A 57,671-nucleotide genomic window follows, 5' to 3' on the forward strand; every position below is an offset into this window, starting at 1 on the left:
TCGATCAAGGTCAATGGCCACGAGACCATCAGCCTGCCCACGCACAAGATCGCGCACTACGGCATTGGCTATTGCCCCGAAGAGCGGGCGATCTTCTCCAGCCTCTCATGCGAAGAGAACCTGATGCTGCCGCCGGTGCTGAAGGGCGCCGACACCAGCCAGGGCATGAGCGAATCCGATATCTACGAGATGTTCCCGAACCTGAAGGAGCGCCGCCAGAGCCAGGGCACGCGTCTTTCCGGCGGCGAGCAGCAGATGCTGGCGGTCGGGCGCATCCTGCGCACCGGCGCCAACCTGCTGCTGCTCGATGAAATCTCGGAAGGGTTGGCACCGGTGATCGTGCAGGCGCTCGCGCGCATGATCCTGATGCTCAAGCAGAAGGGGTACACGGTGGTGATGGTGGAGCAGAACTTCCGCTTCGCCGCGCCGCTGGCCGACCGCTTCTACGTGATGGAGCATGGCAGCATCGTCGAACGCTTCGCAGCCAATGAGCTGGAGGCCAAGATGCCGGTGCTGCATGAACTGCTCGGGGTCTGATCCGCACGGATCATGGGTTGATGTTTGGCAGGAACGGGTGGCGCGCACGCCGCCGCAAATCAGGAGACATAGACATGAAAAAGACTCGGCTCGCGGCCGCGATGGCGGCCATTGCCATGGGTGCGGTTTCCTTCAGCGCCGTTGCCCAGGTGTCCGGCGACACTGTGAAGATCGGCTATATCACCGACATGTCGGGCCTGTACGCCGACATCGACGGCCCCGGCGGCCTGGAAGCCATCAAGATGGCGGTCGAGGACCGCGGCGGCAAGGTGCTGGGCAAGCCGATCGAGATCGTCTCCGCCGACCACCAGAACAAGGCCGACATCGCCGCCTCGAAGGCACGCGAATGGATGGACCAGCAGGGCCTGGACATGCTGCTGGGCGGCACCAACTCCGGCACCGCGCTGGCCATGAACAAGGTGGCCTCGGAGAAGAAGCGCGTCTACATCAACATCGGCGCCGGCACCGCGCGCCTGACCAACGAAGAGTGCTCGCCGTACACGGTGCACTACGCCTATGACACGGTGGCGCTGGCCAAGGGTACCGGCAGCGCGGTGGTCAAGCAGGGCGGCAAGTCGTGGTTCTTCCTGACCGCCGACTACGCCTTCGGCCATTCTCTGGAAAGCGACACCGCGGCCGTGGTCAAGGCCAACGGCGGCACGGTGGCGGGCCAGGTGCGCCATCCGCTGTCGGCATCGGACTTCTCGTCGTTCCTGCTGCAGGCGCAGTCGTCCAAGGCGCAGATCCTGGGCCTGGCCAACGCCGGCGGCGACACCATCAACTCGATCAAGGCGGCCAAGGAATTCGGCATCACCAAGTCGATGAAGATCGCCGGCCTGCTGATGTTCATCAACGATGTGCACAGCCTCGGGCTGAAGAACACCGAAGGCCTGCTGATGACCGACAGCTGGTACTGGGACATGAACGACGACACCCGCAAGTTCGCCAACCGCTTCTTCGGCAAGATGAAGAAGATGCCGAGCAGCCTGCAGGCGGCGGACTACTCGGCGGCCAGCACCTACCTGAAGGCGGTGGAAGCAGCGAAGACCGACGATCCGGACAAGGTCATGGCCGAGTTGAAGAAGATGAAGATCAACGACTTCTACACCAAGGGCTATATCCGCCAGGACGGTCGTGGCATCCACGACATGTACCTGATGCAGGTGAAGACCGCGGCAGAGTCGAAGAAGCCGTGGGACTACCTGAAGGTGGTCGCGACCATCCCGGGCGACCAGGCCTTCACCACGGTGGCCGAGTCGAAGTGCGCAATGCTGAAGAAGTAAGCTGATGTGAGATCCGCCGGCGGCGCGCCACCTGCGTGCCGCCGGCATCGGACGCGGTTCTTTGCTGCGGTGTTCGCCGCAGCGTTCGCATTACCTGGCACCAACCGCAGCAATCCCCGTCATACAACGGCGGTATCAACGGCACTCCGCGATGGACATCTTCGGAATCCCCTTGCCGGCCATGCTTTCCCAGCTATTGCTGGGGCTGGTCAACGGCGCCTTCTATGCGATGCTGAGCCTGGGCCTGGCGGTTATCTTCGGCCTGCTCAACGTCATCAATTTCGCGCACGGCGCGCTCTTTATGCTCGGTGCGGTGCTGGCCTGGATGGGCATGGAGTACGCCGGGCTGAACTACTGGATCATGCTGCTGCTGTCGCCGCTGGTCGTTGCCGCGCTGGGCGTGGTGATCGAGAAGACCATGCTGCGCTGGATCTACAAGCTTGACCATATCTACGGCCTGCTGCTGACGCTGGGCATCACGCTGGTGATCGAGGGCATCTTCCGCTCGATCTACGGCGTCTCCGGGCTGCCGTACTCGACGCCGGATGCGCTGCAGGGCGCGACCGACCTGGGCTTCATGATCCTGCCCAACTACCGCGCGTGGGTCGTGGTGGCGTCGCTGGTGGTGTGCTTTGCCACCTGGTACGTGATCGAGAAGACCAAGCTGGGCGCCTACCTGCGCGCCGGCACCGAGAACCCCAAGATGGTCGAGGCCTTCGGCGTCAACGTGCCGCTGATGGTGACGCTGACCTACGGCTTCGGCGTGGCGCTGGCCGCGTTTGCCGGGGTGCTGGCCGCGCCGGTGATCCAGATCTCGCCGCTGATGGGGCAGAACCTGATCATCATCGTGTTCGCGGTGGTGGTGATCGGCGGCATGGGTTCGATCATGGGTTCGATCCTGACCGGCCTGGGGCTGGGCGTGATCGAGGGCCTGACCAAGGTGTTCTATCCTGAAGCATCGTCGACCGTGGTGTTCTTCATCATGGTGATCGTGCTGTTGCTGCGCCCGGCCGGGCTGTTCGGGAAGGAGAAGTGATGAGCGTACCCTCCACATCATCGACGCCATCCACGGTGGCGGCCAACGCGGGCAACGCAGGAAAGGGACAAGGCGTGCAGAAGAAACTGTTGTACGGATTGCTGCTGCTGGCACTGGTGGCCGCGCCGCTGGCCGGCGCGTATCCGGTGTTCGTGCTCAAGGTGCTGTGCTTCGCGTTGTTTGCGTGCGCCTTCAACCTGCTGATCGGCTATACGGGGCTGCTGTCGTTCGGCCATGCGGCCTTCTTCGGCGGCGCTGGCTATGCCGCCGGCCATGCCATGAAGGTCTGGGGCGTGACCCCGGAAATCGGCCTGATCCTGGGCACCGGTGCGGGCGCGCTGATCGGCTACGTGGTGGGCTCGCTGGCCATCCGCCGGCAGGGCATCTACTTCTCGATGATCACGCTGGCGCTGGCGCAGATGCTGTTCTTTATCTGCCTGCAGGCGCCGTTCACCGGTGGCGAGGACGGCTTGCAGGGCATCCCGCGCGGCAAGCTGTTCGGGGTGCTGCCGCTGTCGGACGACCTGACGCTGTACTACGTGGCGCTGGCGATCATTGTGGCCGCCTTTGCGCTGATTGTGCGCACGGTGCATTCGCCGTTCGGCCAGATCCTGAAGGCGATCAAGGAGAACGAGCCGCGCGCGGTCTCGCTGGGCTATGACGTCGACCGCTTCAAGCTGACCGCCTTCGTGCTGTCGGCGGCGCTGTCGGGGCTGGCCGGCTCGATCAAGGCGCTGGTGCTGGGCTTCGGGACGCTGACCGACGTGCACTGGTCGATGTCGGGCTCGGTCATCCTGATGACGCTGGTCGGCGGCCTGGGCACATTGTCGGGCCCGATTGTCGGTGCCTTCGTGGTGGTCGCGCTGGAGAACAAGCTCGGCGACATCGGCAACTTCCTGGCGTCGGTCACCGGCATCTCCTGGTTCGGCACGCTGGGCGAGTCGGTGACGATGGTGACCGGCGTGATCTTCGTGATCTGCGTGCTGACTTTCCGCCGTGGCATCATGGGCGAGCTGCTGGCGCGCTTCGGGGGCCACTCGGGCAAGCGGGAGTAACCCGGCACGAGTGACCGCGGGTCGACATGCCCGATTCTGGGGCTAGGGTTTTTTCTAGCTTGTCCTCGATGCACCGCTTCGTTACATTCCATATACGGTTTTCGCAGGTTAAATGGAGGCGGAAGCGAGGAGACGACAGGCGCGCACCCGGTGTCGGGTAGCAGCGTTATAAATAAAGGGCGTTGCCGGGTGATCCTCGGCAACGCTTTTTTCATTTGGGCCTCCCAATCGCTCCTGTGGCGCTTTCGCCCCATCATGGGGCATCCAGGCTGCACCGGCATCACCTGGCTACCCGCCACATGCGACAATGCGGGCGCTCTCATTGCCCGCCATGCCTGCCGCACCTGATTCCCCCCACTCCCCAGCCGTTCCGGATCTTCCCGACACACCTGCGCCGCAGGGCTTGGTACGCCTCGGGCTGGGCGCCGATGCAGTGACGCTGGAAGCCTGGCTGGCTACGGTGCAGCCACTGCCGGTGCCCGCCGCGCGCGCGCGCCGGCTGATGCTGGACGAGCTGCTGGCCCAGTCCGGGCGCGGCATCTGCCTCCTGGTGAACGACGCGCAGGCTCCGCACGATCTGCTGGCGTGCCTGCCGGTGGCGCTGCTCCCGAGCCTGGAGCTTGCCGGGCTGGCTGCCTGCGGCATCGAGTGGTGGGTACGGCCCGGGCTGGACGGCGGGGCCCGCCGCGCCTGCCTTGAGGCCTGCTGCGCCACGCTGGCCGACTGGGGCCGTGCGCACGGTATCCGCCATGCGCTGCTGGCGCCGCGGCTGGTGGCAGGGCAAGGCGGCGCGCCGCCGGGCTTCAGCCCGCATGGCAACGGCATGTGGCACCGCAGCCTGGTGCCTGTGGCCAAGGCGCTGGGCTGAACTGATACCGCCTGGCAGCGCGCCGGCCCGCCCGCACCGATCTCCTCCGATCCTTTCCTTTTCGCTTCCCTGCTTCCTGCAATGACGGAATTCGCATTCCTGGCGGTTGCCGCCTTTCTCGCCGGCCTGATCGACGCGGTCGCCGGCGGCGGCGGCCTGGTACAAATCCCGGCGATGTTCTCGGCCTATCCCAATGTCGCGCCGGCCACGCTGCTGGGTACCAACAAGATGGGCTCGATCGCGGGCACCGCCAACGCGGCGCTGCGCTACGGCCGCAGCGTGCGCATCTACTGGGGCGCGACCGCGCCCGCGGTGGTGGCGGCCCTTATCTTCTCGATGGCCGGTGCCTGGGCGCTGACCAAGATTCCGGCCGAGCCGCTGCGCAAGGCGCTGCCGTTCGTGCTGGTGGTGTTGCTGGTCTACACCGTGGCCAAGAAGGACCTGGGTACGGAACACGCGCCGACGCTGTCGGGGTCGCGCGAGCGCATCGCGGCGCTGCTGGCCGGCGCCGCCATCGGCTTCTATGACGGCGTGTTCGGTCCGGGCACCGGCAGCTTCCTGATGATCGCGTTCGTGCGGGTGTTCGGCTATGACTTCCTGCACGCGGCGGCCTCGACCAAGGTGGTCAACCTTGCCACCAACCTGGCGGCGCTGCTGTTGCTGGCCAGCAAGGGCCATATCTGGTGGCAGCTGGGCCTGGTGATGGCGGTGGCCAACATCGCCGGCAGCCAGGTAGGCAGCAAGCTGGCCCTGCGCCACGGCAGCGCCTTCGTGCGCAAGGTGTTTATCGTGGTGGTGAGCGCGCTGATCCTGAAGACCGCCTGGGACGCGTTCCTGCGCTGACGGCGAAGCCGGGCGGCGCTTGCGATGCGGGTTAATCCTCCCTTTTCGCGCCAAGTCGCTGTGCTAGACTCGATCCGAATTCCCGACCGCGCGGTCGGTGAATGGCCGGAGCGCGCCGATCCGGGGGAGTGGTGCGGACGGGGAAACTGGGGAGCGGCCTGGCGTCGTTCCTGGCTGTAGCGCAGGTGCCGGCGATGTGCCTGCGTCAGACCCGAGGGGTCGACAAAAACGGGCATCCGCCGGTGGACGCCGGACGGATGCCTTTCCGTTTCAGGAACCGAGGAGACAAGATGGATTTCAAGCGCGCCAGCCTGCTGGCAATCGCTGCGGCGAGCCTGGTTGCCGGTGCAGCCCAGGCACAGGTCAAGGTCGGGGTGACGGTGTCGGCCACGGGTCCGGCGGCATCGCTGGGTATTCCGGAGAAGAACACCTTCACGCTGATGCCCAAGGAAATCGCGGGCAAGAAGATCGAGTACATCGTGCTGGACGATGCCTCCGACACCACCACCGCGGTCAAGAACACCCGCAAGCTGATCAGCGAAGACAAGGTCGACGTGGTGGTGGGTTCCACCGTGACGCCGAACTCGCTGGCGATGGTAGACGTGGTGGCCGAGAACGATACGCCGATGATCACCATGGCCGCCTCGGCGCGCATCATCGAGCCGATGGATGCCAAGCGCGCCTGGGTCTTCAAGACGCCGCAGAATGACTCGCACATGGCGACCGCCATTGCCGAGCACATGACCAACAACAACGTGAAGACGGTGGCATTCATCGGCTTCGCGGATGCCTATGGCGACAGCTGGGCGCAGGAGTTCGCCAAGGTGGCGGAGCTGCGCAAGATCAAGGTGGTCGCCAACGAGCGCTTTGCCCGTACCGATACCTCGGTCACCGGCCAGGTGCTGAAGATGATGAGCGCCAATGCCGACGCCGTGCTGATCGCAGGCTCGGGTACGCCCGCGGCGCTGCCGGCCAAGACGCTCAAGGAGCGTGGTTTCAAGGGCAAGATCTACCAGACCCACGGCGTGGCCAATGCCGACTTCCTGCGCGTGTGCGGCAAGGATTGCGAAGGCACGTTCCTGCCGGCCGGGCCGCTGCTGGTGGCTGAGCAATTGCCGGACAGCAATCCGGTGAAGAAGCCGGCCATGTCCTACAAGACTTCTTACGAGAAGGCCTTCGGCGGCCAGGTCTCGACCTTCGGCGGTCATGCCTGGGATGCGGGGCTGATCCTGCAGCATGCCATCCCTGAGGCGCTGAAGAAGGGCCAGCCGGGTACCAAGGAATTTCGCAAGGCGTTGCGGGATGCGATGGAGCAGACCAAGAACCTGCCGGTTTCGCATGGGATCATGAACATGAGTGCTACCGACCACCTTGGCTTTGATCAGCGGGCGCGGGTGATGGTGCAGATTGTTGATGGGAAGTGGAAGTTGCTGACTAAGTGAAGGTTGGGGGGGGCGGCGTGGCGCTATGCGGTTGGGTGTCGCGCTTGCCAAGCGCTGCTGTTTCGCCGGCGTAGCCGGCGAGTCACTTTTTGTCCGAGCGACAAAAAGTAACCAAAAAACGCGTCGCCTGTGCGGCTGGCAATCAATTCCACGGCGTTGGTGGTTCGAGCGGTGGTGCTTGCCGTTTGGGCGTGGGTGCCCGTTCGACCCTGCTACGCCACGTGAGTGTGTGCCAGTGCCTGCGTTAGCCCACTATTGAACGATCCCCATGCAGGGCGTAGGCCGCCTGCTGCCGACAGCATCGCGGGGACGCCTACGGCTGCTACGCAGGCCCAAAATGCGCTGACGGTCATTGGGCGCTGCGCGAAGCGCCACGCCTGCCAAGAGAGCGACATCCAACCGCATAGCAACAATGCGAAACGCCCCCATACAGACCTCTCGTTAGGGCTTGCCTGTATTTCTACATTAGGCAATCCGTTTACTATTGCGTAAATCCCAAAGCGCACAGCACCCTGTCGGCCCCCATATGATGCAGGCAGGTATTTCCAAAAGACGGGGAGACAATGGACTTATCAATCGCTGCCATCCTGGCCCAGGACGGCATCACCTCGGGCGCGATCTACGCGCTGCTGGCACTGGCCCTGGTGCTGGTGTTCTCGGTGACCCGGGTCATCTTCATCCCGCAAGGGGAGTTTGTTGCCTACGGCGCGCTGACGCTGGCGGCGATGCAGGCCGGTCACGCGCCGCAGACCAGCTGGCTGCTGCTGGCGATGGGGGCGCTGACCTTCGTCTATGAAACCGTCACGGTGTTGCGCAGCGCCGAGTTGCGCCGCACGCTGGGCCAGCGGCTGGCGGTGCTGGCCGGCAAATACCTGGTGTTCCCGCTCGCGGTGCACTGGCTGGCGCAGCAGTATGGCGCGCAGCCGCTGCCGATGCTGGCGCAGATCGCGCTGACGCTGCTGATCATCATCCCGCTGGGGCCGATGCTGTACCGGCTGGCCTACCAGCCGCTGGCCGAGGCCAGCACGCTGGTGCTGCTGATCGTCTCGGTCGGCGTGCACTTTGCGCTGGTGGGGCTGGGCCTGGTGATGTTCGGCGCGGAGGGCTCGCGCACCAATGCGTTCTCGGATGCGCGCTTCGACGTGGGCGCGCTCAGCATCTCGGGCCAGAGCCTGTGGATCGTGGGCGTGTCGGCGCTGCTGATCGGGGCGCTGTACTTCTATTTCGAGCGCACGCTGCAGGGCAAGGCGCTGCGCGCGACCGCGGTGAACCGGCTGGGCGCGCGCCTGGTCGGCATCGGCACCACGCAGGCGGGGCGCCTGTCGTTCACGCTGGCCGCGGCGATGGGCGCGCTGTGCGGCATCCTGATCGCGCCGCTGACCACCGTGTACTACGAGTCGGGCTTCCTGGTGGGCCTGAAGGGCTTTGTCGGCGCCATCGTCGGCGGGCTGGTGAGCTACCCCGTGGCGGCGCTCGGTGCGCTACTGGTGGGCCTGCTTGAATCCTATTCGTCCTTCTGGGCCAGCGCGTTCAAGGAGGTCATCGTCTTCACACTGATCATTCCGGTGCTGCTGTGGCGCTCGCTGACGAGCAAGCATGTCGAGGAGGAGGAATAAGCCATGACCATGCTGACCGACAAGCAGGCGCGGGTGGCCAGTGCCGAGGCAGGCAGCCGTGCGCGGCTGAACCGCAACCGGGTCCTGGTGCTGGCTTTCATTGTGGTGCTGGTGTTGCTGCCGGCGCTGCCGACGCCGGAGTTCTGGATCACGCTGGGCAACTACATCGGCCTGTACAGCATCGTGGCGATCGGGCTGGTGCTGCTGACCGGGGTGGGCGGCATGACCTCGTTCGGCCAGGCCGCGTTCGTGGGGCTGGGCGCGTACAGCACGGCCTACCTGACCACGCAGTTCGGGCTGTCGCCCTGGTTCGGGCTGATGGTGGGGCTGGTGATCACGATGGCATCGGCCTATGTGATCGGGCTGATCACGATGCGCATGTCCGGCCACTACCTGCCGCTGGCGACCATTGCCTGGGGCCTGTCGCTGTTCTTCCTGTTCGGCAACCTGGAGTTCCTGGGCAAGTATGACGGCCTGAACGGAATCCCGGTGCTGTCGTTCTTCGGCATCGAACTGCAGTCGGGCCGCTCGATGTTCTACCTGATCTGGGCGGTGGTGCTGCTGGCCGTGCTGGCGATGCAGAACCTGCTGAACTCGCGCCCGGGCCGCGCCATCCGCGCGCTCAAGGGCGGCGGCGTGATGGCCGAGGCCATGGGCGTGAACACCGCGTGGATGAAGGTGGTGATCTTCGTGGTGGCGGCGGTCCTGGCGTGCGTGTCGGGCTTCCTGTACGCGCACCTGCAGCGCGCGGTGAACCCGACGCCGTTCGGCCTGAACTACGGCATCGAGTACCTGTTCATGGCCGTGGTCGGCGGCGTGGGCCATGTGTGGGGCGCGGTGCTGGGCGCGGGCATCCTGACCATCCTGAAGGATGTGCTGCAGGGCGTGCTGCCCAAGCTGCTCGGTGCCAACGGCAACTTCGAGATCATCGTCTTCGGCGTGCTGCTGGTATTGCTGCTGCAATACGCGCGCGATGGCATTTGGCCGTTCCTGCGGCGTCTGGTGCCTTCGGGGCCGCCGGTGCTGGCGCCGGCGCAGGCCGAGGCCCTGGCCGTGCGCCAGAAGCCCGAGGCCGGCGACCTGATCCTGGATGTGCGCGCTGCGCGCAAGGAGTTCGGCGGGCTGGTGGCGGTGAACGATGTCAGCTTCCACGTGCGCGCGGGCGAGATCATCGGGCTGATCGGTCCCAATGGCGCGGGCAAGTCCACCACCTTCAACCTGGTGACGGGCGTGCTGCCGGTCACGCGCGGGGAGGTGCGTTACCGCGGTGAAGTGATCTCGGGCCTGCCGTCGCGCGAGATCGTCAAGCGCGGCATCGGCCGCACCTTCCAGCACGTGCACCTGCTGCCGACCATGACGGTGCTGGAGAACGTGGCCATCGGCGCGCACCTGCGCGGTGATTTCCGCGCCCAGGGCGGCGTCTCTGCCGCGATCCTGCGCATGAACAAGGCCGAGGAAGAGAAGCTGCTGTTCGAAGCGAAGCGCCAGCTTGAACGCGTGGGCCTGGCCGATTGCATGTACATGGAAGCCGGCAGCCTCGCGCTGGGCCAGCAGCGGATTCTTGAAATCGCGCGTGCGCTTTGCTGCGACCCCGCGCTGCTGTTGCTCGACGAGCCGGCAGCGGGCCTGCGCTACAAGGAGAAGCAGGCCCTGGCCGAACTGCTGCGCAAGCTCAAGGGCGAGGGCATGAGCGTGCTGCTGGTCGAGCACGACATGGATTTCGTGATGAACCTGACCGACCGGCTGGTGGTGATGGAATTCGGCACGCGCATTGCCGAGGGCGTGCCCGAGGAAGTGCAGAAGAACCCCGCGGTGCTGGAAGCCTATCTGGGTGGCGTGGAGTAAGGACCGGACATGAGCCTGATTCTCGAAGTGAAGGACCTCCACGTCCGCTACGGCAAGGTGGAAGCGGTGCACGGCGCCAACCTGAAGGTGGAGGCCGGCAAGATCGTCACGGTGATCGGCCCAAACGGTGCCGGCAAGTCGACCATGCTCAATGCGATCATGGGTGCGCTGCCGGTGACGGGGTCGTCGAGCGGCTCGGTCAGCTACCTCGGCCACGACATGGCCGGCATCCCGGTGGAGGGGCGCGTTGCGCGCGGCATGTGCCTGGTGCCGGAGAAGCGCGAGCTGTTTGCGTCGATGACGGTGGAGGACAACCTGCAGCTGGGCGCCTTCCGCCGCAAGCGCGCCGGCGAGAAGAACTACCTGGACCAGATGGACGTGGTCTACGACCTGTTCCCGCGCCTGCGCGAGCGCGCCCGCCAGGACGCCGGCACGCTCTCCGGGGGCGAGCGCCAGATGCTGGCGGTGGGGCGCGCGCTGATGGCCAAGCCGCAGTTGCTGATGCTGGACGAGCCCAGCCTTGGCCTGGCGCCGCTGATCGTGAAGGAGATCTTCCACATCATCAGCAACCTGCGCCAGACCGGCGTGGCTACGCTGCTGATCGAGCAGAACGCGCGCGCCGCGTTGCAGGTGGCGGACTACGGCTATGTGATCGAAACCGGCGATATGGCGATGGAAGGGCCGGCCGACGAGCTGGCTGCGAACCCGAAGGTGATCGAAACCTATCTTGGGTTGGCAAAAAAGGCGGCTTGATCTGCCCGGTTTTCGCCAGAGGAATGAGGGCCTGCGGAAGCAGGCCCTTTTCTATTGGTGGTGTGAATAACTTTGGGGATAACCCAATTCAGAGGCGCTTCGGACTGATGTCGCTACCGGCGCGCTGATGTAGGCACGCCAATATCCATTGGAACGATTTCTGGTAATCAAATTTACCAAATACTATCTATCTAGATAATAATTTGAGGAAATTTATCTGCAGGATGAATGCATTTCTACAGGATTTTTGTTCTGTAATTCATCCAGTGAATAAAGTGTCGATGCCGCTGCCTGTATCCTTCGCTGCGGTCTCCAGCAGCCAATCACGGAAGCATGTCAGCGCCGGATGATCGCGCCGTTCCTTCGGCGCACACAGGAAATAGCCCCGTTGCAGCGTAATTGGCAGGTCAAACGGCGCCGTTACGCGTCCGGCGGCAATTTCGTCGCGCACCAGGCAGCGCTGCAGCACGGCGACGCCAATGTCGGCGCGCACCGCCTGGATCAGGATCGAGACCTGGTCGAACGCTGTGGATAACCTTGGCGCAGCGTTGGGTACGCCGGCGGCCTGCAGCCAGTTTTGCCAGTTCGCCGGCGCGGTGGTGTGGTAGAGCAGAGGCTCGTCCAGCAGCTCCGCGGGAGACTGCCAGTGGCCGGCCTCGCGCCGTGCCCGGGCGCGGTCCGGATGGCAGACCGGCACCATTTCACGTCCCACCACATAGTCGGCCTGCAGGCCGGGCCACTTGCCGGCTTCACCCGCCAGGATGGCGGCGTCGGGGGAGGGGCCGGAGAGATCCTCGTCGCGCTGGTACGGGACGAAGTCCAGCCGGATTTCCGGATGGCGGCGATGGAAGTCCGGCAGGCGCGGCACCAGCCAGACGCTGGCCAGCGTGGGCACGACGGACAGCGTCAGGTGGTGCCGGCGGTCACCGGCGCGCAGGGCGGCGCTGGCATGCTCGATCGTGGCCAGCGGCTCGGCCACGGCCTCAAGCAATTTCCGGCCGGCATCGGTCAGTACCAGCCGGTGGGCATTGCGCTGTAGCAGCGGCTGCCCGAAATGCGCTTCCAGCCGCGCGATGGCACGGCTGATGGCACCCTGGGTCACGCACAATTCGTCCGCCGCACGCGTAAAGCTGCCCAGCCGTGCCGCGGTGGCAAAGGCGTGCAACTCGGACATCGATGGGGAATGCAGCCGCATGGCGGGGGAGGAGAGGAAGGGCGGGACGGCTGCCGGAGCGACCGCTGCAGGATGATCTTTGGTAATGCAAACGTGCAATATAGTCGTTTGTGCCCGCCCGGTAAACGGCTGACACTCGTCCGGTTCATGCACAAAACCAACAGGAGAAACCTCATGATCCGAGCCAGGATGTCCCGCCGCCAGCTGCTGCTGTCCGGTACCGCCGCCGCTGCCACGCTGGCCTTTGCCGGCAACGCGTTCGCGCAAGCCAATTACCCGACGCGCCCGATCCGCCTGATCGTGCCGTTCGCTGCGGGCGGCTCCACCGACCTGTCGGCGCGCCTGGTGGCAGAGTTTGCCGGCCGCGAGCTGGGCCAGTCGATCGTGGTCGAGAACAAGGGCGGCGCCGGCGGCTCGCTGGGCATGGAGCAGGTGGCCAACGCCGCGCCCGATGGCTATACCATCGGCATGGCCACGGTCAGCACGCACGGCTCCAACCCCGCCGTATTCCCGAAACTCAAGTACGACCCGATCAAGGACTTTGCCCCGATCACCAACGTGGTGTCGATGCCGAGCGTATTCACGGTGCATCCGAGCGTGCCGGCGAAAACCATGCAGGAATTCATTGCCTTAGCCAAGGCCAATCCGGGCAAGTATTCGGTTGCCTCGCCGGGCACAGGGACCCTCGGCCACGTAAATCTTGAGAACTTCCAGATGCTGGCGAAGATCGAGTTGCTGCACGTGCCGTACAAGGGTGCCGGCCTTGGGCTCAATGATGCGGTGGCAGGGCAGGTCAATGCGATCTCGGACAACCTGGCCTCGGCGCTGCCTCATGTGAAGTCGGGCCGCCTGCGCGCGCTGGCGGTGCTGGGCGCCACGCGCTCGCCGCAGTTGCCAAACGTGCCCACCTATGCGGAATTGGGCTACAAGGAGATGGGCGACGGCGGCTGGTTCGGCATCGTCGCGCCCGCGGGCACGCCGCCCGCCATCGTGGCAAGGCTGAACCAGGCCATCCTCAAGGCCATGCAGAACCCTGAATTCAAGCGCAAGGTGGAGGAGTCCGGCGGCACGTTGGTGCCGACCACGCCGGAGCAGTTCAAGGCCCAGATCCAGCAGGCCATTGCGCGCTATGCCCGCGTCGCCAAGGCCGCCAACATCCAACTGGACTGACGCATGGCTGAAGCGAATCACCTGGCCGCCGCACTGCCGCCGGTCATCGTGCGCTTGCCGGAAGGGGAGGCGCTACCGCTGGTGTGTGACTCGCCGCACAGCGGCACCGCGTACCCGGCCGACTTCGGCGCGGCGATTCCTGCCGCGCGTCTGCGCGGGGGCGAGGACACGCACGTCGATGCCCTGTGGGAGGCCGTGCCCGCAGCAGGCGGTACGCTGCTGGCGGCCACCTTCCCGCGGGTCTATATCGACCCGAACCGGATGCCCGACGACATCGATCCGGCCCAGCTCGACGGCACTTGGCCGACGGCACTGGCCCCGGGGCCGAAGACGCAGCTGGGCTACGGCCTGATCTGGAGCCGGGTCGACGCCAGCACGCCGATCTATGACCGCCGCCTGTCCGTGGCGGAAGTGCAGGCCCGTATCGACCGCTACTACCGGCCGTACCATGCGGCGTTGGCCGAGGCCGTGGAGGGTGCTCACCAGCGCTTTGGCGCGCTCTGGCACCTGAACCTGCACTCCATGCCCAATAACGCCTACGAGCGGCTCAAGATCGCTAGCCCGCACCCGCTGGCGGACTTTGTGCTCGGCGACCGGGACGGCACCACCTGCGAGCCGGGGCTGGTCGACCTGGTCGCAAGGGAACTGCGCGGCATGGGTTACACGGTGGCGCGCAACGACCCGTACAAGGGCGTGCAGCTGATCGCGCAGATCGGCCGGCCGGCCGAGCGGCGCAATAGCCTGCAGATCGAGATCCGGCGGCCGCTGTATATGGACGAGGTGAGCCGCGAGCGCAATGCCGGGTTCGCCACCTTGCAGCGCAATCTTGGCAAGCTGACCGGGCAGGTTGCGGGGTATATCCGCGCGCAGCTCTGAGACGCTTGTTCCACGTGAAACATCCGGCCGGGCCATGTGCTCGGCCTTTTTGTTTCACGTGGAACATAACGTCGCTTTCGAGCGACTCGCCGGGTATCGCCAACGCCATGTTTCACGTGAAACATGGTTACCGCCGGAAAGCGGCTAGTCGATTGCCGCTATAATTTCGCATTCCCGTATTTTCCCGCCAGCCTCCCGGAGGAGGTGTCCCATGCTTTACCCAAAAGAATTCGATGTCATCGTCGTCGGCGGTGGTCATGCCGGCACTGAAGCTGCACTCGCCGCGGCCCGTATGGGCTGCCAGACGCTGCTGCTGACTCACAACATCGAGACGCTGGGTCAGATGAGCTGCAACCCGTCCATCGGGGGCATCGGCAAGGGGCACCTGGTCAAGGAAGTGGACGCCATGGGTGGTGCCATGGCCGCCGCCACGGACGAGTCCGGCATCCAGTTCCGCATCCTCAACTCCAGCAAGGGCCCGGCGGTGCGCGCAACGCGCGCCCAGGCGGACCGCGTGCTGTACCGTAAGGCCATCCGTACAAGACTGGAGAACCAGCCGGACCTGATGCTGTTCCAGCAGGCCGTAGACGACCTGATGGTGGAGGGCGACCGCGTCGTCGGCGCCATGACGCAGGTGGGCATCGCCTTCCGCGCCCGCGCGGTGGTGCTGACTGCCGGCACCTTCCTGGACGGCAAGATCCACGTCGGGCTGGACAACTACACCGGCGGCCGCGCCGGCGACCCGGCAGCGGTGTCGCTGTCGGCGCGCCTGAAGGACCTGAAGCTGCCGCAAGGCCGCCTGAAGACCGGCACGCCGCCGCGTATTGACGGCCGCACCATCGATTTCTCGGTGATGGAAGAGCAGCCTGGCGACCTGGATCCGGTGCCGGTGTTCTCCTTCCTGGGGCGCCCGGAGCAGCACCCGCAACAGCTGCCGTGCTGGATCACCCATACCAATAGCCGCACCCACGACATCATCCGTGGCGGGCTGGACCGCTCACCGATGTACACCGGCGTGATCGAAGGGGTAGGGCCGCGCTACTGCCCCAGCATCGAGGACAAGATCCATCGCTTTGCCAGCAAGGAAAGCCACCAGATCTTCCTGGAGCCCGAAGGCCTGACCACCAACGAGTTCTACCCCAACGGGATCTCGACCAGCCTGCCGTTCGACGTGCAGCTGGAACTGGTGCACTCGATCCGCGGGATGGAGAACGCGCATATCCTGCGCCCCGGCTATGCGATCGAGTATGACTACTTCGATCCGCGCGGGCTGAAGGCTTCGCTGGAGAGCAAGGCCATCCGCGGCCTGTTCTTTGCGGGACAGATCAATGGCACCACCGGCTATGAAGAAGCCGCCGCGCAGGGCCTGCTGGCCGGCATCAACGCTGGCTGCTATGTGCGTGAACGCGATGCGTGGACGCCGCGCCGTGACCAGGCTTACCTGGGCGTGCTGGTCGACGACCTGATTACCCGCGGTGTGACCGAGCCGTACCGCATGTTCACCAGCCGCGCGGAGTTCCGCCTGAGCCTGCGGGAAGACAACGCCGATATGCGCCTGACCGAGGTCGGCCGTGAACTGGGCGTGGTCGACGATGCACGCTGGGATGCCTTCAACCGCAAGCGCGACGCTGTTTCACGTGAAACAGAGCGCCTGAAGAGCACATGGGTGAACCCGGCCATGCTTCCGGTCGAAGACGCCATGCCGCTGCTGGGCAAGCCGATCGAGCGCGAATACAGCCTGGCCGACCTGCTGCGCCGGCCAGAAGTCCGCTATGAAGCACTGATGGCGCTGCAGGGTGGCCGCCATGCCCCGGAAACGCCGTTGGACGCCGAGCCGATGCTGGCAGAGCAGATCCGCGAGCAGATCGAGATCGGCATCAAGTACCACGGCTATATCGCCCGCCAGGCGGCGGAGGTCGACAAGCTGGAAGCCAACGAGTCGACGCGCCTGCCGGAAGGGCTGGACTACACCGAAGTGCGTGGCCTGGGCTTCGAGGTCAGCCAGAAGCTGAACCAGCATCGTCCGGAAACGCTGGGCCAGGCCTCGCGCATTTCCGGCGTGACGCCGGCCGCGATCTCGCTGCTGCTGGTGCACCTGAAGAAGAAGGGGCTGGGGCGCACGCGCGCTGAGTCGGCCGCGCCTTCCGGCAACTCTGAAGAGGCTGCCTGAGTGCCCGGTCCGCGACACACCATGACCGACGACGCCACGCAGCGTCGTCGCCTTGAAGCCGGTCTGGCCGAGATCGGGCTGGCGCTGGCGCCGGCCCAGATCGACACCTTGTTTGCCTACCTGGCGCTGCTGCGCAAGTGGAACGGCGTCTACAACCTGACCGCAATCCGCCACCCCGATGAGATGCTTACGCATCACATGCTGGACTCGCTCGCCGCTGTGCCGGCACTGGCCAAAGCCGCGCGCGCCGCAGAGGTAGGCACGCCGGCGCGGGGCAGGGTATTGGACGTGGGCTCGGGCGGCGGCATGCCCGGCCTGCCGCTGGCCATCGCCTGTCCCGACGTGTCGGTGCTGATGGTGGACATCGTGCAGAAGAAGACCGCCTTCCTGACCCAGTGCCGTGCGCAACTCGGGCTTTCCAATGCCGCGGCGCATTGGGGGCCGGTGGAGAAGCTCGACGATGCCAGCGGCTTTGCTGTGATCACCTCGCGCGCGTTTGCGGAACTGACTGATTTCGTGAACCTGTCGGGCCAGCTCCTTGCACCGCACGGCAAGCTGATCGCCATGAAGGGGGTTTATCCACAGGCCGAGCTGGACCGCATGGAAGCTGCCGGGCTGATGGCGCAATGGCAGGTCGATGCGGTGCCCCGCATCACCGTGCCCGGGCTGGATGCCGAGCGCCACCTGGTGGTGCTGTCGCGGCGCGCAAGCGCCCACGCATGACGTACGCCGCGGCGCTGCGTGCAGCGCCGCGAACTGCCAGCCCCGCGCTGGCCGGATGAATTGAAGCAGGAGCCTCAGTAGCTTATGGCCAAGGTATTCGTGATCGCAAACCAGAAGGGCGGGGTAGGCAAGACCACCACCACGGTGAACCTCGCCGCCGGCCTGGCCGCGCAGGACCAGCGCGTGCTGCTGGTCGACCTGGACCCGCAGGGCAATGCCTCGATGGGTTCGGGCATCGACAAGCAGGCGCTGGAGCACAGCGTGTACCAGGTGCTGGTCGGCCTGGCCAGCATCAAGCAGGCGCGCCAGCGTTCCGAGACCGGCAGGTACGATGTGCTGCCCGCCAACCGCGAACTGGCCGGCGCGGAAGTGGAACTGGTCGAGCTGGACCAGCGCGAGCGCCGCCTCAGGCAGGCCATCGCAGAGGTCAATGACGAATATGACTTCGTGCTGATCGACTGCCCGCCGTCGCTGTCGCTGCTGACGCTGAACGGCCTGTGCGCCGCGCATGGCGTGATCGTGCCGATGCAGTGCGAGTATTTCGCGCTGGAAGGGCTGTCGGACCTGGTCAACACCATCAAGCAGGTGCATGCCAACCTGAACCGCGACCTGCAGGTGATCGGCCTGCTGCGCGTCATGTTCGATCCGCGCGTCACGCTGCAGCAGCAGGTGTCGGCGCAGCTGGAATCGCACTTCGGTGAGAAGGTCTTCAAGACCCTGATCCCGCGCAATGTGCGGCTGGCCGAGGCACCGTCCTATGGCATGCCGGGCGTCGCGTTCGATCCGTCATCGAAGGGCGCCAAGGCGTACCTGGATTTCGGCGCCGAGATGATCGCGCGCGTCAGGCAGCTGGGCTGAAGGAGAGGGCAAGCATGAGCACTGCAAAGAAAAAGGGCCTGGGCCGCGGCCTTGAAGCGTTGCTGGGCGGGCCGGCCGAAATCGTTGAATCGGTGAAGCAGGAGGGTGCGCCCACCGTGCTGCGCCTGAACCAGTTGCAGCCGGGCAAGTACCAGCCGCGCACGCGCATGGATGAAGGCGCGCTGCAGGAACTGGCCGCCAGCATCCGCGCGCAGGGCCTGATGCAGCCGATCCTGGTGCGCCGCGTGGCCGAGCCGGACCGCTATGAAATCATCGCGGGCGAGCGGCGCTTCCGCGCATCCAAGCTCGCGGGCCTGGACAAGGTGCCGGTGCTGGTGAAGGACGTGGCCGATGAAGCCGCGGCCGCGATGGCGCTGATCGAGAACATCCAGCGCGAAGACCTGAATCCGCTGGAAGAAGCGCAGGGCATCATGCGGCTGATCCGCGAGTTCAGTTTCACGCATGAGCAGGCGGCCGAGTCGGTCGGCCGTTCGCGCAGCGCGGTGTCGAACCTGCTGCGCCTGCTGAACCTGGCCGCGCCGGTGCAGACCATGCTGATGGCGGGCGACCTCGACATGGGCCACGCGCGCGCGCTGCTGGCGGTGGACGGCGCCAACCAGATCACGCTGGCCAACCAGATCGTGAACAAGCGGCTGTCGGTGCGCGAGACCGAAAAGCTGGTGGCGTCCACGCTCAAGCCGTTCGACCTGAAGTCGCTCAAGCAGAAGGGCGCCAACAACGTGCGCGACGTGGCACGGCTGGAAGAAGAACTGTCCGATGCGCTGGGCCTCGATGTGCAGATCAAGCTGGGCGCGCGCGGCAAGGGCCAGCTCACCATCCACTTCAGCGACAACGACGCGCTTGAAGGCGTGCTCGTGCGGCTGCGCGAATCGACTGAAAAGCAGAAGGTCGCCTGAGGCAGGATGCCAAGGCGCGCGTAACTTCGCGTGCGCAATTCGGTGCGATTAACGGCCATTGCGGCGATGACTGTTGCGTGTACGCTGCAGTGTCCGCTCCCGGGACCGGTATACGTACGGCGTACCCGGTAATCCCTCATCATGCGCAGGGTTCGCTGCGCAATCCAATTACGTCAAACATTATTGCTGCGCAATTTTTGTGAAGCCATCATGGCTTCGTGATGGCAACCGTTGTGCGCAACGCGCTGCAAGCTAAATGTAAGCAGATTGACGCGAATCAGTAGTTCCCCTTAAAATCGTGCGGTTTGAATTCTGGTCGGGCCGAAAAGTTCCGGCCTGGAATAAGGCGAGCAGTAGTGGTTCAAGACCGTCAGCAGCGAGGCGCCGGGTCCCGTCAGGAAGATGACTGGGACGACTGGAAAGAAGGCGCAGACCGTGAGGAAGAGGCTGTCGATCCGCTGTCGCACGCCGAGGCGGTGACGCTGTTTGGTGAGCGCGCGTTGCGCCCTTCGCGCATGACCCCGGGCAAGGTTGTCCTGGCGCAGGTGATGGTCACCCTGCTGTCGGCGCTGTGCTGGGCGCTGTTCGCGAACGAGGCCGGCCCGTATGGCTGGTCGGCGCTGTTCGGCGGCATGGTGTGCTTCGTGCCGAGCGGGTTCTTCGCGTTCCGCCTGTGGCTGGCGCGCGACCGGGCTTCGGTCGGCGGACTGGTCCTGGGCGAGGCGATCAAGGTCTTTGGCACGGCAGCTCTGCTGGTGCTGGTGGTGGTGCTGTACCGGGATCTGCGTTGGGTGCCGATGCTGGTCACGTTCCTGCTGGCGCTAAAGACATATTTGGTGGTGGCTCTGGTGATCCGCTAGGCCAGCCGCTCGAAGACGGTGCTTCATCCGGAAGTGGGGCACCAAGACGGAATATCAAGATTTGCCGTGCCGGTTTCACAGTGGTGACACCGGACACGGCCAAGGTTGGACCCCGCTTGCATTGCGGTGACCGGCGAATCTGCCGAAGGCAATGCAAGTTGCGTACCGGGCGTTGGCCAGACAGTGGCGGCGCGCGGCCCGAAGATTTCGCAATATACCGTTCGTATCGACATGTCTGATGCTACCCAAGGCGCCGAACACGCGCTGACACCCTCCGGCTATATCGCCGAACACTTGCAGAACTTGAACTCGGTCGGCGGCAAGCAAGCGTCGGTGGTCGATTTCTCCGTGCTCAACTACGACACGGTGTTCTGGTCCGTGCTGTGCGGCGCCATCGCCGTGCTGTTCCTGTACGCTGCCGCGCGCCGCGTCACCGCCGGCGTGCCGGGCCGCTTCCAGGCCTTCGTCGAGATGATCGTCGAGATGGTCGACGACCAGGCCAAGGGCATCATCCACGGCGACCGTTCGTGGATCGCGCCGCTGGCGCTGATGGTGTTCTGCTGGATCACCATGATGAACGCGATCGACCTGATCCCGGTGGACTGGGTCAATGGCCTGAATCAAGTCCTCGGCATCTTCCACCTGCACATCCCCCACCACCGCGCAGTGGCCACGGCCGACCTGAACGGCACGCTGGGCATGTCGTGCTCGGTGCTGGTGCTGATGATCTACTACAGCTTCAAGATCAAGGGCACCGGCGGCTTCATGCACGAACTGTTCTCGGCCCCGTTCGGCGCCAAGTGGTACCTGGCCCCGTTCAACCTGGTCCTGAACCTGATCGAATTCCTGGCCAAGGCCGTTTCGCTCGGCATGCGATTGTTCGGCAACATGTACGCCGGCGAACTCGTGTTCCTGCTGATCGCGCTGCTGGGTTCGATCTGGACGTTCGGCGCCGACCTGTCCGCACTGGGCTTTGTCGGCCACGTGCTGGCGGGCGCGGTATGGGCGATCTTCCACATCCTGATCGTCCTGCTCCAGGCCTTCATCTTCATGATGCTGACGCTGGTGTACATCGGCCAGGCTCACGATCACCACTGATTTTCGGTTTTTGGTTTTTTGGTTTTTTGGTTCTAAGTCTCTCTAAATTAAAGGAGTCGTCATGCAAGAATTTCTCGCCAACATCCAGGGTCTGACCGCCATCGGTATCGGCATCATCATCGGCCTGGGCGCTATCGGCGCCTGCCTGGGTATCGCCCTGATGGGTGGCAAGTACATCGAAGCCTGCGCACGTCAGCCCGAGCTGATGAACCCGCTGCAAACCAAGATGTTCCTGCTGGCTGGCCTGATCGACGCGGCATTCCTGATCGGCGTGGGCGTTGCAATGCTGTTCGCCTTCGCCAACCCGCTGCTGGCTGTCATCAAGTAATTCTTTTCGGTCTGCATGATGCTGACGGGCGGCGCGGGCCACCAGCCTGGCCGCCTTTTGTGCATTTATCTGTAGTTTGATTACCGAAAGGAACACACCATGAATCTGAACGCAACGTTTTTTGCGCAGATGGTCGTGTTCTTCATCCTGTGGTGGGTTGTTGCCAAATTCATTTGGCCGCCGCTGGTGAAGGCGCTCGACGAACGCGCAAAGAAGATCGCCGATGGCCTCGCCGCTGCCGAGAAGGGCAAGGCCGAGCTCGAACTCGCCAACAAGCGTGTGGACCAGGCTATGGCCGAAGCCCGCACCGAGGGTGCACAACGCGTCGCTGACGCCGAGAAGCGCGCCCAGCTGACGGCAGACGAGATCAAGCAAAACGCCCAGGCAGAAGCCGCACGCATCATTGCCCAGGCCAAGGCCGAAGCAGAACAGCAGGTTACCCGCGCACGCGAAGCACTGCGTGACCAGGTTGCCGTGCTGGCCGTCAAGGGTGCCGAGCAGATCCTCAAGCGTGAAGTGAACGCGCAGGTCCACACCGACCTGCTCAATCAACTCAAGGCTGAGCTCTAATCATGGCTGAAACCGCAACCATTGCCCGTCCCTACGCTGAGGCGCTGTTCCGCGTCGCCAGTGAATCGAGCGCAGGCAACCTGGGTGCATGGTCCGAGCTGGTGTTGGAGATGGGGCAGGTTGCTGCCAATCCCGACATGAAGGCGGTAGCCGGCGATCCGAACGTTCCCGGCGACAAGCTGGCCGAACTGTTCCTGTCGGTGCTGAAGTCCCCGCTGAATGACGAGGCTCGCCGCTTCGTCAAGCTGCTGGTGGATAACGGCCGCCTGACGGTGATGCCGGAAATCGCCGAGCAGTTCCATGTGCTCAAGAACGCCCGCGAAGGGTCGTCGGATGTCGAGATCACCAGCGCATTCCCGCTGGAAGGTTCGCAGTTGAACGACCTGGTCGCTGCACTCGAACGCAAGTTCGGCCGCAAGCTGTACGCGCAGGTGGCGGTGGACCCGTCCCTGATCGGCGGCGTGAGCGTCAAGGTCGGCGACGAAGTGCTCGACACCTCCGTGCGTTCGCGCCTGGCTGCCATGCAAGCCACGCTGACCGCCTGACCGCACCGGCCGACGGATTGAAGAATTAGGAGCATTGTGATGCAACTGAACCCCTCAGAAATCAGCGAGCTGATCAAGTCCCGCATCTCGGGCCTTGGCGCTGAAGCTGAAGTGCGCAATACCGGCACGGTGATCTCCGTGACCGATGGCATCTGCCGCGTGCATGGCCTGTCCGGCGTGATGCAGGGCGAGATGCTGGAATTTCCCGGCAACACCTTCGGCCTCGCGCTGAACCTCGAGCGCGACTCGGTCGGCGCCGTGGTGCTGGGTGAGTACGAACATATTTCCGAAGGCGACACGGTGAAGTGCACCGGCCGCATTCTGGAAGTGCCGGTGGGCAAGGAACTGCTGGGCCGCGTGGTCAACACGCTGGGCCAGCCGATCGACGGCAAAGGCCCGATCAACGCCAAGGAAACGGACGTGATCGAGAAGGTCGCCCCGGGCGTGATCGCGCGTCAGTCGGTGAGCCAGCCGGTGCAGACCGGCCTGAAGTCGATCGACGCGATGGTGCCGATCGGCCGTGGCCAGCGTGAGCTGATCATTGGCGACCGCCAGACCGGCAAGACCGCTGTCGCTGTCGACGCCATCATCAACCAGAAGGGCAAGGGCGTCTTCTGCGTGTACGTGGCAGTCGGCCAGAAGGCTTCGACGATCGCCAACGTGGTGCGCAAGCTGGAAGAGCACGGCGCGATGGAATACACCGTCGTCGTGGCCGCCGCCGCTTCGGACTCGGCCGCCATGCAGTACCTGGCACCGTACGCCGGCTGCACCATGGGCGAGTACTTCCGCGACCGCGGCGAAGACGCGCTGATCGTCTATGACGACCTGACCAAGCAAGCCTGGGCCTACCGCCAGGTGTCGCTGCTGCTGCGCCGCCCGCCGGGCCGCGAAGCCTACCCGGGCGACGTGTTCTACCTGCACTCGCGCCTGCTGGAGCGTGCTGCCCGCGTGAACGCCGACTACGTCGAGAAGTTCACCAACGGCGCCGTCAAGGGCAAGACCGGTTCGCTGACCGCGCTGCCGGTGATCGAAACGCAGGCCGGCGACGTGTCCGCGTTCGTGCCGACCAACGTGATCTCGATCACGGACGGCCAGATCTTCCTGGAAACCGACCTGTTCAACGCTGGTATCCGCCCCGCTATCAATGCCGGTATCTCGGTGTCGCGTGTCGGTGGTGCAGCCCAGACCAAGGTGGTGAAGAACCTGTCCGGCGGTATCCGTACCGACCTGGCCCAGTATCGTGAGCTGGCTGCGTTCGCGCAGTTCGCCTCGGACCTGGACGATGCCACCCGCAAGCAGCTCGAGCGCGGCCGCCGCGTGACCGAACTGCTCAAGCAGCCGCAATACCAGCCGCTGCAAGTGTGGCAGCTGGCCGCGTCGCTGTTCGCCGCCAACAACGGCTTCCTCGACAACGTGGAAGTGAAGGACATTCTGCCGTTCGAGAAGGGCCTGCACGACCATCTGAAGACCAAGTACGCAGATCTCATCAACCGCATCGAAGAGACCAAGCAGCTCTCGAAGGAAGATGAAGCCGCCCTGCGTGCCGCTGTCGAGGATTTCAAGAAGTCCGCCGCGTTCTAACCGCGTGATTCCACGACACCGCCGCCGCGCCTGGCTCACGCCGGCGCGGCGCTGGTTCGGATGGAGAGGAAGATATGGCCGGAACGAAAGAGATTCGAACCAAGATCAAGAGCGTGCAGAACACGCGCAAGATCACCAAGGCGATGGAGATGGTCGCCGCGTCCAAGATGCGCAAGGCGCAGGAGCGGATGCGCAGTGCCCGTCCCTACGCCGAGAAGGTGCGCAACATTGCCGCGCACCTGGCTACGGCCAACCCCGAGTTCAAGCACCCGTTCATGCAGGAACGCGAAGTCAAGCGCGTCGGCATGATCGTGGTCACGACCGACAAGGGGCTGTGCGGCGGCCTGAACACGAACGTGTTGCGTGCCGTCACCAATGAACTGAAGACCCTGCAGGGCCGCGGCGTGGACGTGCAAGCCACCGCCATCGGCACCAAGGGCATGCAGTTCCTGGGCCGCGTCGGTGCCAAGGTGATCTCGCACGTGGTGCACCTCGGTGACACCCCGCATCTGGAAAAGCTGATCGGCGCGATCAAGGTCCAGCTCGATGCCTTCACCAATGGTGAGGTCGACGCGGTGTACCTGGCGTACACCAAGTTCATCAATACGATGAAGCAGGAACCGATGGTCGAGCAGCTGCTGCCGCTCGCCGCCGACAAGCTGGTTCAGACCGAAGAAGAGAAGCGCGCCTACTCGTGGGATTACATCTACGAGCCCGACGCCCAGACCGTAGTGGAAGAGCTGCTCGTCCGCTACGTCGAGGCGCTGGTGTACCAGGCCGTGGCCGAGAACATGGCGTCCGAGCAATCGGCGCGCATGGTGGCCATGAAGGCTGCGTCCGACAACGCCAAGAACGTGATCGGCGAACTGCAACTGGTCTACAACAAGACCCGTCAGGCCGCGATTACCAAGGAACTGTCGGAAATCGTCAGCGGCGCAGCTGCGGTCTAAGGCGTCACGAATTCAAGCTATCGGAGATACGAAATGAGTATCGGAAATATTGTGCAGTGTATTGGCGCCGTGGTGGACATCGAGTTCCCCCGTGACGCAATGCCGAAGGTGTACGACGCGCTCGTGCTGGAAGACTCCGGCGACGCCTCGTTCGCCGAAAAGGGCCTGACCTTCGAAGTCCAGCAACAGCTCGGTGACGGCGTGGTGCGTACCATCGCCCTGGGCTCGTCGGACGGTCTGCGCCGCGGTATGGAAGTGAAGAGCACCGGCGCCCCGATTTCGGTGCCGGTCGGTCACGGCACGCTGGGCCGCATCATGGACGTGCTGGGTCGCCCGATCGACGAAGCCGGCCCGATCGCTTCGGACGAGCTGCGCGCGATTCACCAGAAGGCCCCGAAGTTCGACGAACTGTCGCCGTCGGTTGACCTGCTGGAAACCGGCATCAAGGTGATTGACCTGGTCTGCCCGTTCGCAAAGGGCGGCAAGGTGGGCCTGTTCGGTGGCGCCGGCGTGGGCAAGACCGTCAACATGATGGAGCTCATCAACAACATCGCCAAGCAGCACAGCGGTCTGTCGGTGTTCGCCGGCGTGGGCGAGCGTACCCGTGAAGGGAACGACTTCTACCACGAAATGAAGGACTCGAACGTGCTCGACAAGGTGGCCATGGTGTTCGGCCAGATGAACGAGCCGCCGGGCAACCGTCTGCGCGTGGCGCTGACCGGCCTGACCATGGCCGAGCGCTTCCGTGACGAAGGCCGTGACATCCTGTTCTTCGTGGACAACATCTACCGCTACACGCTGGCCGGTACCGAAGTGTCCGCACTGCTGGGCCGTATGCCTTCGGCCGTTGGCTACCAGCCGACGCTGGCTGAAGAAATGGGCAAGCTGCAGGAACGTATCACGTCGACCAAGACCGGCTCGATCACGTCGATCCAGGCCGTGTACGTGCCTGCGGATGACTTGACCGACCCGTCGCCGGCAACCACCTTCCTGCACCTGGACTCGACCGTGGTGCTGTCGCGTGACATCGCTGCGCTGGGTATCTACCCGGCAGTGGATCCGCTGGATTCGACCTCGCGCCAGCTGGACCCGCAGGTCGTCGGCACGGAACACTACGAAGTGGCCCGCCGTGTTCAGCAGACCCTGCAGCGCTACAAGGAACTGCGCGACATCATCGCGATTCTGGGCATGGACGAACTGTCGCCGGAAGACAAGCTGGCCGTGAACCGCGCCCGTAAGATCCAGCGTTTCCTGTCGCAGCCGTTCCACGTGGCGGAAGTGTTCACGGGTTCGCCGGGCAAGTACGTGCCGCTGAAGGAAACCATCCGCGGCTTCAAGATGCTGGTGGACGGCGAGTGCGATCACCTGCCCGAGCAGGCGTTCTACATGGTCGGCTCGATCGACGAAGCCTTCGAAAAGGCCAAGAAGCTCCAGTAAGCCTTGCTCGTCACTCCCGCCTGGCGGTGGGAGTGATGGCCGGCCGCCTTGCGCGTCCGGCCGTCTGAGCGAAGCGATTGGAGAAAGGATCTGATATGGCAACCATTCTTGTAGACGTCGTCAGCGCGGAAGCGTCGATCTTCTCCGGCCAGGCGAAGTTCGTTGCGCTGCCGGGCGAGTCGGGTGAGCTGGGCATTCTGCCGGGCCACACGCCGCTGATCACGCGCATCCAGCCGGGTGCGGTGCGGATCGAGAAGGAAGACGGCAGCGAAGAGTTCGTGTTCGTTGCCGGCGGCATTCTCGAAGTCCAGCCCAAGCACGTCACGGTGCTGGCCGACACCGCTATCCGCGGTGGCGACCTGGACGAAGCCAAGGCGCAGGAAGCCAAGCGTGCTGCCGAAGAGCTGATGCAGAACCAGAGCAGCGATCTGGATCTGGCACGCGCTCAGAGCGAGCTCGCCGTGGCGGCTGCCCAACTGGCTGCCATCGCCCGCCTGCGTCGTAAGAAGTAAGCAATTAGTGGCTTGTCGCGCTGTTGTTTTTCTGGCGCGACAATGAAAAAAGGCAGCCATGCGGCTGCCTTTTTTTTGGCGTGGCGATATGCTTTTATCCCGCCTGGACAAAAAAAAGCGCGCGGGCCGGGGAGGCTCCGCGCGGACGGGAAAATCCCTTCGAGGGGTCAATTCGAAGGAACGGGTTCGGTCCAGGTCGACAATCAAGGCGCAACGGATATCCAATATCCGACCAGAGGCCGCAAAGGCCACGCGCTGCAAAGGTCTGCCTGGTGCTCCGGTCCAGCGGCGATCTGCTGGATCGGAAAATCGGGTTACTGCCAGAAACGCTTTAAAAAGGCTTTCTTCACCACACCCCTTTAAGTCTGCACAGCCTTATTTACCGGGGCGCCACACGCCGGACACCGGGTGTGTCAATGTATTGTGGGGGAAACTCCCCGGCATGGCAGTAACAAAATGTATCGTTTTGCAAGAAGTTGAAAGCTTGACGCATCAGGATCTGGCGTGTTCGGCATATTTTCACGCGTTCACGTCACGTTAGCCGATAAAACATGCCGTTGTCTTATCTTTAACGCCACGATTTCCGTGTTCGTTCCCCCACCAATCTCTGCGTGACAATTCCGGTTACGATTCAGGACGCCTGTGGCCTTCGCGTTGCGTTTTTGCATGTCCGCGGGCCCTTGTCCACCCGGAGATGCAATGCGTCCTGAAATGCAGCAAGCCATACAAGCCATGCTGGCGAGGAAGACCGTGGCCGTGGTCGGCCTGTCCGACCGCCCGGAGCGTCCAAGCCATGAGGTTGCGGAATTCCTGCAGGACCACGGCTTCCGGATCGTGCCGGTCAATCCGCGCCACGCCGGCGAGCGCATTCTGGGCGAGACCTGCCACGCCACGCTGCGCGAAGCCGCCGACGCGGCCACGGCGGCAGGCAGCCCCATCGCGTGGGTCGACATCTTCCGCCGTGCCGAGGAAACGCCGGGCGTGGTCGATGAGGCCATCGCCATTGGCGCGCAGGGGGTCTGGCTGCAGTTGGGCATCGTCAACGACCAGGCCGTGCGCCGTGCTTCTGATGCCGGCCTGCTGGCGGTGCAGGATTGCTGCAGCAAGGTCGAGCTGACGCGCCAGCTCGGGCTGGACTGATTCCCGTCAGGCGCCGCTTCTACTTTTCGCTTTCCCTTCAGCCGCCAATCATGGCCATCGATCCGCAACTGCTTGCCTATTACCGCCGCCTGGCGGGGCGCTACGCCAATGCGCCCGCGCCGGCCGACATTCCCGCGCAGCGGGCCCGTTTTGCCGAGATCGCGGCGGCGTCGCTGTTGCCGGATCCGCCAGGCATCACAGTGCAGGACCTGGAGCTTGCACTCCCCGGCCGCTCGCTGGACGCCAGGCTGTTCCGCCCGGCCGGCGAGACCGCGCCGCGGCTGGTGGTCTACTTCCACGGTGGCGGCTGGGTGATTGGCTCGCCGCAGACGCACCATACGGTTGCAGCGTTGCTCGCGGCCGACACGGGCTGCGCGGTGGCCAGCGTCGACTACCGCCTCGCTCCCGAGCACGCGTTCCCGGCTCCCTGCGACGATGCTGCCGAGGCGGTGCAGTGGTTCGCCGGGCAACGCCAGGCACTCGGGCTGGCGACCGATTTCCTGGCCGTGGCGGGCGACAGCGCCGGCGGCCACCTGGCGGCGCAGGCAGCGCAGCAGCTCAACGGCGGCGGCGCGGTGCAGGTCGATGCGCAGCTGCTGGTCTATCCGGTGACGGCACCAGTGCTCAGCACCGAAAGCTACCGCGCCTTTGCCGACGGTCCCGGCCTGACGCGTGATGAGATGGCCTGGTTCTGGACCCAGTTCATCGGCGCCGAGGCCCTGGCGCAGGGCGCCGCCCACCCCGACCCCCGCGTGCACCTGATGGCCGCGCCGCCGGTGCGCCCGCCCGCCACCGTGCTGATGGTGGCCGCGCACGACGTGCTGCGCGACGACGGCCTGGCCTATGCCGACTTCCTGGTGCGCCACGACGCCCCGGTGGTCACCATCGAGGCCAGTGGCATGACCCACGGCTTCGCACGGTTGCAGCCCGATGCCGAACGCGCGCGCGAATGGATGCGGCGTGCCGCAGCGGCCTTCGCCGGGATGATCGACGACGTCTGAGCGGCATCCAGCCGCAGCCATCCCTTAGAATGGCGGTCTTACGAGGATGACCATGACCGCACTGCAGAACGATACCTTCCTGCGCGCGCTGCGCCGCCAGCCGACCGACTACACGCCGCTGTGGCTGATGCGCCAGGCGGGCCGCTACCTGCCCGAGTACAACGCCACGCGCGCCCGCGCCGGCAGCTTCCTCGGGCTGGCCAAGAACCCGGCCTACGCCACGGAAGTGACACTGCAGCCGCTGGACCGCTATCCGCTGGACGCGGCGATTCTCTTTTCCGACATCCTGACCGTGCCCGACGCGATGGGCCTGGGCCTGTCGTTCGCGCAGGGCGAGGGCCCGCGCTTTGCCCATCCGCTGCGCACCGAAGCCGACGTGCAGAAACTGGCCGTGCCGGACATGGCGTCGCTGCAGTATGTCTTTGACGCGGTAAGCGAGATCCGCCGCGCACTGGTCCAGGACGGCCGCCAGCGCGTGCCGCTGATCGGCTTCTCCGGCAGCCCCTGGACGCTGGCCTGCTACATGGTCGAAGGCGGCGGCTCGGACGACTTCCGCACGGTCAAGGCGATGATGTACGGCCGCCCGGACCTGATGCACCGCATTCTCGAGATCAACGCCCAGGCGGTGACGGCATACCTGAATGCCCAGATCGAAGCCGGCGCGCAGGCCGTGATGATTTTCGACACCTGGGGCGGGGCGCTTGCCGACGGCATGTACCAGGCATTCTCGCTGGCCTATATGCGCCGCGTGCTGGCCGGCCTGAAGCGCGAGCACGATGGCCAGCAGGTGCCCGCGATCGTCTTTACCAAGGGCGGCGGCCTGTGGCTCGAGGCGCTGGCTGACACCGGCGCCGACGCGATCGGGCTGGACTGGACCGTCAACCTGGCCGAAGCGCGCCGTCGCACCGGCGGGCGCGTGGCGCTGCAGGGCAATATCGACCCGACCGTGCTGTTCGCCCCTGAGGCCGCGATCCGCGAGCAGGTGCGCGGCGTGCTGGACAGCTATGCCGCCGCCGGGGGCAGTGATGGCCACGTGTTCAACCTGGGCCACGGCATCTCGCAGTTCACGCCGCCGGAGAACGTCTCGGTGCTGGTGGAGGAAGTGCATCGCCACAGCCGCAAGCTGCGCGCCGAGCAGAAGTGACGATGACAGTATGCGGCCGGTCTGGCTGCTGCTGCGGTGCCCTGCGCTGCAGCGCACCGGCGCGCCGCCGTACCCAGTGCTGCGGGAGCCGCGCCGCCGGACCCTGTCAAGTTAACTTTTTCGCCAGCATTCGCCAAAAAGGTGCTCGGACTTGACTGGCGGTACTTGACTTATGCACACCGATAGGTTTGCCGCAGTGCGGGACAGGGTTATTCCCTAACCTATCCGGGGGATGTTTGCAAGCCCTTGATTTTTAAGGATTTGGAAGAATTGCAAAGGAAGGCCCGATGCCGGTGGATCCCTTGTTTCGCGGGGCTTCCCGGCCAGCCAGTGCGACTTTTCAACAAAGTTATCCACAGGGGCGGTGGAATTAGTGGAAAACCAGTCATCTATCATCGACTTAGGGCCACATTTGAAGTTTTACTTTAAGTTGATGTTGCGCCGCACACTAGATTTCCACTCTTATTGCGCCAGGCGCCCGTTGCACAAAGGTTGCGCAAAGGCGGTGCACCAGGAAGGGCCGCATGGCGCCAGCTAGCGGCGCGCTTCCGCTGGTCGGGGGCAGCACGGCGATGGGCGCCGTGATGCCGTCAGCCGCCGCGCAGCCAGTCATAAGGGTCGCGCTGGACACCCCCGCCGACGACTGCTTCGACTATCTCGCCAGGCCAGAGGTCGCCCCGGGTGACCTGGTGGTGGTGCCGTTCGGCCGCCGCAGCATGGTCGGCGTGGCGGTGGCGTACGCCGACAGCTCCGATGTGCCCGCCGACCGGCTGCGCCCGGTGGCGCAGCGCCTGGACTGGCTGCCGCCGCTGCAGCCCGACTGGATCGGGTTGGCCGCCTTTGCCGCGCGCTACTACCAGCGCCGCCTGGGCGAAGTGATGCTGCCGGCCTTGCCGCCGGCCTTGCGCGAGCCCGAGGGCTGGCCAGGCCTGGCCCAGCGTGCCCGCACCGACGAATACCGCCTGCTGCCCGGGCATGCAGAGGCCTTGCTGGCTGCCGTGCCGCCACGCGCACGCAGCGTGCGCGCGCTGGTGCAGGCGCTGGCCGAGCGCGCCGCCGCGGCCGAGCCGCTGACGCTGGCCGACGCCCGCGTGCTGTGCGCGGCGGCACCTGCCCGGCTGGCCGAATGGCAGGCCGCCGGCTGGGTCGAGGCCAGCCGCACCGCGCGCCCCCTGCTGCCGACCGACCCCGCACAGCCGCCATCGGCCGCGCCGCCGCTGCACGACGAGCAGCGCGCCGCGGTGCAGGCGATTGCCGAGGCCGAGGGCTTCGCGCCGTTCCTGCTGCACGGGGTGACCGGCAGCGGCAAGACCGAGGTCTACCTGCATGCGATGCAGGCGCTGCTCGAACGCGATCCCCAGGCCCAGGTGCTGATGCTTGTGCCTGAAATCAACCTGACCCCGCAACTGCAGGCCCGCATCGCCGCACGCTTCCCGCACCTGCCGCTGGCGGTGCTGCACAGCGGCCTGGCTGACCAGGAGCGCAGCCTGCAGTGGCTGGCCGCGCACCGCGGCGAGGCCCGCATCGTGCTGGGCACGCGCATGGCGGTGATGGCCTCGCTGCCGGCGCTGGCGCTGATCGTGGTCGACGAGGAACACGACACTTCCTACAAGCAGCAGGAAGGGCTGCGCTACTCCGCGCGCGACCTGGCGGTGTGGCGCGCCAAGCAGCGCGGCATTGCCGTGGTGCTGGGTTCGGCCACGCCGTCGATGGAGACCTGGTGGCGGGCCGGGCAGGGCACTTACCGCAAGCTGGTGCTGCGCGAGCGCGCCCAGGCCGAAGCGACCCTGCCGACGGTGCGCCTGGTCGACCTGAACCACGAGCGCCAGCGCCAGCGCGCGCTGTTCGAAGGCTTGTCGGTGCCGCTGCTGGAAGCCATCGACGCGCGCCTGGCGCGCGGCGAGCAGAGCCTGCTGTTCCTGAACCGCCGCGGCTACGCGCCGGTGGTTGCCTGTGACAGCTGCGGCTGGCTGTCGGGCTGCGCGCGCTGCTCGGCCTACCTGGTGCTGCACCGCCCCGAGCGGCGCCTGCGCTGCCACCACTGTGGCCTGGAGGCGCCGGTGCCGCACCACTGCCCGGACTGCGGCAACGTCGACATCGCGCCGCTGGGGCGCGGCACGCAGCGTATCGAAGAGGCATTGGCGACCCGCTTCCCGCAGGCCCGCATCGCCCGCATCGACGCAGATTCCACGCGCCGCAAGGGCAGCGCGCAGGCCATGTTCGACGAGGTCCATGCCGGTGAAGTCGACATCCTGGTGGGCACGCAGATGGTGGCCAAGGGGCACGACTTCCAGCGCGTGACCCTGGTCGGCATCGTCCATCCGGACGCGGCCATGTTCAGCCACGACTTCCGAGCCGCCGAGCACCTGTTCGCCTCGCTGATGCAGGTCGCCGGCCGGGCAGGGCGGGCCGGCCGGCCCGGCGAGGTGCTGATCCAGACGCGCTACCCGGACACCCCGGCATTGCAGGCGCTGACGCGCCACGACTATGATGGATTCGCGGCCAGCCAGTTGCGCGAGCGGCGCCAGGCCGGGTTGCCCCCGTTCTGCTACCAGGTGCTGGTAACTGCCGACCACGGCCAACTGGAGCGCGCGCTGCGGTTCCTGGAAGTGGCGCGCCGGCATGCTAAAACCTGCGAGCTGGCGGCCGAGGTGCAACTGCACGATCCGGTGCCGATGTCGATGGTGCGCATCTTCAACCGGGAGCGTGCGCAGATGCTGGTTGAGGCCACCTCGCGGCCGGTGCTGCAACGCTTTGTGGCTGAGTGGGTGCAGACTTTCGCAGATGTGGGGACGGAGGCAAAAGGGGTGCACTGGCAGCTTGAGATCGATCCGTTGCGGATCTGAGCCAGCTGGCGTGGCAGTGAAAGGTGCAACCCTGATATTAGGGTTTTCGATAGGGTTGCACTTGGTTGCACCTTGGTGATTTTCGGGAGTAAGATCGCGCCAGCTCACAGGCTGCGGCCGGTCGCGCGCCCGTGCCTGCCGGCATGGACGAGGTAGCACCGGCGGCGGCTCCAGTCTTTCGGAGAAATGCCCGCATGGCCACCACCACTCTCGGCGTCAAGCTCGACGACGCCTCGCGCGACCGCCTCAAGCGCGTTGCCCAATCCATCGACCGCACGCCGCACTGGCTGATCAAGCAGGCTATCTTCACCTACCTCGAGCAGATCGAGCGCGGCCACCTGCCGCACGAGACCGGCGCCGCCGGTAGCGCCGACGCGGATGGCGCCGACGGAGCCGAGCTGGTCCATGGCGATGCGCCGCAGCCATTCCTGGAGTTCGCCCAAAGCATCCAGCCGCAATCGGTGCTGCGTGCTGCCATTACCTCTGCCTATCGCCGCCCGGAAGCCGATTGCGTACCGGTGCTGCTGGAGCAGGCGCGCCTGCCGCAGCAGCAAGGCGAGGCCGCCATCAAGATGGCCAAGACCCTGGCCACGCGGCTGCGCGAGCAGAAGGTCGGCAGCGGCCGCGAGGGCCTGGTGCAGGGCCTGATCCAGGAATTCTCGCTGTCGTCGCAGGAGGGCGTGGCGCTGATGTGCCTGGCCGAGGCCCTGCTGCGCATCCCCGACAAGGCCACCCGCGACGCGCTGATCCGCGACAAGATCAGCGGCGCCAACTGGCAGTCGCACCTGGGCCAGAGCCCGTCGCTGTTCGTCAACGCCGCCACCTGGGGCCTGCTGCTGACCGGCAAGCTGGTCGCCACCCATACTGAATCGGGCCTGACCAAGGCGCTCACGCGCATCATCGGCAAGGGCGGTGAGCCGCTGATCCGCAAAGGCGTGGACATGGCGATGCGCCTGATGGGCGAGCAGTTCGTCACCGGCGAGACCATTTCCGAGGCGCTGGCCAACGCGCGCAAGTACGAGGCCGAAGGCTTCCGCTACTCCTACGACATGCTGGGCGAGGCCGCCATGACCGAGGCCGACGCGCAGCGCTACCTGGCCTCGTACGAGCAGGCCATCCATGCCATCGGCCAGGCCTCGCGCGGGCGCGGCATCTATGAGGGCCCGGGCATCTCGATCAAGCTGTCGGCGCTGCACCCGCGCTACAGCCGCGCGCAGCATGAGCGCGTGGTGGGCGAGCTGTACGAGCGCCTGAAGTCGCTGACGCTGCTGGCACGCCAGTACGACATCGGCATCAATATCGACGCCGAGGAAGCCGACCGCCTGGAGATCTCGCTGGACCTGCTGGAGCGTCTGTGCTTCGAGCCCGAGCTGGCCGGCTGGAACGGCATCGGCTTCGTGGTGCAGGGCTACCAGAAGCGCTGCCCGTTCGTGATCGACTACCTGATCGACCTGGCCCGCCGCAGCCGCCACCGCCTGATGATCCGCCTGGTCAAGGGCGCCTACTGGGACAGCGAGATCAAGCGCGCCCAGGTCGACGGGCTGGAGGGCTACCCGGTCTACACGCGCAAGGTCTACACCGACGTGTCGTACATCGCCTGCGCGCGCAAGCTGCTGTCGGTGCCGGACGCGATCTACCCGCAGTTCGCCACGCACAATGCGCATACGCTGTCGGCCATCTACCAGATCGCCGGCCACAGCTACTATCCCGGCCAGTATGAGTTCCAGTGCCTGCACGGCATGGGCGAGCCGCTGTACGACCAGGTGGTTGGCGCCACCGCGGACGGCAAGTTCAACCGCCCGTGCCGCATCTACGCGCCGGTCGGCACGCATGAAACGCTGCTGGCCTACCTGGTGCGCCGCCTGCTGGAGAACGGCGCCAATACCTCATTCGTGAACCGCATCGCCGACGACACCATCTCGCTGGACGAGCTGGTGGCCGACCCGGTCGCCGTGGTCGAGGCCATGCACCGCGAAGAAGGCGTGCTGGGCCTGCCGCACCCGCGCATCCCGTCGCCGCGCACGCTGTACGGCAAGAGCCGCCCCAATTCGGCCGGCATCGATCTCGCGAACGAGCATCGCCTGGCGTCGCTGTCGTCGGCGCTGCTGGCAGGCACCAGCGAGCGCTTCGTGGCCGAGCCGCTGCTCGGCGCCGAGGTACCGCGCGCAGCCGACGCCATCACCACGCCGGTGCTGAACCCGGCCGACCACCGCGATGTGGTGGGCCATGTCACCGAGGCCGGCCAGGCCGAGGTCGACGCCGCGCTGCAGGCCGCCATCAACGCTGCGCCGATCTGGCAGGCGACGCCGCCGGACGTGCGCGCGGCCGCGCTGGAGCGCGCCGCCGACCTGATGGAAGCCCAGATGCAGTCGCTGATGGGCATCATCATGCGCGAGGCCGGCAAGACTTTCTCCAACGCCATCGCCGAAGTGCGCGAAGCCGTGGACTTCCTGCGCTACTACGCCGCCGAGGTGCGCCGCAGCTTCGACAACGAGACCCACCGCCCGCTGGGCCCGGTGGTCTGCATCAGCCCGTGGAACTTCCCGCTGGCGATCTTCACCGGCCAGGTGGCCGCGGCGCTGGCCGCCGGCAACCCGGTGCTGGCCAAGCCCGCCGAGCAGACCCCGCTGATCGCCGCCGCCGCCGTGCGCCTGCTGCGCGAAGCCGGCGTTCCGGCCGGCGCGGTGCAGCTGCTGCCGGGCCGCGGCGAGACCGTGGGCGCCGCGCTGGTCGGCGATGCCCGCGTCAAGGGTGTGATGTTCACCGGCTCGACCGAAGTCGCGCGCATCCTGCAGCGCAACGTCGCCGGCCGCCTCGACGCCGCCGGCCGCCCGATCCCGCTGATCGCGGAGACCGGCGGACAGAACGCGATGATCGTCGACTCGTCGGCGCTGGCTGAACAGGTGGTGGGCGATGTCCTCAGCTCCGCTTTCGATTCGGCCGGCCAGCGCTGCTCGGCGCTGCGCGTGCTGTGCCTGCAGGAAGACGTCGCCGACCGCGTGCTGGAAATGCTCAAGGGCGCCATGCAGGAACTGAACATGGCCAACCCGGACCGGCTCTCGACCGACGTCGGCCCGGTGATCGACGACGAAGCGCGCGGCAATATCGTGCGCCATGTCGATGCCATGCGCGCCAAGGGCCGCCGTGTCCACCAGGCCGACCCCAACGCCGCGCAGGGCGCCAGCTGCCGCAACGGCACCTTCGTGCCGCCGACGCTGATCGAACTGGACAGCATCGAGGAACTCAAGCGCGAGGTGTTCGGCCCGGTGCTGCACGTGGTGCGCTTCCCGCGCGCGGCGCTGGACACCATGGTCAGCCAGATCAACGCCACCGGCTATGGCCTGACGCTGGGCATCCATACCCGCATCGACGAGACCATCTCGCACATTGTCAGCCGTGCCCATGTGGGCAACCTGTATGTCAACCGCAATATCGTCGGCGCCGTGGTGGGCGTGCAGCCCTTTGGCGGCGAAGGCCTGTCGGGCACCGGCCCGAAGGCGGGCGGCCCGCTGTACCTGCACCGCCTGCTGTCGGTCGGCCCGCAGGATGCGGTGGTACGCAGCGTGCGCGCATCGGAAGCAGGCGGCGGCGCCGAGGCGGCCACGCTGCGCGACGAGGCCGCAGCGGCCTTCCAGGCCTGGGCCAGTGCCGAGCTGCCGGCGGCAGCCGCCGCCTGCGAGCGCCTGGCCGAGGCCTCGCCCTCGGGCCTGACCGTGACGCTGCCCGGCCCCACCGGCGAGCGCAACACTTACACCCTGCTGCCGCGCGAGCACGTGCTGTGCCTGGCCACGCAGGAGGCCGACCTGGCGCTGCAGCTGGGCGCCGTGCTGACCGTCGGCGCAGACGCCGTATGGCCGGAAAACCCTGTCAGCCGGGGGCTGTTTGCGCGCCTGCCTAAGGGCGTACAATCGCGCGTCCGCATGGTGGCCGACTGGACCGCGGCGGACATCGCTATCGATGCGGTGCTGCACCACGGAGATTCCGACCAGCTGCGCACGGTGTGCGAGCAGGTGGCGGTGCGCCCCGGTCCGATCATCGGCGTGCAGGGCCTGGCGCAAGGTGAACCGAATATCGCGCTCGACCGTCTGTTGATCGAGCGCTCGCTTTCGGTCAACACCGCAGCCGCGGGCGGCAATGCCAGTTTGATGACGATCGGCTGAGGCAACCCTCGGACCTCGTCATGTCGAAGCACGCAGCGGTGGCGGCGATCCCGCCCCGTTGCGTATTGAAGCAAGGTGCGGCACTGCCAGGCTGCACCGCTATAACTGCCGGCAACGGCACCACATCGGCACCATTTGGGACCCAAGGAGATCTGATGAGCTCGACATTCCACAAGACGGCAATGACCGTTGCCCTGACCCTGGCTGGCCTGACCGCCGCCTCCGCCGCGTTCGCGCAGGCCCAGGAAATCAAGCTGGGCTTTGCCGGCCCGATGACCGGCGGCCAGGCGCAGTACGGCAAGGACATGCAGAACGGCATCGTCCTCGCGATCGAGGACATGAACGCCACCAAGCCCAAGATCGGCGGCAAGGAAGTCAAGTTCGTGCTGGTCTCCGAAGACGACCAGGCCGATCCGAAGACTGGCTCGGTGGTGGCACAGAAGCTGGTGGATAACGGCATCCAGGGCATGCTTGGCCACTTCAACTCGGGCACCACCATCCCGGCGTCGATGGTCTACAACCGCGCCGGCATTCCGCAGATCGCCATGGCGACCGCGCCGGAATACACCAAGCAAGGCTTCAAGACCACCTTCCGCATGATGACCTCCGACACCCAGCAGGGTTCGGTGATCGGCGCCTTCGTGGTGAAGAAGCTGGGCGCGAAGAACATCGCCATCGTCGATGACCGCACCGCCTACGGCCAGGGCCTGGCCGACGAGTTCGAGAAGGCCGCCAAGGCTGCCGGCGGCAAGATCGTGCGCCGCGAGTTCACCAACGACAAGGCGGTGGACTTCAAGGCCGTGCTGACCAACATCAAGCGCAGCAACCCGGACATCATCTTCTACGGCGGCGCCGAGACCCAGTCCGCGCCGATGGCCAAGCAGGTCAAGGAACTTGGCATGAAGGCCCCGCTGGTGTCGGGCGAAATGTCCAAGACCGACAACTTCCTGAAGCTCGCCGGCCCGGCCGCCGAAGGCACCGTGGTGTCGCTGGCCGGCCTGCCGCTGGACCAGATGCCTGGCGGCTCCACGTATGAGAAGAAGTACGAGAAGCGCTTTGGCTCGAAGGTGCAGACCTACTCGCCGTACGCCTACGATGGCGCCACCGCGATGATGTCGGCCATGGTCAAGGCCGGCTCGACCGACCCGGCGCGCTACCTGCCGGTGCTGGCTGCTACCAATATGCAGGGCGTGACCACCAAGACGCTGGCGTATGACGCGCGCGGCGACCTGAAGGATGGTGGTATCACTGTCTATAAGGTGGTTGGCGGCAAGTGGACGGTGCTGGAGACGGTTGGCGGGAAGTAAGCTGCTGGCTGGTTTTGGCTATGGGAGAACGCTGCCTTTGGGTGGCGTTTTTTCTTTTGGGCGCTTGGCGGCAAGCCTCCCAGACAATTCCGTATCTCCCCCATTGGCGCATAATCCCGCACTCGCACATTTTTTCAATCCATAGGAGCAGTACGTGTCCGAGCAGGAAGCCAGCTACGACCACGCCATCGGGCTAGCCAACCAGGGGCGCTTCACCGAAGCCCTGCAGATTGCCGACCAGCTGTCGCAGGCCCGCCCCGAGGTGGTTGATTTCGTCACGCTGCGGGCGCGGCTGCACTTTGACAACGGTGACGCCAACGCCGCGCTGGCGGTGCTGGACGAGGCGCTGGCGCGGCTTGACACGCTGCCGCTGCAGCCGCCGCACCGCCGGGCCTCGCGCGGGGTGATCGCGCACCGCTACGGCGCCATGCTGATGAGCCTGGGCCGCGATGCCGAGGCGCGCCCGTGGCTGCATGAGGCCGCGCAGCGCAGCGGCCTGCTGACGGGCGAATGGGCCGCGCATTTCCACGCCGGCCTGGCCGCCCTGCGCATGGGCGACATGGCCGCCGCGGCACGCTACTGGCATGACCTGATGGTCCGCAATCCCGACCTGGGCGCAGATGACATCGCACCGCTGGTGACGGACTACATCGCCCGGGCCGAGGCCGCTGGCGTGCCGGTGGAGCCCCTGATGCGCGTCTGCCTGGGCCGCGTGGCCCTGGACAACCCGCATCTGCTGGAGCTCGATCCCGCAGCCGGTGACGCCGTGGCCGCCGACCAGGCCGCCCGTGTGCTGGCCGAGCACCCTGACCACCCCGAGGCGCGCCGCCTGCGTGCACCGCTGCGCCACGGCGTGGGCGACGTCCAGGGGGCACTGGACGACCTGGCGGTCTACCTGCGCCAGGTGCCCGACCCGCAGAGCCAGGTACGCGAACTGGCCTGGCGCCACCAGCTGGCGCAGCGCGCCGACAGCACCCAGCCGGCCGATCGCGAGCCGTGGCTGCGCTTTACGCTGACCGACCAGTCCGACGACGGTGCCGGCTACTACCGCGCCGCCATGGCGCTGGGCGAGTTCATCGACGAGGTGCCGGCCGCCGAGGCCGCGCTGCGGCCGGTGCTGGTGCAGGCCGGCCGTGCCGGCGTGGCGCGCTTCGACCAGTATTTCGCCACCGGCCAGGGCGATGCCGCGGCGCACGGCGGCAATGCCGACCCGCATGTCTATTCGCTGCTGTGCCGGCTGCTGTCGCGCAGCCTGCCGGCCGACGCCGCGCACGTGGACGCGCGCATCGCGCTGCACCAGCAGGGCATGGCCGCCAGCGAGTTCATCGATCACTGGATCGACCTGCTCGACTGCCACGCCGACGCCGGCCAGCACCAGAAAGTGGCCGAGCTGGCCGGCGAGGTGCTCAACCGCTACCCGCTGGAGCGCAACCCGGCCGACGTGACCTGGGCCTTCAGCCGCATGATCGCGGCCTGGAAGGCCATGGGCGGCGCCGAGCCGACCGAGGCCGCCCGTGCCGCGATGATGCATATGGATGCCCGGCTGGACGCGCTGCCGGTGGAAGCCCGCAGCGAGGCCGCGCACCCGATGGCGCATGCGCGCGCGCACTTTGCCGCGCTGCTGCAGGCGCAGGTGGCCGGCATGGACGAGCACGACCGCACCGATGCCCTGGCCGAGATCGAGGCCCAGCAGCGCCGCGCGCTGCTGGTCGAGGACGCCTGGCTGTACAACCGCTTCGGCCAGGTCTGGCGCGACGCGGGCGAGCCCGAGCGCGCGCTGCCGCTGTTCGAACAGGCCGTGGCGCTGACCGAGGGCGATCCGCTGGACCAGGCCGGCCCGCGCGTGCAGCGCGGGCTGGTCCACCACGCAGCGCGGCGCCACGATGCCGCGCTGGCCGACTTTGTCGCCGCCTTCGCCGTGCGTGACGACTGGGATGCAGAGGTGTACCTGCGCGCGGTGCAGTCGGCGCTTGGCTTGGACCAGCGTGAAACCGCGCTGGGGTATTTCGAAAAGGCCCGTGCCCGCGGGGCCGCGCAGGGCTCGACGCGCACTTTGTGCGCACAGGTGGAGGCCGCGCTCAAGGCAACCCGGCCGATGTGGAAAGTCTGGGGCGTCTGAAACGTCGCTCCGGTCCGGCGAACGGTCTGAACATGTAAGGGATGTAAAAAACGCCATCTGGAGATGGCGTTTTTTACGTGCAGATGACAGAAGTTGTGCGCGTGTTTTGTGCGGTGTCGGACAATCACTGACATGGATTGTGAAGTGCTTACATTACCATGTCGCCATGAATGGACTGAGCCAACTTTTTCCAAGCCTCCCGCTCGCGCCCGGCGGCCTGTTCTGGGTCGGGCTGGCGCTGGTCGGCGCCGGCCTGGCCGGTGAACTGAGCCGGCGCTGGCTGCGCTGCCCGCGCATCGTCGGGTATGCCGCGGCGGGGCTTTGCGCCGGCATGCTGGGGCGGGGCATCGTCGACGAGAACATGATCAACCAGACCCGTATCCTGATCGATATGGCGCTGGCACTGGCCTTGTTCGAACTCGGGCATCGCCTCTCGCTGACCTGGCTGCGCGCCAACCGCTGGCTGTTGCTGACCAGCGCCTTTGAAAGCCTGCTGACCTGGGGGCTGGTGGCGGCGGTGCTGCAGTGGATCGGCGCCTCGCCCGGCGTGGCCATCCTGGCAGGCGGCATCGCGGTCAGCACCTCGCCCACCATCGTGCTGCAGCTCAAGAACGAACTGCGCGCCGAAGGGCAGGTCACCGAGCGGCTGATGGCGATGGCCGCGCTCAACAGCATCTACGCCGCCGCGATCGTGCAGGTCGCCACCGGCTGGCTGCATTCGGAATACGGCAACCTTGGCGCCGCGCTGCTGCATCCGCTGTACCTGCTGGTGGGCTCGTGCCTGCTGGCGTGGGTGGTGGGCAAGCTCGGTCATGCCATCTATGACCGCATGTCGGCCGACGACCACTACAGCTTCCTGGTGCTGGTGGGCCTGGTGCTGTTCACGCTGGCGCTGACCCGGGTACTAAAATTGTCGATGCCGCTGACGCTGATGCTGGCCGGTGTCGTGTTCAAGCACCAGGACAACCAGCCGCATGTGTGGCCGCCGCATTTCGGCAGCGCCGGCAGCCTGCTGATCATCGTGATGGTGGTCTCGCTGGGCCTGCCGCTGACGGCACAGGACTGGGCCGTGGGCGGCGTCTACGCCATCGCGCTGGTGGTGCTGCGCCATGTGGCCAAGCTGGCGGGCGTGGTGTCGCTGGGCTCGTTCTCGGGCCTGAGCCTGCGCCAGTGCATGGCGCTGGGGCTGGCGCTGGCGCCGATGTCGGGCCTGGCCTACCTGCTGATGCATGACGTGGCGCGGCTCTACCCCGGTACCGGCCAGCCGCTGGCGGCCATCATCCTGTGCGCGCTGGCCATCGAACAACTTTTCGGTCCGGTGATCGCGGCCTGGGCGCTGCGCTACGCAGGCGAAGTCCGCGTCGACATCCGGGCCAATGGAGGAGGGCGCTGATGTCGCTCGAAACGTTCAAGCACTCAGAGGCGCTGACCTTCGGCGTGGAGCTGGAGCTGCAGCTGGTCAACCGGCATGACTATGACCTGGCCCCGTTCGCGCCCGACCTGCTGCGCGCGCTCAAGGGCGCCGAGCATGCCGGCGACATCAAGCCGGAGATCAGCCCGTCGATGATCGAGATCAGCACCGGGATCTGCCACAGCTACCAGCAGGCGCTGGAAGAGCTGACCGTGATGCGCGACCTGATGGTGGCGGCCTCGCGCTCGCTGAACCTGGGCATTGCCGGCGGCGGCACCCACCCGTTCCAGCAGTGGGCCGACCGCACCATCTCGGATTCGCCGCGCTACCAGTACATCTCAGAGCTGTACGGCTACCTGGCCAAGCAGTTCACCGTGTTCGGCCAGCACGTGCATATCGGCTGCCCCAGCGCCGACGAATCGCTGTTCCTGCTGCATGCCATCGGCCGCTATGTGCCGCACTTTGTGGCGCTGGCGGCATCCTCGCCCTATGTGCAGGGCGTGGATACCGGCTTTGCCTCGGCGCGGCTGAATTCGGTCGCGGCCTTCCCGATGAGCGGGCGGGCGCCGTTCCTGCTGACGTGGGACGCCTTCACCGCGTATTTCGAGAAGATGCGCAATACCGGCGTGATCGAGAGCATGAAGGACTTCTACTGGGATATCCGGCCCAAGCCGGAGTTCGGCACCATCGAGGTCCGCGTGATGGACACGCCGCTGACGGTGCAGCGCGCCTGCGATATCGCCGCCTATATCCAGATGCTGGCGCGCTACCTGCTGCTGTCGCGCCCCTTCATGCCGCAGGAAGACGATTACCTGGTGTACACCTTCAACCGCTTCCAGGCCTGCCGTTTCGGGCTGGAGGGGGAGTACGTGCATCCCAACGAACTGACGCGCATGCCGATCGCCGACCACATCCTGTCGATCTGCGACGCGCTGGTGCCGCACGCCGAGGCACTCGGCTCGCTGGAGGCGCTGGCCAATATCCGCGCGCTGGCCGAGCGCCGCGACGGCGACGCCGAGTGGCTGCGCCAGGTCGATGCCGATGCGCGCAGCCAGCGTGAAACGGTGCGCAAGGCGTGTGACCGGTGGGCTGCCTGAGCCTGCGCCAGGCTGCCCCTTGTCTTATTTGACGCTGTAGCCGCGCCCCTGCATGCAGGCGCCCCAGGCCTGGTAGTACGAGCCCATCGCCTGGCTGGTATTGGCCGCCGCCTGCTGGTTGGCCGCGTTCGCCTGGCGGCGCGACTGCCGGTGCGCCACGCCGCCCCCCACCGTACCCGCTGCAGCGCCGACCGCCGCACCCTTGCCGGCATCGCCTGCCATCGCGCCCACCACGGCACCGGCCGCGGCGCCGCCCGCGGCACCCCGCACGCGCTGGCCGCTCTGCGCCTGGGCCGGCGGCGGGGCGTTGGCGGCCTGTGCCGGATCCACGCCGGTCTGCTGCTTGGCCCAGCTGTAGCACGCGCCGTCGTCGCTGGCCTGCTGTTGCTGGCTCTGGCCCTTGGCCGGATAGGCCATGGGCTTGTTCTGCGCCATGGCCTGGGCAGGGATCAGCGCCGGGGTCAGCGCGATCGCCGCGGCCAGTACGCCGAGGCCACGGTACAGCTTGCGATGCTGGCATTGCTTCATGATGATGTTCCCCCACGGATGTCGGCTACGCAACGCTGGACGCACCGACCGGTGCGCAAGTGGCGAGCCGTTCTGTGAAGGCCAGTATTTGCGGCACGCAGGGGTAAGTCAAATCAGCGTTTTGACGGCCCGATGTTATTTGTTTGTAGTGGGTGGCGGGGACAGCAGGAACGCGACCGCTTCCTGCCACCAGGCCGTATCGACATGCCCGGCCCAGTCGTTATGCCCGGCGCCGCCGATCACCGCGAGCCGCCGCGGTTCGCCCAGCGACGCATAGAGCGCCCGGCCGAAGCGTGCCGGCACGATGGTGTCGCGTTCGGCGACCGCGACCATCACCGGGCGGCCGAAGCCTTCCAGGTTGGCCGCACTTTCGTAGCGGTCGCGCAGCACCCAGCCGGCCGGCAGCCAGGGATAGTGATGCGAGGCAATATGCGCAAGCTTGTCCCACGGCGTGATCAGCAGCACGCCGGCGACGCTCTCGCGCTGGCGCGCCGCGGCCGCTGCGGCCACGCCCGCTCCCAGCGACTCGCCGACCAGCAGCAGCGGGCCGCCGAACTGGCGCCGGGCCAGCGCAATCGATTGTTCCGCGTCTGCCACGAAGCTGCGCTCGCCGAGTGCGCCGGTGCGCGGGCCGTAGGCCGGGTACTCGGCCAGGATCACGCGAATGCCCAGCTTCGTCAGCGCGCTGGCGTAGTAGCCGCGATGCCCGGCGTGCCCGGCATTGCCGTGAAAGACCATGGCGGTGGCGCGCGCCGGTCCGGCCGGTTCGGCGACAAGGCCGCGAAAGTCCTGCGGCCCCGGCCAGGCGCGCAACCCGGGCGAGACCATGTCGTCGACCGAGGCCTTGTCGGGGAAGTAGAGGAAGTGATCCTGCATCATGCTGATTCCGGCAAGCAGGACCAGTCCCGCACCGAGCCAGCGCAGCACCCTGCGGCGAACCGATTCAGTCCGCGGCGGCACCAGCTGCGCTGGCGCCGGTGCCGGGACGATGGCAGGCATGGCAACGCGCTCAGGCGCCGGCGAACACCGGTTCGCAGCGCACCTCGGTCCTGACCGAGTTGGCGATAAAGCAGGCGCCATGCGCGGCGTGGTGCAGGGCATCGAGTTCTTCGCGCGTGGGCTCGCGCTCGCCGCCAAACGTCACCTGAGGGCGTAGCGTCACCACGGTCATCGCCATCTGCCCGTCCGCGTTCCTTGCCATCACACCAGTGGCCGCATCCAGGTAGCGGTCGACGACAAAGCGTTGCTTCGCCGCCAGCGACAGGAACCACAGCATGTGGCAGCTGGACAGCGAGGCGATGAACATCTCCTCGGGATCGACCGCGCTCGCATCCGACATCGGCAGCGGCACCACATGGGGCGACGACGATCCCGGAATTTCTGCGCCGCCGTCAAAGCGCAGCAGATGCCTGCGGCTGTAGCGGTTGCCGGCGAAATCCTGCCCGTCGCGTTGCCACAGGACTTCAGCGGTGTATGTGGACATGCAAAGACTCCTAACGTTAGGAAAACCTCAGGCGCCGTGCGGCACGCTTTCACCGTCGCGCAGGCCCAGGCGCTGGTTGGCCGGCACGGCGACATCGATCAGCTTCGGGCGCGGCAGGTTCAGGTTGCGCATCATCTCGATGAACTCTTCGCGCGTGCGGCCGGCGACGCGGCTGTTGTGGGCGCGCTCCTGGCCGATGGTGGACGAGGTGCGGCCCTTGTAGTCGTGGGCCGGATAGACCTGCGTGTCGTCGGGCAGCGCAAACAGCTTCCTGGTCAGGCTGTCGTAGAGCGTGCCGGCGTCGCCCGACTGGAAGTCGGTGCGGCCGCAGCCGTCGATCAGCAGCGCATCGCCGGTGAAGACGCGGCGCACGATGCCGTCGGGCGTGGGTTCTTCCCACAGGTAGCTCATGCTGCCGGCGGTGTGCCCGGGCGTATGGATGGCGCGCAGCACCTGCTTGCCGAAGGCGACAGTGTCGCCGTCGATCAGCTGCTTCTGCGCGGGCTTGATATCGCAGCCGGACGGCGCCGCAGTGTGCGCGCCGGTCTGCAGCGCAAGGTGGCCGGCCGAGGTGATGTGGTCGGCATGGGCATGGGTCTCGATGACCCACGCCAGCCGCGCGCCGGTTGACTTCAGCAGCGCCAGGTCGCGTTCCAGCTGGTGGTCGACCGGGTCGATCAGCAGCGCGTCCCCGGTGGCGGCGTCGATCAGCAGGTAGGTGAAGGTGGACGAGGTTTCGTCGAACAGCTGGTGGAAGGTCTGCATGGCTGCCCTCTTGTTTTTCGTTCGGGGAACGCCGCCATGATACGCCGCGCTGCGCGCGGACATTAGCATTCCACGATATTCACCGCCAGCCCGCCGCGCGCCGTCTCCTTGTACTTGGTCTTCATGTCGGCACCGGTCTCGCGCATGGTCTTGATCACCGAATCGAGCGATACGTAGTGCGTGCCGTCGCCGCGCAAGGCCATGCGCGCCGCGTTGACCGCCTTGACCGAGGCCATTGCGTTGCGCTCGATACACGGGATCTGCACCAGTCCGCCAACCGGGTCGCAGGTCAGCCCGAGGTTGTGCTCCATGCCGATCTCGGCCGCGTTCTCGACCTGCGCCGGGCTGCCGCCCTGCACCGCCGCGAGCGCGCCGGCGGCCATCGAGCAGGCCACGCCGACTTCGCCCTGGCAACCGACCTCGGCGCCGGAAATCGACGCATTGAGCTTGTACAGCAGCCCGATCGCGCCCGCGGTCAGCAGGAAGTCGACCACGCCTTGCTTGCTGGCACCCGGCACGAAGCGGTCGTAGTAGTGCAGCACCGCCGGGATAATGCCCGCGGCGCCGTTGGTCGGCGCGGTGACCACGCGCCCGCCGGCGGCATTCTCTTCATTGACGGCAATGGCGTACAGGTTGACCCAGTCCATCACCGAGAGCGGGTCCGACAGCGTGCGCTCGGCGCGCTCGGTCAGGCTGCGGAACAGTTCCGGCGCACGGCGCTTGACCCTGAACGGCCCCGGCAGCTCGCCGTCGGTGCGGCAGCCGCGCGCCACGCACGCCTGCATCACATCCCAGATATGCAGCAGGCCGCTGGTGACTTCCGCCTCGCTGCGCCAGGTCAGCTCGTTTTCCATCATCAGCCGCGCAATGCTCTTGCCGCTGGCGGTGGCCATCTCCAGCATGTCCTTGCCGCTGCGGAACGGGTGCGGAAGTTGCTGCGCGGCATTGAGCACCTGCGTATTGGGTGCGCCCGCGGTCACGACGAAGCCGCCGCCGACTGACAGGTAGCGCGCCTCGCGCAGCGATGCGCCGCTGGCGTCGAAGGCATGGAACTTCATGCCGTTGGGATGCTCGGCCATCGCTTCGCGCCGGTAGAAGGCGATGTGCTCCTTCTCGACAAAGGGCACGACATGCTGGCCCAGCAGCGACAGCTCGCGGCCCGCGCGCAGCGCGGCCAGGCGCGTGTCGATCGAATCGGGATCGATGGTGTCGGGGGCTTCCCCCATCAGGCCGAGGATCACGCCCTTGTCGGTGCCGTGGCCCTTGCCGGTGGCGCCCAGCGAGCCATAGAGCTCGGCACGCACGCTCGCCACCTGCGGCAGCAGGCCGTCGCGCTCAAGCCCCTGCGCGAACATCAGCGCAGCGCGCATCGGGCCTACGGTATGCGAGCTCGACGGGCCGATGCCCACCTTGAACAGATCAAAGACGCTGACTGCCACGGAATGTCTCCAGCAATGGGATGGCCCTGAAGAGGCTCTTCTTGGTCGGTTGGCGTGGCTGCGGCGGGCACCGCGACACCGCGATGCCCGTCATCTCGAGCATAGTTCGTTGGCGGGCCGCCGCGGCTGCGGCGGCGCTACGCCTCAGTCCACCACGTAGTCGCTGACCGGCACGCAGGCGCAGAACAGGTTGCGGTCACCATACACGTTGTCGGCACGGCCGACCGGCGGCCAGTACTTCTGCGTGCGCAGCGATGCCACCGGGTACGCGGCTTCCTCGCGCGTGTACTTGTGGGTCCACTCGTCGGCGGTCACCACCGCGGCCGTGTGCGGCGCGTGCTTGAGCGGGTTGTCGTCGCGGTCGAAGGTGCCGTCGGCGACGCGGCCGATTTCCTGGCGGATCGCGATCATCGCGTCGATAAAGCGGTCCAGCTCGTGCAGTGCCTCGCTCTCGGTCGGCTCGATCATCAGCGTGCCCGGCACCGGGAAGCTCATGGTCGGGGCGTGGAAGCCGTAGTCCATCAGGCGCTTGGCCACGTCTTCATTGCTGATGCCGGTGTCCTTCTGCAGCGGGCGCAGGTCCAGGATGCACTCGTGCGCAACCAGGTCGTGCTGGCCGGTGTACAGCACCGGGTAGTACGGCGCCAGGCGCTTGGCGACATAGTTGGCGGCCAGGATCGCATTCTCGGTGGCGGCGGTCAGGCCGGCCGAACCCATCATCGCGATATACATCCACGAGATCGGCAGGATGCTGGCCGAGCCGAACGGCGCCGCCGAAACGCCGCCGATGCCGCGGTCGTCGCGGCGATAGCCGACGCTGTCCTGGTTGGGCAGGAAGTCAGCCAGGTGCGCGCCGACTGCGACCGGGCCCACGCCCGGGCCGCCGCCGCCGTGCGGGATGCAGAAGGTCTTGTGCAGGTTCAGGTGCGACACGTCGCCGCCGAACTGGCCCGGCGCGGCGGTGCCGACCATCGCGTTCATGTTGGCGCCGTCCACGTACACCTGGCCGCCGTGCTGGTGCACGATCTCGCAGATCTGCTGCACGCCCTGCTCGAACACGCCGTGCGTGGACGGGTAGGTGATCATGATCGCCGCCAGGTTCTTGCTGTGCTGCTCGGCCTTCTTCGCCAGGTCTTGCAGGTCGACGTTGCCGTCCTCGTCGCAGGCCACCACCACCACCTTCATGCCGGCCATCTGCGCCGAAGCCGGGTTGGTGCCGTGTGCGGACGACGGGATCAGGCAGATGTCGCGATGGCTTTCGCCGCGGCTGGCGTGGTAGGCATGGATGATCAGCAGGCCCGCGTACTCGCCCTGCGAGCCGGCGTTGGGCTGCAGGCTGACCGCGGCGTAGCCGGTGGCGGCGCACAGCATGGCCTCGAGCTGGTCGATCATCTCGCGGTAGCCCACGGTCTGGTCCAGCGGCGCGAACGGGTGGATCTGGCTGAATTCGGGCCAGGTCACCGGGATCATCTCGCTGGTGGCGTTCAGCTTCATCGTGCACGAGCCCAGCGGGATCATGGTGCGGTCCAGCGCCAGGTCCTTGTCGGCCAGCATGCGCAGGTAGCGCAGCATCTCGTGTTCGGCGTGGTGCGTGTTGAACACCGGGTGGGTCAGGTATTCGCTGGTGCGTGCCAGTTCCGCCGGGAACGCGTCCTGCACGACAGCTTCGAGCTTGTCGAAGTCCACTTCCGCGGGCAGCGGCTTGCCTTGCGTGAAGACTTCCCACAGCGCGACCACGTCGGCACGGGTGGCAGTCTCGTCCAGCGAGATGCCGACGCGCGTGGCGCTGATATGGCGCAGGTTGATGCCGCGCGCGGTGGCCGCGGCATGGATGGCATCGGTGTTGAAGCCGGTTTCCAGCGTCAGCGTATCGAAGAAGCTGGCGTTGGTGCGCGCGAAGCCGAGCTTTTCCAGGCCGGCGGCCAGCGTCGCGGTCAGGCGATGCACGCGCTGCGCGATGCGCTTCAGGCCCTGCGGGCCATGGTAGACCGCATACATCGACGCCATCACGGCCAGCAGCACCTGCGCGGTACAGATATTCGAGGTGGCCTTCTCGCGGCGGATATGCTGCTCGCGCGTCTGCAGGGCCAGGCGGTAGGCCTTGTTGCCCTGCGCATCGATGGTCACGCCCACCAGCCGGCCCGGCATCGAGCGCTTGAACGCGTCCTTCACCGCCATATAGCCGGCGTGCGGGCCGCCGAAGCCCAGCGGCACGCCGAAGCGCTGCGAGTTGCCCACGGCCACATCGGCGCCCCATTCGCCCGGCGCGGCGATCAGCGTCAGCGCCAGCAGGTCGGCGGCAGCCACCACCAGGCCGCCGGCGGCGTGCACGGCGTCGGCGATGGCGCGGTAGTCGTTGACGTCGCCGTTCACGCCCGGGTACTGCAGCAGCACGCCGAAGGCGTTGGCCGCGGCGGCATCGGCGGCGGGGCCGACCTTGACCTCGATGCCCATCGGCAGCGCGCGCGTGCGTACCACTTCCAGCGTCTGCGGCAGCACGTCGTCGGCCACGTAGAAGGTGTTCGAATCGTGCTTGTTCACGCGCTGCAGCAGCGTCATGGCTTCGGCCGCGGCAGTGCCTTCATCCAGCATCGACGCATTGGCGATATCCAGCCCGGTCAGGTCGGTGACCATCTGCTGGAAGTTCAGCATCGCCTCCAGGCGGCCCTGCGAGATCTCCGGCTGGTAGGGCGTGTAGGCGGTGTACCAGGCCGGGTTCTCGAAGATATTGCGCAGGATGACGCCGGGCGTGACGGTGTTGTAGTAGCCCTGGCCGATAAAGCTCTTCAGCACCCTGTTCTTGCCAGCCAGCCCGCGCAGCCTTGACAGCGCGGCTTCCTCGCTCAGCGGCTCGGTGAACTCGCCCATCGGCATGCCGTCGCGGCGGCGGATGGCGGCGGGGATGACGGCGTCGATCAGCGCGGCGCGGCTGTCATAGCCCAGCACCTTCAGCATGTGCTGCTGTTCGGGGGTATCGGGGCCGATATGGCGGGCGGCGAAGGCGTCGCGCGCCTCCAGTTCGGCCAGCGTGGGCCGGTTCACTTGGGCGGCGTTCATGGGAAGCGGGGCGTTCATTGGCAAGAACCTCGTGAGGTGCGCGCCGGCCGGTGGTCAGCCGGGACGGCGCGCGTCAGTCTGCAGTGGCCGGTCCAACCATGGACCGGCGCGGCCGGCGTCAGGCGCCGACGCTGGCCTTGTAGGCGTCGGCCGACATCAGGCCGTTGACGTCGTCGCCGTTGGCCGGCTTGAGCTTGAACAGCCACGCGTCGAAGGCGTCGGCGTTGACGCTCTCCGGGGCAGCCGTGGCGGCCTCGTTGACGGCGATCACTTCGCCGGCCACGGGGGCGTAGATGTCGGAAGCGGCCTTTACCGATTCCACCACTGCCAGCGCATCGCCGGCACCGACCGACTTGCCCACTTCGGGCAGTTCCAGGAAGACGATGTCGCCCAGCGCGTCCTGCGCGTGGTCGGTGATGCCGATGGTGAGCGTGCCGTCGGCTTCGACGCGTACCCACTCATGCGACTCGGTGTACTTGAGGTCAGCGGGGAAATTCATGAAGGTTCTCCGGATACAGATTTGTTTCTTGTTGGGTGATGCCTGCCCGGCGAAGCTGCCGGCAGGCGAGGGCGACCGTTGGGTGAGCCTCAGCTCACGAGTGCCTTGCCATTACGCACAAACGGCAGTTTAACCACAGTCGCGTTGAGTTTGCGGTCGCGGATCTCCACCTGCACGGTATCGCCCACGGCGACATCCTTGGGCAGGCGGGCAAAGGCGATGGACTGGGACAGCGACGGGCTGAAGGTGCCGCTGGTGATTTCACCGTCACCGGCCGGCGTGATCACTTTCTGGTGGGCGCGCAGGACGCCGCCCTTGTCACGCAGGATCAGGCCGAGGAATTGCTGGCGCGAACCGGCCGCGGCCAGTGCCGCCTTGCCGGTGAAGTCACGCTCGCTCTGCAGGTCCACCGTCCAGGCCAGGCCCGCATCCAGCGGCGAGGTGTTGATATCCATATCCTGGCCGTACAGGTTCATGCCGGCTTCCAGGCGCAGCGTGTCGCGCGCGCCCAGGCCTGCGGGGCGCACGCCGGCGGCGTTCAGCTTTTCCCAGACGGCGGCGACGTTCTCGGCCGGCACCACCAGTTCGAAGCCGTCTTCGCCGGTGTAGCCGGTGCGCGCCACCATGATCTCGCCGATGGCCGGGTCCTGGACCACGGCGGCGTTGAAGGGCTTGAGCGTGTCCGAAGGCTGGGTCGAGGGGAAGGTGCTCCACACCCTGGCGCGGGCGTTGGGCCCCTGCACGGCGACGATGGCCAGAGGCTGCACGCCTGCAGGCGCAACATCGTCGCGGCGCGGCGTGATGGTCACATCGCTGCCGGTGGCGGCATTGCGCGCGCGGATCCATTCGATGTCGCCCAGCGCGGTGCTGGCGTTGACGACCAGGCGGAAGCGGTCCTCGGCAAAGAAGTAGACGATCAGGTCGTCGATCACGCCGCCTTTCTCATCCAGCATGCAGGAGTAGAGCGCCTTGCCCGGGGTCTGCAGCTTGTCGACATTGTTGGCCAGCAGGCCGCGCAGGAAGCTGCGGGTATTGGCGCCGGCGAGGTCGACCACGCACATGTGCGACACGTCGAACATGCCGGCGTCGGTGCGCACGGCATTGTGTTCTTCGATCTGGGAGCCGTAGTTGACCGGCATGTCCCAGCCGCCGAAATCAACCATGCGGGCGCCGAGGGCGCGGTGGATGGCGTTGAGGGGCGTGGCCTGGAGCGTCATGGAATCCTCTGGGGCAGTCTCGGTTGGCGAAAACAAAAAAAGGGCCATCCGCCGCAACGCTCGCCGCGCCTGAATGTGGCGTGGCAATCCGCTGCGGCGGATGACCCCTCTGTCCTCGATACCTGAGAGATTACAAGGCGGATCCTGCCGGACCCCTTCCTCGTGCGCCCCTTCGGTGGGCACGCTCGCCACGAATGGCGGGTGCCGCTCTCCAGAGTTCGGCATGCATTGTGTGCATATTGCATGCCGATCCGATCGGTCCGTGGTGCCTGAGAGTTTTCGGGTGATACCCCTTCGGCGGCGCAGGCGATGCGCGCTCTCCCGGTCGGATGCGCGCAATGTACGGGAGGCCCCGGCCTTTGTCAAACCGGCCAGGGGAGCCTGCCGTACCTGTCGCTGCGGTGGTCTGGCTTACTTCTTCTTGTCGTCGGTGACAACGTTACCGATCACGCCGCCCACGGCCGCGCCACCCAGCGTACCCAGCGCGCTACCGTCGGTGAGGATGGCGCCGCCCACGGCGCCCGCGCCCGCGCCAATGGCGGTATTACGCTGCTTCGGGGTCATATCCGCGCAACCGGCAAAGGCCGCGACGGTCACGCCGATCAGGGTCACCTTGGTCAAAGTCTGCAGGGTTTTCATTATTGGCTCCGATGTGATGATTCAAGCATGTCAACCCCGCCGCGCAGGCCAGGGGACATACTAGTTAGAGCGTTTGGTTGCGCGATTGGCTCCGGCCTTTACGAAGTGTTACGCCGGTGACACAACCGGCCGTGTCAACGCGGTTTGCGCTGACTGACCTGCCGCGACCAGCGTGTTAACATCGGCAGCTTTGCTGCCATGCCCGTTTTTTGGGTGCTGGCGTGTCCCGCCTGGCCTGCCGCTGTTCCTGCCGATTTCCCTGCCTCCAACCGCATCCCACGCATGACCCATGGCCTGAACTCCGCCCAATCCGAAGCCGTCCGCTACCTGGACGGCCCTTGCCTGGTGCTGGCCGGGGCGGGCTCCGGCAAGACCCGGGTGATCACGCAGAAGATCGCGCATCTGATCGAGGACAAGGGCTTCGAGCCGCGCCATATCGCCGCCGTCACCTTTACCAACAAGGCCGCCAAGGAGATGCAGGAGCGCATCGGCAAGCTGATGGAGGGCAAGACCACGCGCGAGGGCAAGCGCATCCCGCTCAAACAGCTGACGGTCTGTACCTTCCACTCGCTCGGGGTGCAGATCCTGCGCATGGAGGCCGAGCACGTGGGCCTGAAGCCGCAGTTTTCGATCATGGATTCGGACGACTGCTTCGGCCTGATCCAGGAGCAGCTGGGCACCACCGACAAGAAGCTGATCCGCGGCGTGCAGGGCACGATCTCGCTATGGAAGAACGGCATGGTCGATCCGGAGGCAGCGATCGCGCAGGCCGCCAATGCCGACGAGCACCAGGCCGCGCTGGTCTACCGCAACTACGTGGCCACGCTGCACGCCTACCAGGCGGTGGATTTCGACGACCTGATCCGCCTGCCCGCCGAGCTGTTCGCGCGCAATGAAACGGTGCAACTCAAGTGGCAGAACCGCCTGCGCTACTTCCTGGTCGACGAATACCAGGACACCAACGCCTGCCAGTACCAGTTGCTGAAGCTGCTGGCAGGCGGCTCGCACCTGCGCGCGCCGGCCTTCACCGCGGTCGGCGACGACGACCAGGCCATCTATGGCTGGCGCGGCGCCACGCTGGACAACCTGCGCGGGTTGCAGACCGACTTCCCGGACCTGAAGGTGATCAAGCTGGAGCAGAACTACCGCTCCACGGTGCGCATCCTGGAAGCCGCCAACGCGGTCATCGCCAACAACCCCAAGCTGTTCGACAAGAAGCTGTGGAGCGAGCACGGCATGGGCGACCCCATCGCCATCCACCCGATGAACGACGAGGAGCACGAGGCCGAGTCGGTGGTGTTCCGCCTGTCCGCGCACAAGTTCGAGCGCCGCGCGCAGTTCCGCGACTACGCCATCCTGTATCGCGGCAACCACCAGGCGCGGCTGTTTGAGCAGATCCTGCGGCGCGAACGGATTCCCTATGTGCTGTCGGGCGGCCAGAGCTTCTTCGACAAGGCCGAGATCAAGGACATCTGCGCCTATCTGCGCCTGATTGCCAACCCCGACGACGATCCCGCCTTTATCCGCGCCATCACCACGCCGCGCCGCGGCGTGGGCAACACCACGCTGGAAGCGCTGGGCACCTTTGCCGGACAGGCCAAGGTGTCGCTGTTCGAGGCCGCGATGATGGGCGGCATCGAAGGCAAGCTGCAGCCGCGCCAGCTGGAGCCGCTGCGCGTGTTCTGCGAATCGATGGTACGGCTGGCCGACCGCGCGGCCAAGGATCCCGCCACCGTGGTGCTGGACGACCTGATGGAAGGGATCCACTACGAGGCCTACCTGTACGACAGCTTCGACGAACGGCAGGCGCAGTCGCGCTGGACCAATACGCTGGAATTCCTCGACTGGCTCAAGCGCAAGGGCACCAAGCCCGAAGGCGCCGAGGGCGAGGAAGCCACCGGCTTCGACAATGCCGACGGCCTCGGCAGCGAAGGCAAGAACCTGCTGGAGCTGACCCAGACCGTGGCGCTGATGAGCATGCTGGAAGGCCGCGAGGAAGATCCCGACGCGGTGCGGCTGTCCACGCTGCATGCGTCCAAGGGGCTGGAGTATCCGCACGTGTTCCTGGTCGGCGTGGAGGAGGGCATCCTGCCGCACTGCCGCGAAGACGAGGACATGAGCGACGAGAAGATCGAGGAAGAGCGGCGATTGATGTATGTCGGCATCACCCGCGCCCAGCGCAGCCTGCATGTCAGCTGGTGCAAGAAGCGCAAGCGCGCGCGAGAGACCTACTCGTGCCAGCCTTCGCGCTTTATCGGCGAGATGAAGCTGGAGGAGGCGCCTGCGCCGGTGGATGAAACCCCGGCGATGAGCCCCAAGGACCGGCTCGGCGCGCTCAAGGCACTGCTGGGAAACGGCGGCAAGACAGCCCCGGGCTGAACGGGCGCTACAGTCCCGATACAAAGGCCTACCAGGCTGACAAGACGCGGGGTGCAGGCATGCCTAGTATGGCGGCTGTGCTGCTCGCGCCGTTCGACCGCGTCGAATCCTCGCGCAGCCGCGCCACCGGCGGGGTCGGCATGGGGTTGTCGATCGCGGTCGACATTGCCGCGCGCCATGGCGGCGAGCTGACCCTGAGCAACCGCCCCGAAGGCGGCCTGCGCGCGCGCCTGTCCCTACCGCGCGGCTGACGCCGCCAGCGTGACGTACTGCGAGCCGCGCTGCCCGTGCGTGAAGTCGAGCGGGAAATCGCCCACGTCCACGCGCCCCTGCAGTGCCCGCCGCATCTCGGCCGCGCCGCTGCCGCGCAGGCCGGCCAGCGCGCGCGCCAGCCATGCCGCGCCGATATAGCCAGCCAGCGTGGCCGGCGACGGCGGCTCATCCAGGTATTGCTTCATGCGCGCCACGTGTTCCTTCACCACCCGCAGCGTTGCCTGTTGCGGCCCGGGCGCGACCTGGGTCAGCACCATGCCGCCGTTGTAGCCAGCGCCCAGGATCTCGCGCGCGGCGGTGGCGCTGACCGACGACAGCCCGACCAGGAAACCGTACCAGCCCTGCACCGCCAGCGCGCGGCCCAGCCCGGCGTAGGCAAGGGTATCGCCCGCCACGATCACCGCGCCCGGGCGGGTGGCGGCGATGCGCCGGGCGGCGGCCTCGGGATTGGCGTCGAGCGGCACCGCGCGCGTCCCGGTCTGCGCCTCCAGCCGGGCCAGCGACGGGGCGGCGAAGTCCGGCGCCAGGGCCAGCGCGATGCTGGTCAGGCCGTAGCTGCGCAGCTGGCGTACCGCCGCGTCCAGTTCGGCCTGGTAGTCGGCACGGGTGAACCAGACGTTGTCGGCCGCCAGCGCAAGCCCCGACAGCGGCGCCACGATCTGCACGCCGCGCCGGCCCAGCTCGGCCGATGCCGCCAGCGCCGGCAACAGCCGGTCGCCCGGGCCGAACAGCAGCTCGGCGCGTTCGGTATCGGCCAGCGACACCGCCTGCGCCAGCGCGCGGCGCGGGTCGGGATCGGCGTCACGGACCACGTGCGCGATGCGCACCGGGCCGTTGCCGGCGTTGACAGCATCCAACATGACCTTGGCCCCGGCCAGGTAGTCGCGCGCAAGGTCGGCTTGCGCGCCGCCGCGGTCGAGCAGGTGGCCGACCACGACCGTGCGGCGCGCCTGCGCCTGCGACAGCGCTGGCCAGGCGGGCAGGGCCAGGGCCGCGCCGGCGGCGGCAAGCAGGCGGCGCCGGTGCCGGGCCGGTGCTGCTAGGTGGCTGCGCAGCGGTGGGTACGGCGGATGCGTTGATGTCTGGTCGGGAGTTGGCATTGCAGGGGCAGGTGACGCGCGGGCCGGCGGTGGCGCGCAGCGTATCCGCCACACATGACACCAATGTGACGCCCGCCGCCCGCAGGTCCAATGCCCGCGCTTGACGGCGGTCAACGCGCCAGCGGCGGTGCGGCCCTACGATGGGCCGTCATACACCCATACCCCCGCGCCCCCATGATCCCGTCTGCCATGACTTCCCCTGCGCCCGACCGCCGCGCGCTGTCCGACTTCCGCGCGCTGGCCGGCCGCATCGACGGCAACGGCCCGCGCTATACCTCGTACCCGACGGCCGACCGCTTCCGCAACGGGCCCGACCTGTCGCTGTACCACGACGCACTCGCCGCCTGCCGCGCCGACGCGCCGGCGCCGCTGTCGCTGTACCTGCATATCCCGTTCTGCGAGAACATCTGCTACTACTGCGGCTGCAACAAGATCATCACGCGCGACCATGGCCGCAGCGCCCGCTACGTCAACTACCTGGGCCGCGAGATGGCGCTGGTGGCAGACCGGCTCGGGCCGCGCCGCCAGGTGCTGCAGTCGCACTGGGGCGGGGGCACGCCGACCTTCCTCGACCCCGGCGAGATGCGCCGCGTGATGGCGCTGCTGCATGAGCATTTCGAGCTGGCGGCCGAGGGCGAGCATTCGATCGAGATCGATCCGCGCCGCGTCGACCACGCCCGCATGGCGCTGCTGGCCGAGCTGGGCTTCAACCGCGTCAGCCTGGGCGTGCAGGATTTCGATCCCGAGGTCCAGCAGGCCATCCATCGCATCCAGCCGTTCGAAGAGACCCGCGCCGTGGTGGATGCCGCACGCACGCTGGGTTTCCGCTCGGTCAGCCTGGACCTGATCTACGGCCTGCCGCACCAGACCGCGGCGCGCTTTGGCCGCACCATCGAGCAGGTGCTGGCGCTGCGTCCCGACCGGCTCTCGGTCTATAGCTACGCGCACCTGCCGCATGTGTTCAAGCCGCAACGCCGCATCGACGAAAACGCCTTGCCGCCCGCCGGCGAGAAGCTCGAC

Annotated in this window: 47 protein-coding genes, 1 pseudogene and 2 riboswitches (1 of these 50 running past the window's edge); of the genes and pseudogenes, 37 read left to right on the forward strand and 11 right to left on the reverse strand. The window is 66.5% G+C overall.

All coding sequences use genetic code 11. The features are described from left to right. The 10 genes from AC3WLF_RS20665 to AC3WLF_RS20710 form a co-directional block, all read left to right on the forward strand. A partial coding sequence (locus AC3WLF_RS20665) for an ABC transporter ATP-binding protein (RefSeq protein WP_492358758.1) occupies positions 1–537 on the forward strand: 537 nt, incomplete at its 5' end. A 74-nt stretch (positions 538–611) separates the two neighbouring features. After that, positions 612–1,820, forward strand: coding sequence for an ABC transporter substrate-binding protein (locus AC3WLF_RS20670; protein WP_492320132.1), 1,209 nt, complete (start codon positions 612–614; stop codon positions 1,818–1,820). 151 nt (positions 1,821–1,971) lie between these two features. Then, positions 1,972–2,856 carry a branched-chain amino acid ABC transporter permease gene (locus AC3WLF_RS20675; RefSeq protein WP_414224838.1) on the forward strand — a complete coding sequence of 295 codons (885 nt, stop codon included), beginning with the start codon at positions 1,972–1,974 and terminating at the stop codon, positions 2,854–2,856. After that, complete coding sequence (locus AC3WLF_RS20680; RefSeq protein ID WP_492320131.1) at positions 2,856–3,911, forward strand: branched-chain amino acid ABC transporter permease; 1,056 nt, start codon at positions 2,856–2,858, stop codon at positions 3,909–3,911. Before AC3WLF_RS20675 ends, AC3WLF_RS20680 begins: the two co-directional genes overlap by 1 nt. Before the next feature lie 403 nt (positions 3,912–4,314). After that, a complete protein-coding gene (locus AC3WLF_RS20685; RefSeq protein ID WP_492358759.1) occupies positions 4,315–4,779 on the forward strand; it encodes a hypothetical protein in 465 nt (154 codons plus the stop codon). Positions 4,780–4,860: 81 nt separating this feature from the next. Beyond that, on the forward strand, positions 4,861–5,622 hold the full coding sequence (locus AC3WLF_RS20690) for a sulfite exporter TauE/SafE family protein (RefSeq protein WP_492320129.1): 762 nt from the start codon (positions 4,861–4,863) through the stop codon (positions 5,620–5,622). Between the two features lie 290 nt (positions 5,623–5,912). Then, positions 5,913–7,064, forward strand: a complete 1,152-nt coding sequence (locus tag AC3WLF_RS20695; RefSeq protein ID WP_010811281.1) for an ABC transporter substrate-binding protein — start codon at positions 5,913–5,915, stop codon at positions 7,062–7,064. Between the two features lie 563 nt (positions 7,065–7,627). Then, positions 7,628–8,680, forward strand: coding sequence for a branched-chain amino acid ABC transporter permease (locus AC3WLF_RS20700; protein WP_058698082.1), 1,053 nt, complete (start codon positions 7,628–7,630; stop codon positions 8,678–8,680). 3 nt (positions 8,681–8,683) lie between these two features. Beyond that, positions 8,684–10,525 carry a branched-chain amino acid ABC transporter ATP-binding protein/permease gene (locus AC3WLF_RS20705; RefSeq protein ID WP_492352482.1) on the forward strand — a complete coding sequence of 614 codons (1,842 nt, stop codon included), beginning with the start codon at positions 8,684–8,686 and terminating at the stop codon, positions 10,523–10,525. Positions 10,526–10,534: 9 nt separating this feature from the next. After that, the gene (locus tag AC3WLF_RS20710) at positions 10,535–11,278 is read left to right on the forward strand and encodes an ABC transporter ATP-binding protein (RefSeq protein WP_018312984.1); all 744 of its coding nucleotides are present in this window, start codon (positions 10,535–10,537) and stop codon (positions 11,276–11,278) included. Between the two features lie 259 nt (positions 11,279–11,537). Here AC3WLF_RS20710 and AC3WLF_RS20715 read toward each other — a convergent pair whose 3' ends face one another. Beyond that, complete coding sequence (locus AC3WLF_RS20715; RefSeq protein WP_492320126.1) at positions 11,538–12,473, reverse strand: LysR substrate-binding domain-containing protein; 936 nt, start codon at positions 12,471–12,473, stop codon at positions 11,538–11,540. A 153-nt stretch (positions 12,474–12,626) separates the two neighbouring features. On the opposite strand from AC3WLF_RS20715, the gene AC3WLF_RS20720 reads away from it, so the two are divergent. From AC3WLF_RS20720 to AC3WLF_RS20835, 24 genes are all read left to right on the forward strand, one after another. Next, entirely contained in the window at positions 12,627–13,622 is a 996-nt protein-coding gene (locus AC3WLF_RS20720) for a tripartite tricarboxylate transporter substrate binding protein BugE (protein WP_492320125.1), read from the forward strand. Between the two features lie 3 nt (positions 13,623–13,625). Continuing rightward, positions 13,626–14,498 carry an N-formylglutamate amidohydrolase gene (locus AC3WLF_RS20725; protein WP_492320124.1) on the forward strand — a complete coding sequence of 291 codons (873 nt, stop codon included), beginning with the start codon at positions 13,626–13,628 and terminating at the stop codon, positions 14,496–14,498. A gap of 211 nt (positions 14,499–14,709) precedes the next feature. Then, complete coding sequence (gene mnmG, locus AC3WLF_RS20730) at positions 14,710–16,668, forward strand: tRNA uridine-5-carboxymethylaminomethyl(34) synthesis enzyme MnmG (RefSeq protein ID WP_492358760.1); 1,959 nt, start codon at positions 14,710–14,712, stop codon at positions 16,666–16,668. Positions 16,669–16,689: 21 nt separating this feature from the next. Beyond that, a complete protein-coding gene (gene rsmG / locus AC3WLF_RS20735; RefSeq protein ID WP_492357108.1) occupies positions 16,690–17,391 on the forward strand; it encodes a 16S rRNA (guanine(527)-N(7))-methyltransferase RsmG in 702 nt (233 codons plus the stop codon). A gap of 84 nt (positions 17,392–17,475) precedes the next feature. Beyond that, positions 17,476–18,249 (forward strand): ParA family protein, encoded by a 774-nt coding sequence (locus tag AC3WLF_RS20740; protein ID WP_010811272.1) that lies wholly within the window; start codon positions 17,476–17,478, stop codon positions 18,247–18,249. A gap of 14 nt (positions 18,250–18,263) precedes the next feature. Continuing rightward, complete coding sequence (locus AC3WLF_RS20745) at positions 18,264–19,166, forward strand: ParB/RepB/Spo0J family partition protein (RefSeq protein WP_492320121.1); 903 nt, start codon at positions 18,264–18,266, stop codon at positions 19,164–19,166. A 356-nt stretch (positions 19,167–19,522) separates the two neighbouring features. Then, entirely contained in the window at positions 19,523–20,026 is a 504-nt protein-coding gene (locus AC3WLF_RS20750) for an ATP synthase subunit I (RefSeq protein ID WP_492320120.1), read from the forward strand. A gap of 231 nt (positions 20,027–20,257) precedes the next feature. Beyond that, positions 20,258–21,124 carry a F0F1 ATP synthase subunit A gene (gene atpB / locus AC3WLF_RS20755; protein ID WP_492320119.1) on the forward strand — a complete coding sequence of 289 codons (867 nt, stop codon included), beginning with the start codon at positions 20,258–20,260 and terminating at the stop codon, positions 21,122–21,124. A 61-nt stretch (positions 21,125–21,185) separates the two neighbouring features. Next, positions 21,186–21,452, forward strand: coding sequence for a F0F1 ATP synthase subunit C (gene atpE / locus AC3WLF_RS20760; protein WP_010811268.1), 267 nt, complete (start codon positions 21,186–21,188; stop codon positions 21,450–21,452). Between the two features lie 99 nt (positions 21,453–21,551). Next, positions 21,552–22,022, forward strand: a complete 471-nt coding sequence (locus AC3WLF_RS20765; protein ID WP_010811267.1) for a F0F1 ATP synthase subunit B — start codon at positions 21,552–21,554, stop codon at positions 22,020–22,022. A 2-nt stretch (positions 22,023–22,024) separates the two neighbouring features. Beyond that, the gene (locus AC3WLF_RS20770; protein ID WP_492320118.1) at positions 22,025–22,567 is read left to right on the forward strand and encodes a F0F1 ATP synthase subunit delta; all 543 of its coding nucleotides are present in this window, start codon (positions 22,025–22,027) and stop codon (positions 22,565–22,567) included. A gap of 39 nt (positions 22,568–22,606) precedes the next feature. Beyond that, positions 22,607–24,148: a F0F1 ATP synthase subunit alpha gene (gene atpA, locus AC3WLF_RS20775; protein WP_010811265.1), complete on the forward strand. Its 1,542-nt coding sequence runs from the start codon at positions 22,607–22,609 to the stop codon at positions 24,146–24,148. A gap of 74 nt (positions 24,149–24,222) precedes the next feature. Continuing rightward, on the forward strand, positions 24,223–25,098 hold the full coding sequence (atpG, locus tag AC3WLF_RS20780) for a F0F1 ATP synthase subunit gamma (RefSeq protein ID WP_010811264.1): 876 nt from the start codon (positions 24,223–24,225) through the stop codon (positions 25,096–25,098). 33 nt (positions 25,099–25,131) lie between these two features. Then, a complete protein-coding gene (gene atpD, locus AC3WLF_RS20785; RefSeq protein ID WP_010811263.1) occupies positions 25,132–26,535 on the forward strand; it encodes a F0F1 ATP synthase subunit beta in 1,404 nt (467 codons plus the stop codon). 95 nt (positions 26,536–26,630) lie between these two features. Then, the gene (locus AC3WLF_RS20790) at positions 26,631–27,047 is read left to right on the forward strand and encodes a F0F1 ATP synthase subunit epsilon (RefSeq protein ID WP_010811262.1); all 417 of its coding nucleotides are present in this window, start codon (positions 26,631–26,633) and stop codon (positions 27,045–27,047) included. A 699-nt stretch (positions 27,048–27,746) separates the two neighbouring features. Further along, on the forward strand, positions 27,747–28,187 hold the full coding sequence (locus AC3WLF_RS20795) for a CoA-binding protein (protein WP_492352485.1): 441 nt from the start codon (positions 27,747–27,749) through the stop codon (positions 28,185–28,187). A gap of 50 nt (positions 28,188–28,237) precedes the next feature. Then, positions 28,238–29,188, forward strand: coding sequence for an alpha/beta hydrolase (locus AC3WLF_RS20800; RefSeq protein ID WP_492352486.1), 951 nt, complete (start codon positions 28,238–28,240; stop codon positions 29,186–29,188). Between the two features lie 52 nt (positions 29,189–29,240). Next, positions 29,241–30,332: a uroporphyrinogen decarboxylase gene (gene hemE, locus AC3WLF_RS20805; protein WP_492320115.1), complete on the forward strand. Its 1,092-nt coding sequence runs from the start codon at positions 29,241–29,243 to the stop codon at positions 30,330–30,332. A gap of 524 nt (positions 30,333–30,856) precedes the next feature. Beyond that, on the forward strand, positions 30,857–33,178 hold the full coding sequence (locus AC3WLF_RS20810) for a primosomal protein N' (protein WP_492358761.1): 2,322 nt from the start codon (positions 30,857–30,859) through the stop codon (positions 33,176–33,178). A 194-nt stretch (positions 33,179–33,372) separates the two neighbouring features. Further along, the gene (gene putA, locus AC3WLF_RS20815) at positions 33,373–37,338 is read left to right on the forward strand and encodes a trifunctional transcriptional regulator/proline dehydrogenase/L-glutamate gamma-semialdehyde dehydrogenase (RefSeq protein ID WP_492358762.1); all 3,966 of its coding nucleotides are present in this window, start codon (positions 33,373–33,375) and stop codon (positions 37,336–37,338) included. A 155-nt stretch (positions 37,339–37,493) separates the two neighbouring features. Continuing rightward, a complete protein-coding gene (locus tag AC3WLF_RS20820) occupies positions 37,494–38,645 on the forward strand; it encodes a branched-chain amino acid ABC transporter substrate-binding protein (RefSeq protein ID WP_010812179.1) in 1,152 nt (383 codons plus the stop codon). 154 nt (positions 38,646–38,799) lie between these two features. After that, positions 38,800–40,764 carry a tetratricopeptide repeat protein gene (locus AC3WLF_RS20825; protein WP_492357110.1) on the forward strand — a complete coding sequence of 655 codons (1,965 nt, stop codon included), beginning with the start codon at positions 38,800–38,802 and terminating at the stop codon, positions 40,762–40,764. Between the two features lie 166 nt (positions 40,765–40,930). Beyond that, positions 40,931–42,157, forward strand: a complete 1,227-nt coding sequence (locus AC3WLF_RS20830) for a cation:proton antiporter (protein ID WP_492357111.1) — start codon at positions 40,931–40,933, stop codon at positions 42,155–42,157. Further along, on the forward strand, positions 42,157–43,272 hold the full coding sequence (locus AC3WLF_RS20835; protein WP_492320111.1) for a YbdK family carboxylate-amine ligase: 1,116 nt from the start codon (positions 42,157–42,159) through the stop codon (positions 43,270–43,272). Before AC3WLF_RS20830 ends, AC3WLF_RS20835 begins: the two co-directional genes overlap by 1 nt. A 24-nt stretch (positions 43,273–43,296) precedes the next feature. Here the strand turns inward: AC3WLF_RS20835 and AC3WLF_RS20840 are convergent, their stop codons facing one another. From AC3WLF_RS20840 to AC3WLF_RS20880, 9 genes are all read right to left on the reverse strand, one after another. Further along, positions 43,297–43,800: a glycine zipper domain-containing protein gene (locus tag AC3WLF_RS20840; protein ID WP_492320110.1), complete on the reverse strand. Its 504-nt coding sequence runs from the start codon at positions 43,798–43,800 to the stop codon at positions 43,297–43,299. 135 nt (positions 43,801–43,935) lie between these two features. Next, the gene (locus AC3WLF_RS20845; protein WP_492320109.1) at positions 43,936–44,799 is read right to left on the reverse strand and encodes an alpha/beta hydrolase; all 864 of its coding nucleotides are present in this window, start codon (positions 44,797–44,799) and stop codon (positions 43,936–43,938) included. Positions 44,800–44,809: 10 nt separating this feature from the next. After that, positions 44,810–45,283 carry an OsmC family protein gene (locus tag AC3WLF_RS20850; protein WP_492357112.1) on the reverse strand — a complete coding sequence of 158 codons (474 nt, stop codon included), beginning with the start codon at positions 45,281–45,283 and terminating at the stop codon, positions 44,810–44,812. A gap of 27 nt (positions 45,284–45,310) precedes the next feature. After that, positions 45,311–46,048, reverse strand: a complete 738-nt coding sequence (locus AC3WLF_RS20855; RefSeq protein ID WP_316151865.1) for an MBL fold metallo-hydrolase — start codon at positions 46,046–46,048, stop codon at positions 45,311–45,313. Between the two features lie 62 nt (positions 46,049–46,110). After that, the gene (locus tag AC3WLF_RS20860) at positions 46,111–47,487 is read right to left on the reverse strand and encodes an L-serine ammonia-lyase (RefSeq protein ID WP_492320107.1); all 1,377 of its coding nucleotides are present in this window, start codon (positions 47,485–47,487) and stop codon (positions 46,111–46,113) included. A gap of 144 nt (positions 47,488–47,631) precedes the next feature. Beyond that, positions 47,632–50,562 carry an aminomethyl-transferring glycine dehydrogenase gene (gene gcvP / locus AC3WLF_RS20865; RefSeq protein ID WP_492320106.1) on the reverse strand — a complete coding sequence of 977 codons (2,931 nt, stop codon included), beginning with the start codon at positions 50,560–50,562 and terminating at the stop codon, positions 47,632–47,634. A gap of 100 nt (positions 50,563–50,662) precedes the next feature. Next, positions 50,663–51,043: a glycine cleavage system protein GcvH gene (gene gcvH / locus AC3WLF_RS20870; RefSeq protein WP_010812169.1), complete on the reverse strand. Its 381-nt coding sequence runs from the start codon at positions 51,041–51,043 to the stop codon at positions 50,663–50,665. 89 nt (positions 51,044–51,132) lie between these two features. Beyond that, positions 51,133–52,260 (reverse strand): glycine cleavage system aminomethyltransferase GcvT, encoded by a 1,128-nt coding sequence (gcvT, locus tag AC3WLF_RS20875; protein ID WP_492358763.1) that lies wholly within the window; start codon positions 52,258–52,260, stop codon positions 51,133–51,135. Positions 52,261–52,359: 99 nt separating this feature from the next. After that, positions 52,360–52,485: riboswitch (glycine riboswitch) on the reverse strand. Positions 52,486–52,506: 21 nt separating this feature from the next. Further along, a riboswitch (glycine riboswitch) is annotated at positions 52,507–52,594 on the reverse strand. A 77-nt stretch (positions 52,595–52,671) separates the two neighbouring features. After that, positions 52,672–52,899, reverse strand: coding sequence for a YMGG-like glycine zipper-containing protein (locus AC3WLF_RS20880; protein WP_010812167.1), 228 nt, complete (start codon positions 52,897–52,899; stop codon positions 52,672–52,674). A gap of 282 nt (positions 52,900–53,181) precedes the next feature. On the opposite strand from AC3WLF_RS20880, the gene AC3WLF_RS20885 reads away from it, so the two are divergent. Together AC3WLF_RS20885 and AC3WLF_RS20890 are read left to right on the forward strand one after the other, a co-directional pair. Beyond that, complete coding sequence (locus AC3WLF_RS20885) at positions 53,182–55,278, forward strand: UvrD-helicase domain-containing protein (protein WP_492320104.1); 2,097 nt, start codon at positions 53,182–53,184, stop codon at positions 55,276–55,278. 80 nt (positions 55,279–55,358) lie between these two features. Further along, positions 55,359–55,529: pseudogene (locus AC3WLF_RS20890) on the forward strand (ATP-binding protein); the annotation flags it as partial. On the opposite strand, the gene AC3WLF_RS20895 reads toward AC3WLF_RS20890, so the two are convergent. After that, positions 55,515–56,651, reverse strand: a complete 1,137-nt coding sequence (locus AC3WLF_RS20895; protein ID WP_492358764.1) for an ABC transporter substrate-binding protein — start codon at positions 56,649–56,651, stop codon at positions 55,515–55,517. The pseudogene AC3WLF_RS20890 and the gene AC3WLF_RS20895 sit on opposite strands and share 15 nt — an antisense overlap. A 174-nt stretch (positions 56,652–56,825) precedes the next feature. Here AC3WLF_RS20895 and hemN point away from each other — a divergent pair, with 174 nt between their 5' ends. Further along, a protein-coding gene (gene hemN, locus AC3WLF_RS20900; protein ID WP_492358765.1) for an oxygen-independent coproporphyrinogen III oxidase crosses the window boundary here: on the forward strand, positions 56,826–57,671 show its 5' portion. Its footprint extends 639 nt past the window's final position; only the first 846 of its 1,485 coding nucleotides appear in the window; its start codon is at positions 56,826–56,828; its stop codon lies off the right edge, out of view.

Source organism: Cupriavidus sp. FW306-01-F10A, from assembly GCF_058782785.1.

What these genes read in the sequence shown, in the direction of transcription:
- AC3WLF_RS20670 (WP_492320132.1), top strand. Translation starts at nt 612, where the DNA reads ATGAAAAAGACTCGGCTCGCGGCCGCGATGGCGGCCATTGCCATGGGT.
- AC3WLF_RS20675 (WP_414224838.1), top strand. Translation starts at nt 1,972, where the DNA reads ATGGACATCTTCGGAATCCCCTTGCCGGCCATGCTTTCCCAGCTATTG.
- AC3WLF_RS20680 (WP_492320131.1), top strand. Translation starts at nt 2,856, where the DNA reads ATGAGCGTACCCTCCACATCATCGACGCCATCCACGGTGGCGGCCAAC.
- AC3WLF_RS20690 (WP_492320129.1), top strand. Translation starts at nt 4,861, where the DNA reads ATGACGGAATTCGCATTCCTGGCGGTTGCCGCCTTTCTCGCCGGCCTG.
- AC3WLF_RS20695 (WP_010811281.1), top strand. Translation starts at nt 5,913, where the DNA reads ATGGATTTCAAGCGCGCCAGCCTGCTGGCAATCGCTGCGGCGAGCCTG.
- AC3WLF_RS20700 (WP_058698082.1), top strand. Translation starts at nt 7,628, where the DNA reads ATGGACTTATCAATCGCTGCCATCCTGGCCCAGGACGGCATCACCTCG.
- AC3WLF_RS20705 (WP_492352482.1), top strand. Translation starts at nt 8,684, where the DNA reads ATGACCATGCTGACCGACAAGCAGGCGCGGGTGGCCAGTGCCGAGGCA.
- AC3WLF_RS20710 (WP_018312984.1), top strand. Translation starts at nt 10,535, where the DNA reads ATGAGCCTGATTCTCGAAGTGAAGGACCTCCACGTCCGCTACGGCAAG.
- AC3WLF_RS20715 (WP_492320126.1), bottom strand. Translation starts at nt 12,473, where the DNA reads ATGCGGCTGCATTCCCCATCGATGTCCGAGTTGCACGCCTTTGCCACC.
- AC3WLF_RS20720 (WP_492320125.1), top strand. Translation starts at nt 12,627, where the DNA reads ATGATCCGAGCCAGGATGTCCCGCCGCCAGCTGCTGCTGTCCGGTACC.
- AC3WLF_RS20725 (WP_492320124.1), top strand. Translation starts at nt 13,626, where the DNA reads ATGGCTGAAGCGAATCACCTGGCCGCCGCACTGCCGCCGGTCATCGTG.
- mnmG (WP_492358760.1), top strand. Translation starts at nt 14,710, where the DNA reads ATGCTTTACCCAAAAGAATTCGATGTCATCGTCGTCGGCGGTGGTCAT.
- rsmG (WP_492357108.1), top strand. Translation starts at nt 16,690, where the DNA reads ATGACCGACGACGCCACGCAGCGTCGTCGCCTTGAAGCCGGTCTGGCC.
- AC3WLF_RS20740 (WP_010811272.1), top strand. Translation starts at nt 17,476, where the DNA reads ATGGCCAAGGTATTCGTGATCGCAAACCAGAAGGGCGGGGTAGGCAAG.
- AC3WLF_RS20745 (WP_492320121.1), top strand. Translation starts at nt 18,264, where the DNA reads ATGAGCACTGCAAAGAAAAAGGGCCTGGGCCGCGGCCTTGAAGCGTTG.
- atpB (WP_492320119.1), top strand. Translation starts at nt 20,258, where the DNA reads ATGTCTGATGCTACCCAAGGCGCCGAACACGCGCTGACACCCTCCGGC.
- atpE (WP_010811268.1), top strand. Translation starts at nt 21,186, where the DNA reads ATGCAAGAATTTCTCGCCAACATCCAGGGTCTGACCGCCATCGGTATC.
- AC3WLF_RS20765 (WP_010811267.1), top strand. Translation starts at nt 21,552, where the DNA reads ATGAATCTGAACGCAACGTTTTTTGCGCAGATGGTCGTGTTCTTCATC.
- AC3WLF_RS20770 (WP_492320118.1), top strand. Translation starts at nt 22,025, where the DNA reads ATGGCTGAAACCGCAACCATTGCCCGTCCCTACGCTGAGGCGCTGTTC.
- atpA (WP_010811265.1), top strand. Translation starts at nt 22,607, where the DNA reads ATGCAACTGAACCCCTCAGAAATCAGCGAGCTGATCAAGTCCCGCATC.
- atpG (WP_010811264.1), top strand. Translation starts at nt 24,223, where the DNA reads ATGGCCGGAACGAAAGAGATTCGAACCAAGATCAAGAGCGTGCAGAAC.
- atpD (WP_010811263.1), top strand. Translation starts at nt 25,132, where the DNA reads ATGAGTATCGGAAATATTGTGCAGTGTATTGGCGCCGTGGTGGACATC.
- AC3WLF_RS20790 (WP_010811262.1), top strand. Translation starts at nt 26,631, where the DNA reads ATGGCAACCATTCTTGTAGACGTCGTCAGCGCGGAAGCGTCGATCTTC.
- AC3WLF_RS20795 (WP_492352485.1), top strand. Translation starts at nt 27,747, where the DNA reads ATGCGTCCTGAAATGCAGCAAGCCATACAAGCCATGCTGGCGAGGAAG.
- AC3WLF_RS20800 (WP_492352486.1), top strand. Translation starts at nt 28,238, where the DNA reads ATGGCCATCGATCCGCAACTGCTTGCCTATTACCGCCGCCTGGCGGGG.
- hemE (WP_492320115.1), top strand. Translation starts at nt 29,241, where the DNA reads ATGACCGCACTGCAGAACGATACCTTCCTGCGCGCGCTGCGCCGCCAG.
- AC3WLF_RS20810 (WP_492358761.1), top strand. Translation starts at nt 30,857, where the DNA reads ATGGCGCCAGCTAGCGGCGCGCTTCCGCTGGTCGGGGGCAGCACGGCG.
- putA (WP_492358762.1), top strand. Translation starts at nt 33,373, where the DNA reads ATGGCCACCACCACTCTCGGCGTCAAGCTCGACGACGCCTCGCGCGAC.
- AC3WLF_RS20820 (WP_010812179.1), top strand. Translation starts at nt 37,494, where the DNA reads ATGAGCTCGACATTCCACAAGACGGCAATGACCGTTGCCCTGACCCTG.
- AC3WLF_RS20830 (WP_492357111.1), top strand. Translation starts at nt 40,931, where the DNA reads ATGAATGGACTGAGCCAACTTTTTCCAAGCCTCCCGCTCGCGCCCGGC.
- AC3WLF_RS20835 (WP_492320111.1), top strand. Translation starts at nt 42,157, where the DNA reads ATGTCGCTCGAAACGTTCAAGCACTCAGAGGCGCTGACCTTCGGCGTG.
- AC3WLF_RS20840 (WP_492320110.1), bottom strand. Translation starts at nt 43,800, where the DNA reads ATGAAGCAATGCCAGCATCGCAAGCTGTACCGTGGCCTCGGCGTACTG.
- AC3WLF_RS20845 (WP_492320109.1), bottom strand. Translation starts at nt 44,799, where the DNA reads ATGCCTGCCATCGTCCCGGCACCGGCGCCAGCGCAGCTGGTGCCGCCG.
- AC3WLF_RS20850 (WP_492357112.1), bottom strand. Translation starts at nt 45,283, where the DNA reads ATGTCCACATACACCGCTGAAGTCCTGTGGCAACGCGACGGGCAGGAT.
- AC3WLF_RS20855 (WP_316151865.1), bottom strand. Translation starts at nt 46,048, where the DNA reads ATGCAGACCTTCCACCAGCTGTTCGACGAAACCTCGTCCACCTTCACC.
- gcvP (WP_492320106.1), bottom strand. Translation starts at nt 50,562, where the DNA reads ATGAACGCCCCGCTTCCCATGAACGCCGCCCAAGTGAACCGGCCCACG.
- gcvH (WP_010812169.1), bottom strand. Translation starts at nt 51,043, where the DNA reads ATGAATTTCCCCGCTGACCTCAAGTACACCGAGTCGCATGAGTGGGTA.
- gcvT (WP_492358763.1), bottom strand. Translation starts at nt 52,260, where the DNA reads ATGACGCTCCAGGCCACGCCCCTCAACGCCATCCACCGCGCCCTCGGC.
- AC3WLF_RS20880 (WP_010812167.1), bottom strand. Translation starts at nt 52,899, where the DNA reads ATGAAAACCCTGCAGACTTTGACCAAGGTGACCCTGATCGGCGTGACC.
- AC3WLF_RS20885 (WP_492320104.1), top strand. Translation starts at nt 53,182, where the DNA reads ATGACCCATGGCCTGAACTCCGCCCAATCCGAAGCCGTCCGCTACCTG.
- AC3WLF_RS20895 (WP_492358764.1), bottom strand. Translation starts at nt 56,651, where the DNA reads ATGCCAACTCCCGACCAGACATCAACGCATCCGCCGTACCCACCGCTG.